The 55,816-nt window shown below is 62.8% G+C and carries 58 protein-coding genes, 1 tRNA gene and 1 riboswitch (1 of these 60 cut by a window edge); of the genes, 34 read left to right on the top strand and 25 right to left on the bottom strand.

What is annotated here, in order from left to right; genetic code table 11:
* The 4 genes in view from ACIP6G_RS09385 to ACIP6G_RS09370 are tightly spaced (at most 3 nt apart) and all read right to left on the bottom strand, a layout consistent with a single transcriptional unit that may run on beyond the window.
* Positions 1–729, bottom strand: partial view of an FtsW/RodA/SpoVE family cell cycle protein gene (locus tag ACIP6G_RS09385; RefSeq protein WP_400289682.1) — the 5' portion only. 669 nt of this gene lie to the left of the window's left edge; 729 of the gene's 1,398 nt are visible here — the first part of the coding sequence; it begins with the start codon at positions 727–729; its stop codon lies off the left edge, out of view.
* On the bottom strand, positions 726–2,120 hold the full coding sequence (locus tag ACIP6G_RS09380; RefSeq protein ID WP_400289680.1) for a PP2C family protein-serine/threonine phosphatase: 1,395 nt from the start codon (positions 2,118–2,120) through the stop codon (positions 726–728). The genes ACIP6G_RS09385 and ACIP6G_RS09380 overlap by 4 nt, the downstream gene beginning before the upstream one ends.
* 3 nt (positions 2,121–2,123) lie before the next feature.
* On the bottom strand, positions 2,124–2,603 hold the full coding sequence (locus ACIP6G_RS09375; protein WP_105658670.1) for an FHA domain-containing protein: 480 nt from the start codon (positions 2,601–2,603) through the stop codon (positions 2,124–2,126).
* On the bottom strand, positions 2,600–3,415 hold the full coding sequence (locus ACIP6G_RS09370; RefSeq protein ID WP_181148929.1) for a DUF3662 and FHA domain-containing protein: 816 nt from the start codon (positions 3,413–3,415) through the stop codon (positions 2,600–2,602). The genes ACIP6G_RS09375 and ACIP6G_RS09370 overlap by 4 nt, the downstream gene beginning before the upstream one ends.
* A 283-nt stretch (positions 3,416–3,698) precedes the next feature.
* On the opposite strand from ACIP6G_RS09370, the gene ACIP6G_RS09365 reads away from it, so the two are divergent.
* Positions 3,699–3,782 (top strand) — tRNA-Leu (locus ACIP6G_RS09365).
* Between the two features lie 85 nt (positions 3,783–3,867).
* On the opposite strand, the gene ACIP6G_RS09360 is transcribed toward ACIP6G_RS09365, so the two are convergent.
* Positions 3,868–4,323: a DUF523 domain-containing protein gene (locus ACIP6G_RS09360; protein WP_400289677.1), complete on the bottom strand. Its 456-nt coding sequence runs from the start codon at positions 4,321–4,323 to the stop codon at positions 3,868–3,870.
* 78 nt (positions 4,324–4,401) lie between these two features.
* Between ACIP6G_RS09360 and ACIP6G_RS09355 the strand changes: the two genes are divergently transcribed.
* Positions 4,402–4,938: a YdeI/OmpD-associated family protein gene (locus tag ACIP6G_RS09355; protein ID WP_105658667.1), complete on the top strand. Its 537-nt coding sequence runs from the start codon at positions 4,402–4,404 to the stop codon at positions 4,936–4,938.
* On the opposite strand, the gene ACIP6G_RS09350 is transcribed toward ACIP6G_RS09355, so the two are convergent.
* On the bottom strand, positions 4,927–5,094 hold the full coding sequence (locus ACIP6G_RS09350) for a hypothetical protein (protein WP_400289676.1): 168 nt from the start codon (positions 5,092–5,094) through the stop codon (positions 4,927–4,929). The genes ACIP6G_RS09355 and ACIP6G_RS09350 overlap by 12 nt on opposite strands.
* A gap of 3 nt (positions 5,095–5,097) precedes the next feature.
* Positions 5,098–6,147, bottom strand: coding sequence for a LacI family DNA-binding transcriptional regulator (locus tag ACIP6G_RS09345; protein ID WP_400289674.1), 1,050 nt, complete (start codon positions 6,145–6,147; stop codon positions 5,098–5,100).
* 150 nt (positions 6,148–6,297) lie between these two features.
* Here ACIP6G_RS09345 and ACIP6G_RS09340 point away from each other — a divergent pair, with 150 nt between their 5' ends.
* From ACIP6G_RS09340 to ACIP6G_RS09300, 9 genes are all read left to right on the top strand, one after another.
* Positions 6,298–7,269 carry a nucleoside hydrolase gene (locus ACIP6G_RS09340; RefSeq protein WP_332498245.1) on the top strand — a complete coding sequence of 324 codons (972 nt, stop codon included), beginning with the start codon at positions 6,298–6,300 and terminating at the stop codon, positions 7,267–7,269.
* Positions 7,270–7,356: 87 nt separating this feature from the next.
* Complete coding sequence (locus ACIP6G_RS09335) at positions 7,357–8,055, top strand: dienelactone hydrolase family protein (RefSeq protein WP_105658664.1); 699 nt, start codon at positions 7,357–7,359, stop codon at positions 8,053–8,055.
* 54 nt (positions 8,056–8,109) lie between these two features.
* Positions 8,110–8,541: a universal stress protein gene (locus tag ACIP6G_RS09330; RefSeq protein ID WP_038992696.1), complete on the top strand. Its 432-nt coding sequence runs from the start codon at positions 8,110–8,112 to the stop codon at positions 8,539–8,541.
* Positions 8,542–8,629: 88 nt separating this feature from the next.
* Positions 8,630–9,328 carry a LysR family transcriptional regulator substrate-binding protein gene (locus ACIP6G_RS09325; protein ID WP_400289672.1) on the top strand — a complete coding sequence of 233 codons (699 nt, stop codon included), beginning with the start codon at positions 8,630–8,632 and terminating at the stop codon, positions 9,326–9,328.
* A gap of 42 nt (positions 9,329–9,370) precedes the next feature.
* Entirely contained in the window at positions 9,371–10,159 is a 789-nt protein-coding gene (locus ACIP6G_RS09320) for an enoyl-CoA hydratase/isomerase family protein (RefSeq protein ID WP_400289669.1), read from the top strand.
* A 14-nt stretch (positions 10,160–10,173) separates the two neighbouring features.
* The gene (locus ACIP6G_RS09315) at positions 10,174–10,839 is read left to right on the top strand and encodes an alpha/beta hydrolase (RefSeq protein WP_332594766.1); all 666 of its coding nucleotides are present in this window, start codon (positions 10,174–10,176) and stop codon (positions 10,837–10,839) included.
* A gap of 9 nt (positions 10,840–10,848) precedes the next feature.
* Positions 10,849–11,748, top strand: coding sequence for a PfkB family carbohydrate kinase (locus ACIP6G_RS09310; RefSeq protein ID WP_400289668.1), 900 nt, complete (start codon positions 10,849–10,851; stop codon positions 11,746–11,748).
* Positions 11,749–12,543: an HAD family hydrolase gene (locus tag ACIP6G_RS09305; protein ID WP_105658659.1), complete on the top strand. Its 795-nt coding sequence runs from the start codon at positions 11,749–11,751 to the stop codon at positions 12,541–12,543. It abuts the gene before it with no gap.
* Positions 12,540–13,259, top strand: coding sequence for a glycerophosphodiester phosphodiesterase family protein (locus ACIP6G_RS09300; protein ID WP_332594765.1), 720 nt, complete (start codon positions 12,540–12,542; stop codon positions 13,257–13,259). Before ACIP6G_RS09305 ends, ACIP6G_RS09300 begins: the two co-directional genes overlap by 4 nt.
* Before the next feature lie 9 nt (positions 13,260–13,268).
* Here the strand turns inward: ACIP6G_RS09300 and ACIP6G_RS09295 are convergent, their stop codons facing one another.
* Positions 13,269–14,246, bottom strand: a complete 978-nt coding sequence (locus ACIP6G_RS09295) for a hypothetical protein (RefSeq protein ID WP_400289665.1) — start codon at positions 14,244–14,246, stop codon at positions 13,269–13,271.
* 92 nt (positions 14,247–14,338) lie between these two features.
* On the opposite strand from ACIP6G_RS09295, the gene ACIP6G_RS09290 reads away from it, so the two are divergent.
* The gene (locus ACIP6G_RS09290) at positions 14,339–17,521 is read left to right on the top strand and encodes an HAD-IA family hydrolase (protein WP_400289662.1); all 3,183 of its coding nucleotides are present in this window, start codon (positions 14,339–14,341) and stop codon (positions 17,519–17,521) included.
* A gap of 82 nt (positions 17,522–17,603) precedes the next feature.
* Here the strand turns inward: ACIP6G_RS09290 and ACIP6G_RS09285 are convergent, their stop codons facing one another.
* From ACIP6G_RS09285 to ACIP6G_RS09255, 7 genes are all read right to left on the bottom strand, one after another.
* The gene (locus ACIP6G_RS09285) at positions 17,604–19,010 is read right to left on the bottom strand and encodes a sugar porter family MFS transporter (RefSeq protein WP_105662185.1); all 1,407 of its coding nucleotides are present in this window, start codon (positions 19,008–19,010) and stop codon (positions 17,604–17,606) included.
* A 215-nt stretch (positions 19,011–19,225) separates the two neighbouring features.
* Positions 19,226–20,509, bottom strand: a complete 1,284-nt coding sequence (locus ACIP6G_RS09280) for a uracil-xanthine permease family protein (RefSeq protein ID WP_105658654.1) — start codon at positions 20,507–20,509, stop codon at positions 19,226–19,228.
* A gap of 27 nt (positions 20,510–20,536) precedes the next feature.
* Complete coding sequence (gene thiD / locus ACIP6G_RS09275) at positions 20,537–21,961, bottom strand: bifunctional hydroxymethylpyrimidine kinase/phosphomethylpyrimidine kinase (RefSeq protein WP_400289658.1); 1,425 nt, start codon at positions 21,959–21,961, stop codon at positions 20,537–20,539.
* On the bottom strand, positions 21,958–22,599 hold the full coding sequence (gene thiE / locus ACIP6G_RS09270; RefSeq protein WP_105658652.1) for a thiamine phosphate synthase: 642 nt from the start codon (positions 22,597–22,599) through the stop codon (positions 21,958–21,960). Before thiE ends, thiD begins: the two co-directional genes overlap by 4 nt.
* Positions 22,592–23,386 carry a hydroxyethylthiazole kinase gene (thiM, locus tag ACIP6G_RS09265; protein WP_332730924.1) on the bottom strand — a complete coding sequence of 265 codons (795 nt, stop codon included), beginning with the start codon at positions 23,384–23,386 and terminating at the stop codon, positions 22,592–22,594. Before thiM ends, thiE begins: the two co-directional genes overlap by 8 nt.
* A riboswitch (TPP riboswitch) is annotated at positions 23,376–23,470 on the bottom strand. Its footprint overlaps the gene before it by 11 nt.
* 34 nt (positions 23,471–23,504) lie before the next feature.
* Positions 23,505–23,873 carry a GntR family transcriptional regulator gene (locus tag ACIP6G_RS09260; protein ID WP_400289657.1) on the bottom strand — a complete coding sequence of 123 codons (369 nt, stop codon included), beginning with the start codon at positions 23,871–23,873 and terminating at the stop codon, positions 23,505–23,507.
* Positions 23,870–25,207: a hypothetical protein gene (locus tag ACIP6G_RS09255; RefSeq protein ID WP_400289655.1), complete on the bottom strand. Its 1,338-nt coding sequence runs from the start codon at positions 25,205–25,207 to the stop codon at positions 23,870–23,872. Before ACIP6G_RS09255 ends, ACIP6G_RS09260 begins: the two co-directional genes overlap by 4 nt.
* Here ACIP6G_RS09255 and ACIP6G_RS09250 point away from each other — a divergent pair.
* From ACIP6G_RS09250 to ACIP6G_RS09240, 3 genes are all read left to right on the top strand, one after another.
* A complete protein-coding gene (locus ACIP6G_RS09250; protein WP_041648259.1) occupies positions 25,194–25,424 on the top strand; it encodes a hypothetical protein in 231 nt (76 codons plus the stop codon). The two genes, ACIP6G_RS09255 and ACIP6G_RS09250, sit on opposite strands and share 14 nt — an antisense overlap.
* Before the next feature lie 64 nt (positions 25,425–25,488).
* A complete protein-coding gene (locus tag ACIP6G_RS09245; protein ID WP_105658648.1) occupies positions 25,489–26,922 on the top strand; it encodes an aldehyde dehydrogenase family protein in 1,434 nt (477 codons plus the stop codon).
* Positions 26,923–27,001: 79 nt separating this feature from the next.
* Positions 27,002–28,450 carry an amino acid permease gene (locus ACIP6G_RS09240; protein WP_105658647.1) on the top strand — a complete coding sequence of 483 codons (1,449 nt, stop codon included), beginning with the start codon at positions 27,002–27,004 and terminating at the stop codon, positions 28,448–28,450.
* Here ACIP6G_RS09240 and pgm read toward each other — a convergent pair.
* The gene (gene pgm, locus ACIP6G_RS09235; RefSeq protein ID WP_400289653.1) at positions 28,447–30,045 is read right to left on the bottom strand and encodes a phosphoglucomutase (alpha-D-glucose-1,6-bisphosphate-dependent); all 1,599 of its coding nucleotides are present in this window, start codon (positions 30,043–30,045) and stop codon (positions 28,447–28,449) included. The genes ACIP6G_RS09240 and pgm overlap by 4 nt on opposite strands.
* Before the next feature lie 56 nt (positions 30,046–30,101).
* Between pgm and ACIP6G_RS09230 the strand changes: the two genes are divergently transcribed.
* Complete coding sequence (locus ACIP6G_RS09230; RefSeq protein ID WP_105658645.1) at positions 30,102–30,440, top strand: DUF4190 domain-containing protein; 339 nt, start codon at positions 30,102–30,104, stop codon at positions 30,438–30,440.
* A 63-nt stretch (positions 30,441–30,503) separates the two neighbouring features.
* On the opposite strand, the gene ACIP6G_RS09225 is transcribed toward ACIP6G_RS09230, so the two are convergent.
* Positions 30,504–31,961 (bottom strand): peptide MFS transporter, encoded by a 1,458-nt coding sequence (locus ACIP6G_RS09225; protein ID WP_105658644.1) that lies wholly within the window; start codon positions 31,959–31,961, stop codon positions 30,504–30,506.
* Positions 31,962–32,013: 52 nt separating this feature from the next.
* A complete protein-coding gene (locus ACIP6G_RS09220; protein WP_400289651.1) occupies positions 32,014–33,360 on the bottom strand; it encodes an amidase in 1,347 nt (448 codons plus the stop codon).
* Positions 33,361–33,427: 67 nt separating this feature from the next.
* Here ACIP6G_RS09220 and ACIP6G_RS09215 point away from each other — a divergent pair, with 67 nt between their 5' ends.
* Both ACIP6G_RS09215 and pheA read left to right on the top strand, forming a co-directional pair.
* Positions 33,428–33,754 carry a rhodanese-like domain-containing protein gene (locus tag ACIP6G_RS09215; protein WP_105658642.1) on the top strand — a complete coding sequence of 109 codons (327 nt, stop codon included), beginning with the start codon at positions 33,428–33,430 and terminating at the stop codon, positions 33,752–33,754.
* On the top strand, positions 33,751–34,674 hold the full coding sequence (gene pheA / locus ACIP6G_RS09210) for a prephenate dehydratase (RefSeq protein WP_105658641.1): 924 nt from the start codon (positions 33,751–33,753) through the stop codon (positions 34,672–34,674). The genes ACIP6G_RS09215 and pheA overlap by 4 nt, the downstream gene beginning before the upstream one ends.
* 65 nt (positions 34,675–34,739) lie before the next feature.
* On the opposite strand, the gene ACIP6G_RS09205 is transcribed toward pheA, so the two are convergent.
* The gene (locus ACIP6G_RS09205) at positions 34,740–35,786 is read right to left on the bottom strand and encodes a diacylglycerol kinase family protein (RefSeq protein ID WP_105658640.1); all 1,047 of its coding nucleotides are present in this window, start codon (positions 35,784–35,786) and stop codon (positions 34,740–34,742) included.
* Between the two features lie 38 nt (positions 35,787–35,824).
* Here ACIP6G_RS09205 and serS point away from each other — a divergent pair, with 38 nt between their 5' ends.
* Positions 35,825–37,102: a serine--tRNA ligase gene (gene serS, locus ACIP6G_RS09200; RefSeq protein WP_105658639.1), complete on the top strand. Its 1,278-nt coding sequence runs from the start codon at positions 35,825–35,827 to the stop codon at positions 37,100–37,102.
* 124 nt (positions 37,103–37,226) lie between these two features.
* A complete protein-coding gene (locus tag ACIP6G_RS09195; RefSeq protein ID WP_400289648.1) occupies positions 37,227–38,057 on the top strand; it encodes an HAD family hydrolase in 831 nt (276 codons plus the stop codon).
* Positions 38,058–38,066: 9 nt separating this feature from the next.
* Here the strand turns inward: ACIP6G_RS09195 and ACIP6G_RS09190 are convergent, their stop codons facing one another.
* The 4 genes from ACIP6G_RS09190 to ACIP6G_RS09175 all read right to left on the bottom strand — a co-directional run bounded on the left by ACIP6G_RS09190 (position 38,067) and on the right by ACIP6G_RS09175 (position 40,475).
* Positions 38,067–38,669, bottom strand: a complete 603-nt coding sequence (locus ACIP6G_RS09190; protein ID WP_105658637.1) for a hypothetical protein — start codon at positions 38,667–38,669, stop codon at positions 38,067–38,069.
* A gap of 112 nt (positions 38,670–38,781) precedes the next feature.
* Positions 38,782–39,441, bottom strand: a complete 660-nt coding sequence (locus tag ACIP6G_RS09185) for a YitT family protein (RefSeq protein WP_400289646.1) — start codon at positions 39,439–39,441, stop codon at positions 38,782–38,784.
* Between the two features lie 179 nt (positions 39,442–39,620).
* On the bottom strand, positions 39,621–39,842 hold the full coding sequence (locus tag ACIP6G_RS09180) for a hypothetical protein (protein ID WP_133833724.1): 222 nt from the start codon (positions 39,840–39,842) through the stop codon (positions 39,621–39,623).
* Between the two features lie 9 nt (positions 39,843–39,851).
* The gene (locus ACIP6G_RS09175) at positions 39,852–40,475 is read right to left on the bottom strand and encodes a pyroglutamyl-peptidase I (RefSeq protein ID WP_400289644.1); all 624 of its coding nucleotides are present in this window, start codon (positions 40,473–40,475) and stop codon (positions 39,852–39,854) included.
* Between the two features lie 83 nt (positions 40,476–40,558).
* Between ACIP6G_RS09175 and ACIP6G_RS09170 the strand changes: the two genes are divergently transcribed.
* The gene (locus tag ACIP6G_RS09170; RefSeq protein ID WP_400289642.1) at positions 40,559–41,767 is read left to right on the top strand and encodes a DNA recombination protein RmuC; all 1,209 of its coding nucleotides are present in this window, start codon (positions 40,559–40,561) and stop codon (positions 41,765–41,767) included.
* A 101-nt stretch (positions 41,768–41,868) separates the two neighbouring features.
* On the opposite strand, the gene ACIP6G_RS09165 is transcribed toward ACIP6G_RS09170, so the two are convergent.
* Positions 41,869–42,348: an inorganic diphosphatase gene (locus ACIP6G_RS09165; RefSeq protein WP_105658632.1), complete on the bottom strand. Its 480-nt coding sequence runs from the start codon at positions 42,346–42,348 to the stop codon at positions 41,869–41,871.
* 96 nt (positions 42,349–42,444) lie between these two features.
* On the opposite strand from ACIP6G_RS09165, the gene dacB reads away from it, so the two are divergent.
* From dacB to panC, 13 genes are all read left to right on the top strand, one after another.
* On the top strand, positions 42,445–43,809 hold the full coding sequence (gene dacB / locus ACIP6G_RS09160; RefSeq protein ID WP_332487022.1) for a D-alanyl-D-alanine carboxypeptidase/D-alanyl-D-alanine-endopeptidase: 1,365 nt from the start codon (positions 42,445–42,447) through the stop codon (positions 43,807–43,809).
* 18 nt (positions 43,810–43,827) lie between these two features.
* Complete coding sequence (locus ACIP6G_RS09155) at positions 43,828–44,754, top strand: zinc-dependent metalloprotease (protein WP_105662169.1); 927 nt, start codon at positions 43,828–43,830, stop codon at positions 44,752–44,754.
* Positions 44,751–45,677, top strand: a complete 927-nt coding sequence (tilS, locus tag ACIP6G_RS09150) for a tRNA lysidine(34) synthetase TilS (protein WP_286134349.1) — start codon at positions 44,751–44,753, stop codon at positions 45,675–45,677. Before ACIP6G_RS09155 ends, tilS begins: the two co-directional genes overlap by 4 nt.
* Positions 45,678–45,741: 64 nt before the next feature.
* Entirely contained in the window at positions 45,742–46,293 is a 552-nt protein-coding gene (hpt, locus tag ACIP6G_RS09145) for a hypoxanthine phosphoribosyltransferase (protein ID WP_105658629.1), read from the top strand.
* 107 nt (positions 46,294–46,400) lie between these two features.
* Entirely contained in the window at positions 46,401–48,326 is a 1,926-nt protein-coding gene (gene ftsH / locus ACIP6G_RS09140; RefSeq protein WP_400289639.1) for an ATP-dependent zinc metalloprotease FtsH, read from the top strand.
* A 9-nt stretch (positions 48,327–48,335) separates the two neighbouring features.
* Entirely contained in the window at positions 48,336–48,914 is a 579-nt protein-coding gene (gene folE / locus ACIP6G_RS09135) for a GTP cyclohydrolase I FolE (protein ID WP_286134348.1), read from the top strand.
* An 8-nt stretch (positions 48,915–48,922) separates the two neighbouring features.
* A complete protein-coding gene (folP, locus tag ACIP6G_RS09130; protein ID WP_105658627.1) occupies positions 48,923–49,825 on the top strand; it encodes a dihydropteroate synthase in 903 nt (300 codons plus the stop codon).
* Positions 49,812–50,654: a 2-amino-4-hydroxy-6-hydroxymethyldihydropteridine diphosphokinase gene (gene folK, locus ACIP6G_RS09125; RefSeq protein WP_166650737.1), complete on the top strand. Its 843-nt coding sequence runs from the start codon at positions 49,812–49,814 to the stop codon at positions 50,652–50,654. Before folP ends, folK begins: the two co-directional genes overlap by 14 nt.
* Entirely contained in the window at positions 50,642–51,103 is a 462-nt protein-coding gene (locus ACIP6G_RS09120) for a DUF3180 domain-containing protein (protein ID WP_105658625.1), read from the top strand. The genes folK and ACIP6G_RS09120 overlap by 13 nt, the downstream gene beginning before the upstream one ends.
* Positions 51,072–51,569, top strand: a complete 498-nt coding sequence (locus ACIP6G_RS09115) for a PH domain-containing protein (protein ID WP_388024664.1) — start codon at positions 51,072–51,074, stop codon at positions 51,567–51,569. The genes ACIP6G_RS09120 and ACIP6G_RS09115 overlap by 32 nt, the downstream gene beginning before the upstream one ends.
* Positions 51,566–52,963: a PH domain-containing protein gene (locus ACIP6G_RS09110; RefSeq protein WP_400289636.1), complete on the top strand. Its 1,398-nt coding sequence runs from the start codon at positions 51,566–51,568 to the stop codon at positions 52,961–52,963. Before ACIP6G_RS09115 ends, ACIP6G_RS09110 begins: the two co-directional genes overlap by 4 nt.
* A 2-nt stretch (positions 52,964–52,965) precedes the next feature.
* Positions 52,966–53,832, top strand: a complete 867-nt coding sequence (locus ACIP6G_RS09105) for a DUF2520 domain-containing protein (RefSeq protein WP_332595340.1) — start codon at positions 52,966–52,968, stop codon at positions 53,830–53,832.
* A gap of 4 nt (positions 53,833–53,836) precedes the next feature.
* The gene (gene panC, locus ACIP6G_RS09100) at positions 53,837–54,703 is read left to right on the top strand and encodes a pantoate--beta-alanine ligase (RefSeq protein ID WP_400289634.1); all 867 of its coding nucleotides are present in this window, start codon (positions 53,837–53,839) and stop codon (positions 54,701–54,703) included.
* Here the strand turns inward: panC and ACIP6G_RS09095 are convergent.
* Positions 54,700–55,653 carry an NAD(P)H-dependent flavin oxidoreductase gene (locus ACIP6G_RS09095; RefSeq protein WP_400289632.1) on the bottom strand — a complete coding sequence of 318 codons (954 nt, stop codon included), beginning with the start codon at positions 55,651–55,653 and terminating at the stop codon, positions 54,700–54,702. The genes panC and ACIP6G_RS09095 overlap by 4 nt on opposite strands.
* Positions 55,654–55,816: the final 163 nt, after the last annotated feature.

Below are 55,816 nucleotides of genomic sequence, written 5' to 3'. Positions count from 1 at the left end.
GATGAACAGGCCGAAGAAGAGGATCGCGGAACCGAGATCGCGCTGCACCACGAGCACGCCGATGGAAAGCAGCCAAGCGATAACCATCGGAGCCATATCCCGCAGGCGGGGCAGCTGCAGCGGTCCGAACTTGCGGCCAGCCATCAGGATCAAGTCGCGGTTCGACGAGAGATAGCCAGCGAAGAAGATCGACAAGGTGATCTTCGCGAGTTCGCCTGGCTGCAGCGAGAACATGCCCATGCGGATCCAAATGCGGGCACCGTTGATCGTGACACCCAGTCCGGGAACCAGCGGAAGCAAGAGCAATACGACCGATAGCAGCAGTGCGATATAGGTAAACCGACGCAGCAGGCGGTGGTCCTTGATAGCCCAGAGAACGACCGAAGCAATGACGATGGCAATGGCGGTCCAGAGCAGCTGGCGCGCCGACTGGGACGTTCCCTTAGCCAGGTCAATGCGGTGAATCATAGCTAGGCCGAGGGAGTTCAACGCGATCGTAATCGGAAGTATTACCGGATCGGCATATTTGGCGAAGATGCGCAGCAGCACATGAACCGTCAGGGATAGTGCCGCCAGGATGCCCATCTGCACGTAGAAGTCGGTGTTGTCGACATCCTCGGTGGAGCTGCCCACCAGATAGAACGCGGCACCGCCCACGCAGAGGGCCAGCAGCACCAGCAGCAGCTCGAGATTGCGCCGAGGCACCGGTGCGGTTTGCACTTCGGTCATTGCATTATCTCCTGGCAGTAGGCGGGCAGTTCGAGCTGGTTGGCGGAATCCGAGGATCCGGGAACGGTGACCGGGCAGTTCTGCTTCGCGGTAACCAGGAGTTCCTGGATGATCATCTGGGCATGCTGCTGGTTCTCTGCCGAGATGGTCGATTCAACGCGGTGGCGTGAATACTCCGGCAGGGCTTCGAGCGGCACCTTGCTGACTGTATCGACCTCGGAGAGCGAAATCGGTCCAAGCTCCTGGGGAACGCCCTTGTAGATTGCGACCTTTCCATCGACAGTGCCCACGAAGTACTGGGTCTGGGTCCACATGTATCCCCAGACGCCCAGGGCAATGACGAAGAAGGCCGTCAAGGTCAGCAGGATCGGCATCATCCAACGGCGCTGCTGCACCGGCGCGTCCAGTGGATCCAGCACCTCGCCGGCCGCCGGGGAACGGTGGGTCAGCAAGGCAGCTGCACGGCGTTCGCCGGTGTGCTGGGTCACCACCGGGATCTGGCCGGTTTGCGTCGCAAGCTGGGCGGCGCCCACCAGCAGGTGGGGACGCTGGGAAATCTCATGGCGGAGCAACGAAGCGCTGGCTTCGACATCGCCTTCGGCGGCAATGGTGAGCTGGCCGGTATCCGGTGCGGGTTCTGGTTCGGCAGGCGCTTCGCCCTCGACGACAGCGTTTTCGACAACCTCGAACATCACCACGGTGACGTTATCCGGCGCACCATTCTTCAAGGTGATGGCAACCAGGTCATTGACCGCTTCATCCATGTCGGCGGTAGTGCGGATGATCTGCTCGATTACCGGAACCGGCACCGCGTCGGTGAGTCCGTCAGAGCACAGCATCCAGCGTTCGCCGGGTTCTGCCTCGAACTGGTCGACATCGAGTTCCGGGGAGGCATCCGAGTCGCCCAGCACGCGCAAGAGCACGTTCTTATGCGGGTGGACCTCGGCCTCGGCCGGCTTGATGCGGCCTTCGTCGACCAGCCGCTGCACGAATGTGTGGTCCTTGCTGATCTGCTCGAAGACCCCGTGCTTCAAGCGGTAGGCGCGGGAGTCGCCGATGTGTGCCATGTGCAGGTTACTTCCCGACAGCAGCAGGGAAGTGACGGTGGTGCCCATCCCCGAAAGCTTCGGGTTGGCGCCGACGAGTTCATTCAGCACCAAATTGGCGGCCTGGATCTCATCCGGCAGGGCATTTTGCGGATCTGCGGTGCCATCGTGGTCCAGATGCACCAAATCAAGCACGGTGGAGGCTGACGCCACGTCACCGCCGACGTGTCCGCCCATGCCATCGGCAAGCACCGCGAGGTACGCACCGGCGTAGGCGGAGTCGTCATTCTTCTTGCGAACCCGCCCCACGTCGGATTTCGCAGCAAATTTTAGTTTGAGGGCCATAGGCTAGGGCTTCAATTCCAGGACAGTCTTTCCGATGCGGATTCGCTGGCCGGGCTCCACTGCCTGGGCGCGTGAGAGCTGGTTGTCACCCACGAAGGTGCCGTTGGTTGAGCCGAGATCTTCAATGAACCAGCGCGATCCCTGCGGGAACAGGCGGGCATGGCGTCCTGAAGCGTAGTCATCATCGAGAACGACGGTGGCATCCTGAGCTCGCCCGAACATGATCGGTTGGCCGCGGAGGGGAATGCTGCTGCCGGCCAGTGGGCCCTCAACAACTTCCAATGACGTGGCGGCCTTGCGCGCAGGCACTTCTGGTTCCGCCAGCTCAGGATTCTTCTTCAGTTCCCGAGCGCTGGGCTTGCCGGTGCGGGCCCGCGATCCGATGGCCAAGTCGCGGCGCATCGATCCGACAACGCTTAATACGAGCAGCCAGATGAGGACCAAAAAGCCCAATCGGAACAAGCTTAGAACCAGGTCGTTCACGCGCGGCCTCCGTTGTTCGAGGTAATCAGCCGAAAGACGATTTTTGTCTGTCCGATAGTAATGATCGAACCGTCAAATATACGGGTTTCTTCCGAAATCTTCTTGCCGTCCACGTAGGTTCCATTGGTTGAACCCAGATCGGTGACGACGAAACTGGTTTTGCCACGCGTTTCGACGCGCACATGCTGGCGGGAAACGCCGGAATCATCCACGGGAATATCGGTGCTGGCCGAACGGCCCAGCACGATGGAGTGGTGATGCAGGGCGTAGCGCTGTCCAGCGACCTCAAGAATTGCCTGCTTCTGCATGGGTTTCTTGGGGATCTCTGCAATCGGACGGACCGATGGACGTGGCTGTGCGGTTGTCGGCGGGGTGGCGGATGGTGCTGCGGGCGCTGCTGCTCGCTCTTTTACCGGAGCCGAGGCTGCTGGGCGCGAGCTGGACTCCTTGACCGAGCTGGCAATCTCCATTTCTCCGGGCTTGAAATCGTCCTTGGAAACAAAATGGATCGTGATATCGCCGTGGACCGAGTAGTCCTGGGCTGCCGCATGCTCGGCGGTGACCTTTGCCATTTCGTTGACGACGCCCCGCCCCCAACCCTGCGCGGTGTTGTAGTCCTTGGTGCTCAGCGAGACAACGAAGTCATTGGCTGCAAGGCTGCGGCCCTCGCTGATTGGCATGATTCCGCGGTCCATGTCATTGCGTAGCGCGGTAGTCAGTTCGACTGGCTTGAGATCTGCGGTGCTGGTGCCACGAAAGAAGCTAGTGACGACCTTCTCTAAGCCGCGTTCGACATTGTCGAGAAAGCCCATTATTCGTGCTCCTTCCTTAGGGTCCATGGCTGGTTATTGCGAGCCTGCATTCACGCCGTCCAAGCTGTGAACACAGAACTTCATATTCGATCTTACTGTTTTCAGCTGTGCAAATGCCGAAAAATCCTTGAGCGGCTCAAGTGCGTCAATATCAACGATAAATGCCCCAAAAAGGTTTCCCATGTGTCCCTAACCACAAATGAGGGTTTCGATTAGGTGAACGGAAAATGAGTGTGTAAGCTATTTCTTGTTGCAAAGAACGATGGCAACGAAAACAGAATATGCGCGAGTGGCGGAATTGGTAGACGCGCTGGCTTCAGGTGCCAGTGATCGCAAGGTCGTGGGGGTTCAAGTCCCCCCTCGCGCACAAATGGAAAATAACCCTTGATCTTCGGATCGAGGGTTATTTTTTTGTTTAAAAGAGCAACTGAATCGTTATCTTGCAGGGTGTGTCAGTTTGCCGGTGGCGCGCTGACGTTGACGCCCCGGCGCTTGAGCAGGGCGGCCAGTACGCCATCGCCGGCAACGAGTTTTCCGGTGTGCGAGCCATCGTAGATGGTGCCGCAGCCGCACGAGGGGCTGCGATCCTGCAGGATCGCCTCGGTGATTCTCTGGTGCTGGACTAGATCCAAAACCTTCTGGGCACCAGCTATGAACTGCCCGCTGATGTCCTCGCCGTTGATGTCGATCACGCAGGCCCGGCCTTCCAGCACATCGTGGCCATCGCCACCGACAATCTCCGCTGGCGGACGCGGAGTAGGGAGCTCACCCAATTCCTCAGCGCAGGCCGCAACGGCTTCTCCTCGTGCCACGGCCTCGACGATGGCAGGGTTTGCCTTCGCCTTGCCGTTGTAGCGGCAAGGGATGCCGGCCAGGCAGGAACTAACGAGCAGCGGAGGTTGGGTCATAACAGCAGTCTAGCCACGTGGAAGCGCAATGCCGCCGTGCCATAGACTGCCCTTGGACAACGGAGAAGGGGAATTCCCATGGCGGTATCCAATGAGATATTCGAACTGAATGGAACTGCAGATCTGGTCAACGATCGGAAGATAATCAGGCTCGACCAGGAATCCAGCGACAAGTTGCCAAGCCGCGGACAGGTTGCGGTGGAACTTCTCCAGGCGCATGAAGGCCACGTGGTCGTAATAGATCCCGACGGGCGCCGAGGCCACTGGTTGGCCCTCGATGGACAGGGCGCGCCCCAGCTGTTGGCCGAGGCGGGGGATCAAGTGGAATTGACCGCCCGGGTCGCTAGAACCTGGCCGGAAACAGGGATTCCGCAAGACCTGGCCAGTGCCCTGGGCGAGGCTGGGGATCTGGATGAGATGTGGGCAGGGCTCACTGCCATGGCCCGCTGGGAATGGGTACGCTGGATCGGTGCGACCAAGAACCCTTCCACGCGCGAACGCCGAGTGGAGGCCAGTATTTCCAAGCTGCGTGATGGCAAGCGCCGGCCGTGCTGCTTTGATTTGTCCTCATGCACCGATCCCGAAGTTTCGAAGAGCGGAAAGCTAATCCAGTAGCACCCAGCTGCGCGCGGCGGATTCGATGCCGGTGCCCGGTGGGGTTGCCGGGCTGGTAATGAGGCCCAGCACTCCGCTGGACATGACGATCAGCCCCAAGGCAATCAGCAGGGCGATGGCGGCAGTGACCTTGGCAGGCCATTTATGCATGTTCACCGGTTAGTCTCCTTTGTTGCCCAGCGTCGATCCGCGGACAATCAACGAACTGGGCAGCATTGTCTGCAGTGGGTCAGGGGTCTTTCCATCGAGCAGCGCGCGCAGCTTCAATGCGGCCTGGCGTCCGCCTTCCTGGGCGTTGAGCTGCACGGAAGTGATGGAAGGGCTGGACGTTGCCGAGTAGGGAAGGTCGTCGAATCCGGCCACCGCAAGCTGCTGCGGAATGCGGATACCAAGCAGGCGCGAAGCATGCAGCACGCCGAAAGCGTGGTTATCGGTTGCGCAGCCCAGTGCGGTCACGCCCGATTCATGCCACTTGGGCCAATGCTGGCCAAAGGCTGCTGAAGCCTCAGTGACGTCGATCATCGAGCTGGCAACAGAAGATGGCAGCACTTCGATGCCGTACTCCCTTGCCGCCGCCAGGAAGGCCTCGCGGCGCACTGCCAGGGTCTCGGTGCCGGTGCTGGCATCCAGGTAGGCGGCCTTGGCGTGTCCCTGTGCAGCGAAATGGGCTACGACTTCCCGCGCTCCCTGGGCGACGTCCATATTCACGGCAGGAATCGATGGATCGATGCCCGGGGCATCCAGGGCCACCAGCGGGAGGTTGCTCGAAATTTCCTCGAGGAAATCCTGGCTTGGGGCATGGACCAGCAGCCCGGCCGGACGGAGGCCCATGATCTTCCTCGTTTCGCTGGCGCTGGGGGAGACGCCGGCATCCGTGACCGAGAGCAGGAGCTGGTAGTCGCTAGCCAATACCGAGCGCACGCCAGCGATCACCTTGGCAAAGAAGGGGTTGGAGATATCCGGGGCCACCAGGACCACCAGCGAACTGACGCCCTTGGCCAGCGAGCTGCCGATGCTGTCGACGAAGTAGCCCAGTTCGCGAATTGATTCACGCACGCGCTGCTCATTCGCGGTCGAGACCCGGCCCGCCGACTTCCCGTTGGCAACAAGAGAGACCGTTGCGGTGGAAACGCCGGCGTGTTCGGCTACCATCGCTGCGGTCACGCGGCGTGGAGCGCGCGAGTTGCCGGACTTCTCACCATTCTTCATGGCTCCATCGTAGTCGGAGTTGTGACACGCGACAGCTTTGCGTTAAGCGCTTGACGATAGCATGGGGACGCGAAAGAATTATCAAAGGATGCCTATCCGCCCCCACGACTTAGCTACCGGCCACCAGCTGGCAGAGCGAAGGAAGAAGCCATGACCCAGGACAGCAATGCCCCGCGCAAGATCATTTTGGACTGCGACCCGGGTCATGATGACGCCGTGGCAATGATTCTTGCCCATGGCAATCCCAAGATCGACCTGCTAGCCGTGACCACCGTGGCCGGCAACCAGACCCTGGATAAGGTCACTGCCAACGCGCTGGCCGTGGGTACCATCGCCGGCATTACCGGCATTCCCTTCGCGGCCGGCTGCGCCCGTCCGCTGGTGCGCGAAGTGGAAACCGCGGGAGACGTCCACGGGGTTTCCGGGATGGACGGGCCGGCCCAGCCGGAGCCGGGCATCGAACTCGATGGGCGCCACGCCGTGGACGTCATCATCGACCTGGTGATGAGCCATGAACCCGGTGAAATCACCTTGGTGCCCACCGGCGCATTGACCAATATCGCCTTGGCGGCCCGGAAGGAACCGCGCATCGTTGAACGCGTGCGCGAAGTGGTGCTGATGGGCGGCGGCTACCACACCGGCAACTGGTCGGCGGTGGCAGAATTCAATATCAAGATCGATCCTGAAGCTGCGCACATCGTCTTCAACGAGGCCTGGCCGGTGGTGATGGTCGGATTGGACCTGACCCACCAGGCGTTGGCCACCTCCGAGGTGGTTGAACGCATAGAGAAGATCGGCACCGGCCCATCGACCTTCGTGCGCGAGCTGATGGACTTCTTCGCCCGGGCCTATCGAGACCACCAGGGCTTCGATGCACCGCCAGTGCATGACCCATGCGCCGTGGCCTACGTGATCGACCCGGATATCGTGCGCACTGTCAAGGCCCCGGTCAGCGTTGAGCTGCGTGGCGAGCTGACCTTGGGAATGACCGTCACGGACTTCCGCGCGCCGGCTTCCGCCGACTGCAATACTTCCGTGGCGGTGGACCTGGACCACGAAGGCTTCTGGAATCTGGTGGTCGATGCGCTGGAACGTATCGGCGAGGCCACGCTCGGAAAATAGAACAACTTTGGCGCAATGTGGGGCAGGTCAATGCCAATGGCGTCCAGACCTGCATAAACTGGAGTCACACGCAGAGCAGGAGGCACCATGGCGGACAAAACCCCGCACCAGAACGTGACTTTCCCTTCTTCAGGCGCGCAAGCGCATGGCTATCTCGCCTTGCCGGAGTCCGGCAAGGGCCCTGGGGTCATCGTGATCCAGGAATGGTGGGGTCTGACCGACCATATCCGCGACGTCGCCGACCGGCTGGCCGCGCAGGGCTTCGTGGCTCTGGCTCCTGACCTCTATGGCGGTTGGATCACCCACGACGGTGAAGAAGCCGGGCAGATGATGTCCCAGCTCCCGGAAGCCGCCGGGGCCCAGCTATTGAGCGGTGCCGTGGACTACCTGCTGGCCAATGAGCACGTCACCAGCGAGAAGCTGGGCGTCATCGGCTTCTGCATGGGTGGCGGTTTCGTGCTGCAGATGGCTGCCCAGCAAGGCGGGAAAATTGCCGCGGCCGTGCCTTTCTATGGCGTCGGCCAGGGTGTGCCCAACGATTTTTCCGGAGTCCGCGCGGCCATCCAGGGCCACTACGCGAACCTGGACCAGATGTACTCGCCGGCTCAGGCGAAGGCTCAGGAAGAGCAGATTCGCCAGGAATCAGGCGCGGAAGTCCAGTACTTCTACTACGACGCCGATCACGCATTCCACAACGACGAGAACCCTGCCGGCAACTACGATCCCGAACAGGCTGCCATCGCATGGCAGCGCGCCGTGGACTTTTTGCAGGCTAAAGTGGCCTGAAGGCCATAAAGTGTTACCCATCACTTAATGCATCACTCATATAAGGAGAACAATATGTCTGAAACCATCATCGTAGGCGTAGACGGTTCCGAAACCGCACAGCGCGCAGCCCGCCGCGCTGCAGAACTCGCCGTCAAGCTCGACGCTGACTTGGTGGTCATCACCGCTCACGCTTCGGATAACACCGAGGTCGTTTCCATCGGTTCCGATACCTGGATCCTGGATGACGCAGAGCAGGCCCGCAAGCTCGCCCAGCGCGTAGCCAACGACGTGAAGAACGCTGTGCCAGGCGTCAAGATCACCGCTGCTGCCGGCCACGGCAAGCCAGGTGACGTGCTGATCTCCGACGCCGAGGACCGCAAGGCTTCGATGATCGTTGTCGGCAACGTGGGCATGAAGGGCCTGGGCCGCGTGCTCGGTTCGGTAGCTTCCTCGGTGGCCCACTCGGCACCATGCGACGTTCTGGTCGTCAAGACCGACAAGTAGGCCTCCCAGGCTTGCGCGGATGCAGGCGGGCACCGGTTCACCGGTGCCCGCCTGCGCCATTTAACCCGGCAGAGCGTAGGCTTAACCCGTGCAGAAACTTCGAATCGCCTACGCAACCGGCGTCACCCCCGGCAAATGGATGGACCGCTTCCAGGAACGCTATCCTGCCATCGAGCTGAAAGCCTGGCGTCTGGATGAGGGGGAAATCCTGGATCTGCTGGCCCATGGCGAGGCTGACGCGGTATTCGTGCGCTATCGCGGGGACTCGCCCAAGGACGCAACGCGCCACGTCATCCCGCTTTACGAGGAACTCGAAGTGGTCTGCGCGGGCAAAGACCACGACGTGGAGTACTTCGAAGAATCCGTTCCGCTGGAAACCGTAGAGTCCTTCCCGCAACTCGACTTGACCGACTACCCGGAATCCGTGGGCGGCATTCCGGTAGCGATGGAAGTTGTCGCTTCCGGAGCCCAGGTGCTGCGCACCACGCAGTCCATTGCCCGGCTCTTCGCCCGCAAGGACGTGGTGGTCCGCTTCATTGACGACGGTTCGCCAACCCAGGTGGGCATCGCCTGGCCTACCGCCACCGAAGACACCGCCTTGCTCGAAGAATTCATCGGCATTGTGCGCGGACGTACCGCCAGCTCCTCGCGCCAGACTTCGGTGCGCAACCAGGAGCAGAAGGCCAAGCGCGTCAATGAGCAGAAGAAGGCCAAGGCAAAACAGCAGGCCAAGAGCTCATCCAAGAAGCCGCAGGGTGCCAAGGCAAAGCCACGCAAGCACCGCTGACAATCCAATACGTGACGCGCGTTACGTGAGAGAGTTAGGGGTATGAAGCAATTCGATACCCTCAGCCTGAGCACCCAGGGCTCGGCCCTCATCCTGACCGTCAACCAGCCGAAGTCGCTGAACGCGCTGGCAAAAGAGGTCGTCAACGACCTTGAAGCCTTCCTGGACTGGTTCGAGGCCACCGGCTATGAATACCGCGGCGTGATCCTCACCGGTGCCGGCGAGAAGTCCTTTGTCGCCGGCGCCAATATCGTCCAGCTGCGCGAAATGGACCCGGCGGCGGCGCTGGCCTACGGGCGCCAGATGCACACGGTCACCGAACGCCTGGAGAAGCTGCAGGTTCCAGTGATCGCCGCAGTCAACGGCTTCGCCCTGGGCGGCGGCTGCGAACTCGCCCTGGCTTGCGATTTCATCTACGCTTCCGAGACGGCCAGCTTTGGGCAGCCGGAGGTCAACCTCGGGCTGGTGCCCGGCTTTGGCGGCATGGTGCGCCTGCCGCGACGTGTCGGCAACGCGATGGCCCGTGAATTGGTTTTCACCGGCCGCCGCATCAAGTCCGAGGAAGCATTGCGCATTGGCCTGGCCAACCGCGTTGTCCCGGCCGGGGAACTGATTGACCAGGCCGTGGCCACCATCGAGGAGATCGCGAAGGTGGCACCGACGGCCGTTGGCAATGCCAAGGCCGCGATGGTGGACATGGACGCGCTGAACACCCATGACGCCCTGCTGGTTGAAGCGCAGTCCTTCCAGCAGGCCTTCGGAACCGCCGACTCGGTGGAAGGCCGTGCCGCCTTCGTCGAAAAGCGCGCCGCGGTTTTCCCGGGCAACTAGCCGGGGCGCCGACCATGCACTACGGGGCGCACCCGGACCAGCAGGTCCAGTTCTACGAGCCGGAACGCACCACCGCTCGCGGAGCGGTGATGATCATCCACGGCGGATACTGGCGTGAAAAGTACACCGCTAGCCTTGGCGTGCCCCTGGCAGAGGATCTCGCCGCCCGCGGGATCCCTGCCTACAACCTCGAATACCGGCGTGGGCCGGGCAGCGCGGCGAAAATGCTGGCCGATGCCCGGCTCGCGCTGGGCCTGGTCAAGGAAGAAGGGCCGATCACGCTGATCGGCCATTCAGCCGGAGCGCAATTGGCCTGCGTGCTGGCCGCCCATGATGCACGGGTCTCCCAGGTGATCAGCCAGGCCGGGGTCCTGGACCTTGAAACGGCGCAGCGCCTGAAGCTCAGCGGCAGCGCAGTGGACGAGATGCTCTCAGGCGCGTCATTGGGCGCCTGCAATCCGGTGGAATTATGGCCAATGCATGCCCGTGTCGTAATCTTTCATGGACGGGACGATGGCGATGTTCCGGTAAGAATTGCCCGTATCGCAGCCCAGAAAGCGGCTGCGCTCGGACAGGAGCACAGCTTCTCGCTGTTCGCGGGAGACCACTACACCTGGATCGATCCGCACAGCAGCCAATGGGCTGCCTGCGTGCGTGCCCTGTCCCCACTGCATTACTGAAGGAGCAGCATGAACCCGACCGTGATCGGCGAGGCCCTCGTTGACGTCCTGGCCTCCGGCATTGCCCCAGCCCAGGAGTTCGTTGGCGGCAGCCCGTTGAACGTCGCGGTTGCGCTTTCCCGCCTGGGGTACCCGGGAACCTTGATTTCCCGCTGGGGCGCCGATGACAAGGGCCGCAAGATCGAGGATTACCTCAAGGACAACAACGTGGCATACCTGGGCGGAGCCGATGACCAGGCCACCGTCATTGCCCATGGCATCCTCGACCCGGCCGGCGGCGCGGCCTTCGCGTTCAACGCCTACTGGCAGATGCCGACCATCGGGCCGGAGCTGGCCCAGGATGCCGAGCTGGTGCACACCGGCTCCATCGCCACCTTGTTCAGCCCCGGAGAACTGCTGCCGCTGCTTTCGGCCGCGCGCACCCATGCCACCATCAGCTACGACCCGAACCTGCGCCCGTCGCTGGTCACCAACCATTCGCAGACCGTGGCCGAAGTCGAGCGATTCGTCGGCCAGGCCGACGTGGTGCGGGTCTCCGGCATCGACCTGAAGTGGCTGTACCCGATGCGCTCGGTCCAGGACTCGGCCCGTGCCTGGCTGGACATGGGGCCGGCGATCGTGGTGTCCACCGCAGGCTCGCGCGGGTCCTGGGGCGTCGTTCGCGCCGGCGACGCCGAATTCACTGCGCCGTCGGTGGAAGTCACCGATACCGTGGGTGCCGGCGATACCTTCACCGCCGCGCTGCTGTGCTGGCTGGCCGAACATGGCCTGATTGGCGCGGCCAACCGCGAAAAGCTGAACCAGCTGCAGATTGCGGAGCTTTCGCGAGCCCTGGAATTCGCGGCCATGGCCGCCGCGGTGACCGTGCAGCGTGCCGGGGCGAACCCGCCACGCCGCCAGGAGCTGTAGATGATCAAGCTGATCGCCTCGGACCTCGACGGCACCATTGTCGCCAAGGACGGCACCATCTCCGAACGCACCCAACGTGCCTTCATCCAAGCCCGCGACGCTGGCATCCAGATCGTCTTTGTCACCGGACGCCCCTTCCGCTGGCTGAGCCCGATCATTGAAGCCTTCGGCGGGATGGGCACGGTCATCTGCTCCAATGGCGCGGTGCTCTACGACCTGGAACAAGACGAAGTGATCTGGTCGCGCACGCTCAGCGCGGCTACCGCGCGGCGGGCGAGCGAAATCATCCTGGAGCTGGAACCGCGCGCGTCCTTCGCTGCCGAGACCACCAAGGGGCTGCACCTGGGTGAAGGCTTTGCCGACCGCCACCACAACTTCGGGGTGCAGGCAGTCCTGGATCTGGCTAGCGAGTCAATTGATTCCGAAGGCATCGTGAAATTCCTTGCCCGCTCCCAGCACCTGCCGATAGACAAGTTCTATTCCTCGGTTGAGCCGCAGCTGGCAGAACTGGTATCGGTGACCCACTCCGCCTTCGACGTTTCCCTATTGGAAATGGCGCATGTGGATATCCACAAGGCCACCACGCTGCATGAATACTGCCAGCGCCTAGGAATTGCCGCAGCTGAAGTGATGGCCTTCGGCGACATGCCCAACGACATCGAGATGCTCGAATACGCCGGCCACGGCTACGCCATGTCCTCCGGACACCCCATGGCGCTGGCCTCCGCCCGCTTCCGGGCACCCTCGCTGGCCGATGACGGGGTAGCCCAGGTCATTGAAGGCCTGCTGAAATGACCTACGCTTTTTCGCACCGCGGCGTACGCACGGGCAACGAGGAAAACACGCTGGCAGCCTTCCAGCGCGCCGCAGACCTGGGCATCACCCATCTGGAATCGGATGTGCACGCCTCAGCCGACGGCACGGTCTACTTGTTCCATGACCAGAGCCTGGACCGGGTGACCGACGCGAGCGGGAATTTCAACGACTTCACCGACGAGCAGCTGGCAATGGTGCGGGCCGGAGGGGAACCGCTGTGCACGCTTGATGCACTGCTCGATGCGTTCCCGCACGCCACACTGAACCTGGACGTCAAGGACGAGCACGTGATCGGCCCGCTGGCCGAGCTCATCGAGCGCAGGAAAGCCCATCGGCAAATTGCCCTAGCGTCCTTCTCCACGGCACGCAGCGCCGCGGTCGGCCACCTGCTTTCCGCTCCGATACGGCGCTCGCCGGGTCAACGGGAAATTGTCGCCATCTGGCTGTGCGCCCACCTGCTGGGCTGGGTTCCCAAGCGGCTGCTGGCAGGCTTCTGGGCGGTCCAGGTGCCGCTGAACCAGGGCATGCTGCCGGTAGCGACCCGTCGATTCATCAAGGCGGTCCACCGAGCCGGCGCCCAGGTGCATGTCTGGGTCATCAACGACGAGCCGACCATGCGGCTGCTGATGGAGCGCAAGGCCGACGCCATCATGAGCGATGACGCGGCCTTGCTGGCCAGGGTTCTGGGCTCTTGAACTGCGGCCCTAGGAGATATCCAGGGTTCCCAAAACGGTCTCGGCGTGCTCCTGCAGTTGCTCGTCGCTGGCATCCAGGAGCAGGCGCAACCAGGTCTCGTGCTGCGACAGCGGCGCAACCAGGCAGGCTGGATTAATCAGGTCGTACAGCTCATCTGCTGAGCCGTAGGCAGAGAACTGGTCCAGGTACGCGAAAAGCACCTTCATCACGCGCTCATCACCGGTATCGCAATCCCACGCTTCGCACATGGCGGCCAGCGGCGTGTTCAGGGATGAGAAGGGGTGAGCCCAGTGCGCGGAGGACAGATTCAGGATGCGGCCGTGGTCTCCGGCTTCGGCAGGAACCACCACCTGCGACAGATCGAAGTTGCCGTGCTCGATGCTCAACGGCACCGCACCGGCATGAAGGGCAGCGGTGGCCTTCCTCAACTCATCGAGATGAGAAACCATCTTGTCCGCCATGGATCCCTCCAGGTACAGCGGGTGTGCCGGGTCCAGGGACACATGCATCATCAGCGCCTGCTCGTACTGCTCGGGCAGGAACTGCGGGTCCACTACGGTGACCCCGGAATCAAAGAATTCTTCCTCGTGGCCCATCAGCGCGACCTGGAAGGAACCGAGCGAGGCCATGGCCAGCTCCCAGTTCTCCACCGAATCGCCCAGATCCGCCAGGGTGTGCCCGAAATCCGGGCTGAGCATGTAGCCGGCGATCCGGTCGATAGCCAGTGGCATCACCACGCGATCGGGCAGCAGCTGGCCGGCAGCGACCGTGGTCGCTGGTTCCGAAGCCAGCCCCGGAGCGTTGGCGCTGAAGATCAGATCTGCGGCACCGGTCTGAACCGCCGCCTGGATCTGGTGCAAATCTGCGGGCCAAAAATCCGGTCCTGCGGTGCGCTGAATGCCATATGCCTCGCACGCAGCATCGATCCACTCGGCGGTTGCCTCACGCCAGTCTTCGCTATTCCATACATCTATCCACTGAGCCACATTCTTATCGTAGTATGTCGAAGCAAGCGCGTTCAGTTGCTACGGTAAGGACTACGGCCAGTAATTCGCTCCTCTTTCGAAGGATTTCGATTGTGAACGCTTTTCGTCCTGAGTACCGACATCGTGATTACAAGGCCGTCCTCTTTGATCTGGATGGCGTGATCACTCCTACCGCGTTGCTGCATCGCAAGGCGTGGGAAGAACTTTTCACCACCTTTTTCGACAAGCACCCGGGCGTGGCCCCATACACTTCCGAGGACTATTTCAACCTGCTTGACGGCCGTCCGCGTTATGACGCGGTGGCGGCTACCCTCGAATCCCGCGGCATCAGCTTGCCCCGCGGGGCTGAAAGCGATCTGCCGGGGGAAGGCAGCATCTGCGCGCTGGGCAATATGAAGAACGAAAAGTTCACCCAAGTGCTGCAGCGCGACGGGATCGACCCCTATGCCGGCTCCGTGGCCTACCTGCAACAGGTGCTGGATGCCGGGCTGGACGTCGCGGTGGTGTCCTCCTCGCGCAATGCCCGCGTGGTATTGGCTGCCGCAGGACTGACCGAGCATTTCCCATTGGTGATGGGCGGCCAGGAAGCTGCCGCGCGCCGGCTGGCGGGCAAACCGGCCCCGGACACGTTCCTGGCTGCCGCCGCCGATCTGGGTTGGCGTCCGGAAGAATGCGCCGTCATCGAGGATGCCACCAGCGGGGTGAGGGCAGCGCGTGCCGGAGGCTTCGGAGTCATCGGCGTGGCCCGCGAAGGCAATGAGGCCGCCTTGCTGGATGCAGGGGCCCATTTTGTGGTTCATGACCTTTCCGAACTGGTCTCCGAGCAAGCAGCCAAGACCTGGGAAGAGGACTCCTGGTCGCTGTGGCGCGGGAACCAGCGTGACAGCGATGGCGCCGAAGACACCGTTTTCTCCTTGGGCAACGGTTTTCTGGGCGCACGGGCTGCGCAACTGGGTCTGGGGGACCAAGGAGGCGGCACATTCATCAACGGGCTGCATGAGACCTGGGAAATCCGCCATGCCGAGAGCGCCTTCGGGCTGGCCGAAACCGGGCAGACCATGATCAGCGCCCCGGATTTCCGGACCATGCGCGTGTTCATCAATGACGAAGCCCTGGAAGTCGGCCGCACGGAGATGCTGCGTGATGAGCTGCGCCTGGATTTCCTTGACGGGACGCTGACCGCGCACACCCTGTGGCGAACTGCAGAGGGGCACCGGGTAGCCGTCACTGCCCGCTCGATGATTTCTTTTACGGATCGCCACCTGGCGCTGCAGGACGTGCATGTGCGCCTGCTCGATGCACCGGCGCAGGTGCTGATCCAGTCTTCGGTCATCGGGTACCGTTCCAGCCGGAAGGTGGCTTCCCCGGAGGAAACCGATGCCGGGGTTCCTGCCGATCCGCGCAAGAGCGAGGAAGCCAGGGCCAACCCGCTGCATCCGGCGGGCACCCACCGCGATGGCGCGCGGCTGGGCATCTCGTACCAGGTCTTCGGATCCGGGATGTCGGTAGCAGTAATGGTGGAGCACGAGGTGGCCACGACTGGCGGAGCGCAGGCGGAGCTGTCCGTGGTCCGCAAGGTGGACGATGACCGCGCGGATGAAGTGATCAGCACCAGGCTGGAAGCCGGGCAAGGCGTGCGCGTCTCCAAGTACGCGGTCTACCACTCCTCGCGGCGCCATCCTGCCCAGGAGATGCTCTTGCGTTCTGAGCGGGCCTTGGAGCACCTGGTGCCGTTGGGGATTGACGAGCACTTCCGCACCCAGCGCCGTTTCATGGCCGACTACTGGGACCGCAGCGATGTGGTGGTGGAGAGCGATGAGCCCGAGCTGCAGCGCAAGATCCGCTGGAACCTGTTCCAGCTCGCCCAAGCTGCCGGACGTGCCGACGGCCTGGGCATCAGCGCCAAGGGCGTGAGCGGCAACGGCTATTCCGGGCACTATTTCTGGGATACCGAAATCTATGTGATGCCGTTCTTGACCTATACGAACCAGCAGTGGGCGCGCAACACGCTGCGCGCCCGGGTCTCGATGATTCCTGCAGCGACCCGGCGGGCGCTGATCATGAACGAGGAAGGCCTGCTCTTCCCATGGCGCACGATTAACGGCGAGGAAGCCAGCGCCTATTATCCGGCTGGCACTGCGCAGTACCATATCAATGCCGACGTGGTGTATTCGCTCAACCGGTACCTCGGGGTCATGGAGGATGACGAGTTCCTGCTGGCCGGCGGCGCCGAAATCCTCGTGGGAACTGCGCGCATGTGGGCCTCGCTGGGGTTCTGGCGTGGCGAGCAGGGCAATGAGCGCTTCCATATCCATGGGGTCACCGGGCCCGATGAGTACACCGCGGTAGTCAACGACAACCTCTACACCAATGTCATGGCGCGCTTCAATTTGCGCCGCAGCGCCCAGCTGCTGGCCGAAATGGCCCAAGAGCATCCGCGCGAGTTCGCGCAACTGGCCAGCAGGCACTCATTGGAAAACGAGGAGATCGCCCTGTGGCTCAAGGCCGCTGATTGCATGCACATCCCGTATTCCGAAACGGTCGGAATCCACCCCCAGGACGAGCATTTCTTGAACCGCGAAGTCTGGGACCTGGCCAATACCGGTGCGGATAAGCGGCCGTTGCTGCTGCACTACCATCCGCTGGTGATCTACCGCTTCCAGGTCATCAAGCAAGCCGACGCGGTGCTGGCTTTGTGGCTGCGTTCCAGCGATTTCACCGCCGAGCAGAAACTTGCGGATTTCAACTACTATGACCCGCTGACTACGGGCGACTCGACACTGTCGGCGACAGTGCAGTCGATTCTCGCCGCCGAGGTAGGCTACCGCGATCTTGCCTGGGAGTATTTCGAGCACGCGCTGAACGTGGATCTGGAAAACCTGCATGGCAATACCGCTGACGGCGTGCATGTGGCATCGACCGGTGGCGTCTGGTCGGCGCTGATCTACGGCTTCGCGGGGCTGCGCGACGATGACGACCAGCTGCGCTTTGATCCGCGGCTCCCGGAGAAATGGCGGGCCCTGCGCTTCAACCTCGGGTGGCGGGGCATGAGGATTTCCGTGGGCTTGCGGGCTGAAGCCATTGATTTCACCCTGCACGGAGCCTTCTCCCGTCCGATCTGGGTGCGCGGCCAGCAGGTCGATCTGCAGCCGGGGCAGACAGTCAGCGTGGCGCTCGCCGGCCAGGGCCCGACGCTGGAAGGGCGGCCAAGCTTGGGGCATGTGCTCTCGCTGCAAAGCGACGTCGGCGTGGATGTGCCCAACAAGGCCTGGTAAGCATCCGGGCACGCAAAAGGAGGCAGGAACCATCTTGGTTCCTGCCTCCTTTGCGCAATCCGCAATGCCCTGCGGGTGGTGCCTAGAGGGTCATCTCCTCGAGTTGGCGCCCCTTGGTTTCCTTGACCAGGAAGATCACGAAGATCAGGGAAAGCAGCGCGAAGAATGCGTAGATGCCGTAGGCCAATGCCAAGCCTGCCTCGGCGAGGGCCGGGAAGGTGGTGGAAACGGCGAAGTTGGCGATCCACTGCGCCGAGGCTGCCACTCCGAGTGCCATGGCGCGGATCGAGTTCGGGAAGATCTCGCCGAGCAATACCCATACGGCCGGACCCCAGGTGGCGCCGAAGCCGACCACGAACAGGTTGGCCGAGACCAGGGCGACGATGCCCCAGCTGCCCGGCAGCGACACGGCGCCGTCGATGGTGACCGACTGCGCGAACGCTACCGCCATCATGCCCAGCGACACGGTCATGATGGCCGAGCCGATGGTGAGCAGCAGCTTGCGTCCCAGCACGTCGATCAGCAGCACCGCCACGATCGTTGCCAGCACGTTGGTCGCCGAGGTGATCAGCGAAATCGTGAAGGAATCCGATTCGGCAAAGCCGACGGACTTCCACAGCGTCGTGGAGTAGTAGAAGATCACGTTGATGCCGACGAACTGCTGGAAGACCGAGAGCAGGATGCCGACCCACACCAGCGGGTGGAAGCCGAAGCGGCCCAGCAGGTCCTTGAAGACCTGGCGACGCTCGATGTGCACGGTGGAGCGGATCTCTTCGATCTTCTTTTCGGTATCCGTGCCGGCGTTCATGCCCATATCGCGGGTCAGCACGGTAGCTGCTTCAACGAAGCGGCCGCGCTCGACCAGGTAGCGGGGAGATTCGGGCAGGCGCAGCGAGAGCAGGCCGTAGAGCACTGCTGGAACCAGCAGCGACAGGTACATCCAGCGCCAGGCCGTCAGGCCGAACAAGCCGACGGCATCCGCCGAGCCCATGACGAAGACCAGCAGCGCGCTGACCAGGAAGGCCACGAAGATGCCCAGCACGATGGCCATCTGCTGCATGGTGCCCAGGCGTCCGCGATGCGCGGCCGGGGAGACCTCGGCAATGTAGGCAGGGGCGATCACCGAGGCGAAGCCCACGCCGATGCCGCCGACAATGCGCCAGATGATCAGGTCGGTTACGCCGAAGCACAGGCCGCAGCCGATGGCTGATGCTGCCAGGAGGATGGAGGCGAAGAGCATGGTGCGCACGCGTCCCACGCGTTCGGAGACCACACCCGCTATCCAGGCTCCCAGTGCTGCGCCGAGCAGGGCGCAGGAAACGGTGAATCCGATGGTTACCGCGTTGAGCCCGAATTCGTGCTCGACAGCGTCCACGGTGCCGTTAACGATTGATGAGTCATATCCGAAAACGAACCCACCCAATGCCGCCCCGAGGGCGATGAAGATGAGTCGCGCGGACAGTTTTCCGTCTGATGTAGTCGCAGTCACAATGAGCCATGCTATCGGATTCGAGAGCCGCGGAATCCCGATTTCCCGATTTTTTATGGGAGATCGATCACAAATTGGAAGGAGTCCTTACTTCAAGACCGGGGGAGGCCCAGTGCGTGTCGCCGCTTCATGACTGGCCAGCTCCCGAATTCTTGGCAAAAAAGCAGGCCGGCATTGCGAGTTCTCGCGATGCCGGCCTGCGGGGAATTTATTTGCTAGCTATCCGCAGGCTTCTGCGAGTCCGCCAAATCGTTGCCGCGCATCTTGGCGACGATACTCATCAGGTGGAAGACCACCAAGGTGGCGATCGAGCCCAGGGCGATGCCGCCCAGTTGGAGCTGGCCGAAGGCGATTTCCTTGGTCACTGCAATGGCGATGATCAGGCCGGTGCCGGCGGTCATCAAGTTGATCGGGTTGCCGAAATCGACCTTCGCCTCGATCCACAGGCGCGCGCCGACGATGCCGATCATGCCGTATAGCACGATGCCCAAGCCGCCGATCACGCCTTCTGGAATGGTGCCGATCAATGCGCCGAACTTCGGCAGGAAGGCCAGGGCCACGGCCACAATCGCAGCGATCCAGTAGGCCGCGGTCGAGTACACGCGCGAAGCGGCCATCACGCCGATGTTCTCGGCATAGGTGGTCGTGGCCGAACCGCCGCCGAAACCGGCGAGCACGCTGGCAGCGCCATCGGCCATCAGCGCACGGCCGTTGAACTTCGACAGGTCGCGATTGGTCATCACGCCCACGGTGCGCACATGGCCGATGTTCTCGGCGATCAGCACGAACACCGCAGGCAGGAACATCAGCGCAGTGTCGAAGTGGAAGGTCGGGGTGTGGAATTCTGGCAGTCCGATCCACTCCGCGGCAGCAACCGCCTTGAAGCTCACCTGCCCCTGGGCCAGTGCAACAAGGTAGCCGCAAAGAAGTCCCATGAGGATCGACAGCCGGCCCAGCAGGCCCTTGAACGCAACGGTCGCGACCACGGTAAAGATCACCGTGAGGAAAGTGGTCAGCGGGAACTCGGTCATGGGAACCAGCGTTGCGCTGGCCAAATTCAGGCCGATGAGCGCCACGATGGTGCCCATGACCACCGGCGGCATCAGGGCGTGGATCCAGCCGGTGCCGGTCTTCTGCACGATCAGCCCGACAACGAACAGCAAGGCCCCGGTCATCACGATGCCGCCCAGCGCGCCGGACATGCTGTGCGACTGGGTGGTCGAGAGCACCGGAGCAATCATCGCAAAGGACGAGCCGAGGTAGCTGGGCACCTTGTTCCTGGTCATCAGCAAGAAGATGACGGTGGCCAGGCCGGTGAACAGCAAGGTCGTGGTGACCGGGAAGCCGGTGATGGTTGGCACCAGGATGCTGGCGCCGAACATCGCCAGGATGTGCTGGGCTCCGATGGAAACGGTCTGCGGCCAATGCAGCCGCTCATCCGGGGCAACTACCTCACCTGGGGTGATGGTCCTGCCGTTGCCGTGAATGCTCCAACTCATGATTCCTCTTCCCGGGCCCTGCGGGTTTTAGGCCGTAGAGAAGTCTACTCGGTTCTCGTGCGCCTGCGCGAAGAAAGAGCGCTCATGTTCCGCCGAGCGGATGAAAGCGGCCTCCATGCTGGCCCGCAGCTGCGGATCTGCCTGCTCGAACGCCTGGCGGACCATTTCGATGGCCTGCTCGGTGGCGGAATCGAATTCCTCGGATGCATAGGTTTCCAGCCATTGCCGATAAGGATGCTCGGCATGGTTGGCTGCCGACAACCGCTTGCCGATGTCCTGGTACAGCCAGTAGCAAGGCAGGATCGCGGCAATCAGCTCCCCGTAGCTCTCCTGGCTGGCGGCCAGGTGGTTGGTGTAGTTCAGCGTGGTGGCGCTGGGCGTATCAGCGAACTCGTCCAGGTAGCTGCCGTGCAGCTGCAGCTCGCCATCGAGGATGCCGTTGGCGCCACGCGACCAGAAACGCTGGGCACCGAGATCCGGCGCCATCGAGCTGGCCAGCGAAAGCACCTTGGCATAGCGCAGCAGATACAGCGCATCCTGGGCGATGTAGTAGTGGAAGTCATCCCGGTCCAAGGTGCCCTCGGATAGCCGGGTGATGAAATCCAGCTGGTCGATTTCCTCGCGGATCGGCTGGATCTTCTGCCACCAGTCGCCCATGGGATCTGCCGTGCCGAAGAAGTCGATGAAGTGGTTGACCGGGCCGTGGCCGCTGCCCACCTGCAATTGGTCGGACGCTGCGATGGCCTTGGAGAGGTAGGACTTGGACTGCTCCAACGCGGCGATCCAATCTCCAGTGGCAGCGAAGCGGGTAGCCAGAGTGCTGGAAAGGGTGCAGCCGGTGCCGTGGGTGTTCCTGGTGGCATGGCGCGGTCCGTGCAGCTCCAGCTGCACCCCGCCCGCCGACACCAGGGCATCGGGGCAATCCGCCCCGGCCAGGTGCCCGCCCTTGGCCAGCACCAGCGTGTCGTGCTTGGCAGCCAGCCGCTGGGCCTGGCGCAGGGCTTCGTCCCAGGAAGGGGCCACAGGCTCGCGCAGCAAGCTGGCCAGCTCCAGCAGGTTCGGGGTAATCACCGTGGCGCGATCCAGCAGCGAATCAAGGGCCGATTCGTCGTCGAGCAGGCGATCCCCGCTGGTCGCCACCATGACCGGGTCCAGCACGACGGGGGCGTCAACAGTTTCCAGCCAGCTGGTGACTGCGCGGATCACCTCGGCGTTGGCCAGCATCCCGATCTTGATCGCATCGATGCGGATATCTGTACTCACGGCTTCGAGCTGCGCGAGGACGAAATCGCCGCTGATCGCCTGAACTCCGGATACCCCATGGGTGTTTTGCGCAGTCAAAGCGGTGATCACGCACATTCCGTAGCCGCCGTTGGCGGCAATGGCCTTCAGATCCGCTTGGATTCCGGCGCCGCCGGAAGGATCGGAGCCTGCGATGGATAGGATGTTCATTTCGAGGCCTCCCAGGCTGCGACCAGCTGCGCGCTGGCAAGTTGCGGATCTTCGGCGTTGCAGATGGCGCGGACCACGGCCAGGCCTGCGCCGCCGCCGGCGCGGATCGCGGCGGCATCGTCTTGGGTAATTGCGCCGATCGCTACGCAGGGCAGCTTGGCCAAGGCAGCGGCTCGCGCAAAGCCGTCCAGCCCCAGGGGAACAGGATGGTCTTTTTTCGTCGGAGTGGCGCGGATGGCTCCTACACCGAGGTAGTCGATCACCGAGGCGTCCTTGTTCGCCTGGGCCAATTGCTCATCGCTGGAAGCACTCAAGCCGATGATGCCCTCGCCAATGATCTGGCGAGCCAGCTGTACCGGCACATCTTTTTGCCCGATATGGATGCCGTTCACTGCTGCGCCAGCAGCCCGTGCCGCGAGGTAGACGTCAATGCGGTCATTGATCAGCAACTGGGCTTTGCCCTCGGTGAGCTTGGCAGCCGCGCAGGCCAGCTCGAAGAATTCCCGGGCGCTTTCATCCTTGGCGCGCAGCTGGATCCACCCGATCCCTCCGGCGACGGCGCCCTCGATAACTTCCAGGGTGCTGCGTGGGGTGCAGCTGGCAGTGTTGGCTACTAGATAAGCGCCGTAATTATGCATGGTTCAATTCCTCGTACTTCAAAGTTTTCAGTTCCCCGGGATCGGCAGCCGACAGCGCATCAAGGAAGGCAACTGCGAAGCTGCCCGGACCGGAGCTGCCAGCCAGGGCCTTTTCCGCGGCCAGGCCATAGAAACCGTGGGCTGCGATGGTGGCCTCGAACGGGTCATCGTGGACCGCAACCATTCCGGCGCAGACCGCGCCCAAGGCGCAGCCGCCACCTGTCATCCGGGTCAAGCCAATTCCGTTGGTATGCACCAAGACGGTACGCGTGGCGTCGATGATGGCGTCAGCCTGGCCGGAAATGGCCACTACGCAGTCGTTTTCCGTGGCCAGTTCGCGTCCCGCCGCCAAGGCGGCAGAAACCTCATCCAAGGCATCGACACCGCGCGAAGCAGATTGCCGGCCGGCCAGGGCCAGGATTTCCGAGGCGTTGCCGCGAATCAGGGTCGGGCGTTGCCGGACAATGCGCCGGGCAAACTCCGTGCGCACCGGAAGCGCTCCCACTGCCACTGGATCCAGGACCCAGGGGGTGCCTGCAGCGCTCGCCGACTGCACAGCTTCTTCCATGGCGGTCAGCTGTTCAGTGCTTGGAGTTCCCAAATTCACCAATACGGCTGAAGCTGCCTGCGCGAATGGGCCGGCCTCTCCGGGCAGATCCGTCATGGCCGGGGAAGCCCCGGATGCCAGCAAGACATTGGCGGTGAAATTGGATACGACGGTATTGGTCAGGCAAAAAACCAAAGGTGATTGTTGCCGGTATTTTTGGGCAACTGCATGCAAAGCCATGCGACATCCCTCCGCTAGCGTGAACTAGATCAGGTTCTACGGGTCTTATCTCAGTCGGTTGATCCGACACCCCGTGTCACTGCCATAGAGCGTACGCACAACCGGTTCCGAGGACAAGTTACTTACGCTCGCGCCGCGCCACCAAGGCCGTGAGCGTGGCCGCATCCACCTTCTGCGCGGCCGCCAACGCCCAGAGGTGATCCACGGCGGCCAGGAGATCTTCACTGGTATCCACCGGCTGCGGCCGCTCGTTGACCACTGTGCCGGCACGGCGTCGGGAGGTGATCAGCTCTTCGGCTTCCAGCTCCTTGTAGGCGCGCGCCACTGTACCGACAGCGACGCCGAGGTCCGTGGCCAGCGCACGCACAGTAGGCAGCTTGCTCCCCGAGGGCAGATCTCCCAAGGAGATCAGTGAAGCAATCTGCGAGCGGATCTGCTCATAGGGCGGGGTAGCTGCTTGGAGGTCAACACTGATCTGCGTGCTCATGAAGTAGCTGCCGGCTGATGTTCCCGCACGAAGGCGCTACCGGGGCGCTCTAGGAAAATGACTGCTGGGACAACGAAGATGAGCAATGCAAAGAGTCCCAGCCCGGCCGGGAATCCGTAGCCAATGAGCAGCATGGCTACCACTGCACTGGTGTTAACACGCATTGAACGCAGTTCCAGGACCTTGCGGTACCAGATTTCTTCAGCCGACGAGACAGCCCAGGGAATAATTGCCCGGCGGGAGAACCAGACGAATCCAAGATGGGTTGCCAGCAACAGCAGGATCAAGCCTGCAACCATTGTCTTGCCTGGAGGCACGAAGCCCCACAAATAGTCCAGCGGCGGATCGAGCAGAAAATAGGTGCTGGTGGCAAACAGCAAGCCAGCGGCGATGTAGGACCACAAGGGCAGGGGCGCGTGGTACTTGGGTGCTGTAGACGCCTGCCGGGCCACCGTGCTGACGTAGCTGAGATAAAGCGCATTGAGAACGGCATAGCTCAAAGCCGCACCGGCAAAGATCATTAAGATCCACGTAGTTCGCTCATTGGTAGGCATCTGGAGCTCGTCATCCAGTGGCAAGAATGACCAGCCGATTGCAACGCTGAGCAAGGTGAGTGCTGCAGTTACGTATTGCAAGGTGAATAGTTGATCACGCAAACGCGAGAAGGCGGTCCGTTCCCTGGTGGTGGATTGAGCTGAGAATGTAGAGCGCGGTCCCCAGAAGAGCAACGTGAGGGCTACCGCAAGGGCGCCATAGCTAACGAACTCGTACTGTCCATCCGGCGAATTAGCCTGCGAGTAATTGACCACCGACACGGTGAAGGCCAGCAAGACGATGCCGATATTGCGCATCAAGCGGTTGAGCCAGACCGTGCGCAACGCTTGGTTGTCTTCGACCGAGATGCCGGCCAAGGCAGGTTTTTTCAGGATAACTACGGTAATCACAGCCGCGGCCACGATGATCCCTGCCAGGGCCACGATGAATACCGGGAGCATCTGTGTGCCCGGCAACCGCCCATCATACGGACCCTCCGACGTGTATGAATAGATGCCGTCAAAATCAAAGGTCGTGAATTCCGAGGCCGGAACGCCAACGAGCCCTTCGACTTTGGACGCCGGCCACAGGGAGCCGACCGCGATCAGCAGCAAAAGCCCAACGAAAGCCCCTAGGGCCTTGGGAAACGGAGTTGTCAGGCTGCGGGCCTCTAATGAAGCGGTGCGCACTGGCTGGAGTTCCTTGGGCCAAGTGAACAAGCCGATGAGGTAAACCAGAAGAACCCAGATCCCCGGAGTGAGTGCTTCAGCGAGAGCCGAACCTGAATTGGGCTCGGTCATTGAAACGCGCCAGGTCTCAGACAAATCCCATGAGGTTGAAGCAAAGAATGCGATCAATGCGCACCAGAACGAGTGGGATCGGGCCCGGTCGATAGCTGGTGTTCCACGCCTGTGCGCCACCGAACGCAACCAAACGCAGATGATTGCGGCAACGAAAGCGATGGATATGGCGCTCGCCGAGAACTGGTTCATGGAAATCAATGTATCAACTATTTGATACATATTGAATCCTCTGGCGAATTAAACGATGAAAAATAGTCCCAGTGACGTACGCTCAAATCATGGGTCTGTTTACTTCCACTCCGTTGCCCGAACCGGTCGGTGATTCCGCACCTCCGGTGGACGAGCATCCATCGCGCATAGCAACAGTTCTGAGTCATTTGCGGCGTTCTGCGGACACGCGGATCACGCATCCGCGACGCTTCCGCCTGCAGCAGCTCAAGGCACTGGAGAAGATGCTGGAAGAGCATCTGGAAGACTTCGTCCAGGCCTTGGCCGAGGACTTGGGCAAGAGTGCCACCGAAGCCAAATTCTCCGAAATCGACGTGGTGCGCGCGGAAATAGATTTCGCCCAGCGCCACCTCGTTGAGTGGATGGATTCCACCAGTGTCAAGGTTCCGCTGGCCTTGCAGCCAGCCATGGCCAAGGTCGAGCCGCGCCCGCTGGGGGTCGTGCTGATTATCGGAGCCTGGAACTATCCGGTTCAGCTGGTGCTCGCACCGCTGGTCGCGGCCATTGCTGCCGGCAACGCTGCGGTCATCAAGCCATCCGAGCTGGCTCCTGCGACCTCAGGCGCCTTGGCCAAGTTCCTCCCGGTCTACCTCGACGAACGGGTTTACGCGGTAGTTGAAGGCGGCGTGGATACCTCCACCGAGTTGCTTGCCGCCCGCTGGGACCACATTTTCTACACCGGCGGCGAACGCGTGGCCAAGATCGTGGCTGCCGCGGCCGCGAAGCATCTGACGCCTACCACCTTGGAATTGGGCGGAAAATCGCCGGCCGTGGTGGAGAACGATTCGTTGGCTTCCGCGAAGCGCTTGGCTTACGCCAAGTTCATGAATGCCGGCCAGACCTGCGTGGCGCCGGATTACGTATTGAGCGTGGGCGACTCGTCTGAGCTCATCAGGCGCCTGGGCCAGGCCATCACCAGCTTCTACGGCAAGGAACCGCTGACCCATCCGGACTTTGGCCGCATCGTCAGCCGCAAGCACTTTGAGCGGCTGCTGTCGATGTTCGAGCAAGGCGAGGTGGTTTTCGGCGGCGAGTACGACGAGGATACCCTGCGCATCGCGCCGAGCATCATGCGCAATGTGGACCTCGAGGGAAGTTTGATGACCGAAGAGATTTTCGGTCCGATCCTGCCGGTGATCGAAGTGGAAACCTTCGAGGAAGCCCTCGAATTCATTGCCCGGCGGCCGTCGCCGCTGGCCGCTTACCTGATGAGCGAAAGCCCGCGCCTGCAGTCGATTTTCTCTGATCGGGTGCGAGCCGGCTCCATTGTGCATAATGCTCCGTTGGCCCAGATGATCGTTCCAACCCTGCCTTTCGGCGGTGTGGGACCGAGCGGAATGGGGGCCTACCACGGCAAGCACGGGTTCGAACGGCTTTCGCAGATGCGCTCGGAATTCAACAAAACAACCGTCGTTGATACCCTGAGCGCAATATATCCTCCATATTCATGGGCCAAGCGAAAGATTATTGATCGCTTACTGTAGCGCGGTTCATAGCTTTATGGCTTGTCAGGGTGCTTGGATTGATAGGTTGGAAATTTTCAAGCATCAGGAGATGTAACGCATGACTGAGCCCGCACCGTCTCAGGACGGTCTGAAGCGTGGCCTCAAAGCTCGCCATATGCAGATGATTGCCATTGGCGGCTCGATTGGTACCGGACTATTCGTCGCGTCCGGCGGCACCATTGCCCAAGCTGGCCCCGGTGGCTCGCTGGTGGCCTACGCGCTGATCGGCATGATGGTGCTGCTCTTGATGCAGTCGTTGGGAGAAATGAGCGCCCGGCTTCCGGTCGCCGGCTCCTTCCAGACTTACGCAACGGTCTTCGTGAACCGCCACTTCGGCTTCGCGATCGGCTGGAACTACTGGTTCAACTGGGCCATTACCGTGGCTGCCGAACTGGTGGCAGCTGGCATCATCATGTCCTACTGGTTCCCTGATGCCCCGGGATGGATCTGGGCGGCCATCTTCCTGGTGCTGCTCACCGGATTGAATGCGCTGTCCGCCAAGGCCTTTGGCGAGGGCGAATACTGGTTGGCCGCGATCAAGGTCATCACCGTGGTGGTCTTCTTGATCTGCGGTGTCGCGATGATCTTCGGCATCCTGGGCGACTCCACCCCTGGCTTCAGCAATTGGACCGATGGCGAAGCGCCATTTGTTGGCGGCTGGCTGTCCATCGTCTCGGTCTTCATGATCGCCGGTTTCTCCTTTCAGGGAACCGAACTGATCGGCGTGGCCGCCGGTGAAGCCGAGAACCCCCAGCGCGACATCCCACGCGCCATCAAGGCGATCTTCTGGCGCATCATGCTCTTCTACATCGGCGCGATCTTCGTCATTGGCATGCTGATCCCGTATATGGATCCATCCCTGCTCTCTTCCGAGGCATCGGATATCACCACCTCGCCATTCACCCTGGTCTTCGAACGTGCGGGCGTAGCCTTCGCCGCGGCACTGATGAATGCGGTGATCCTGTCGGCTATCCTCTCCGCAGGCAACTCCGGCCTATATGCCTCTGCGCGCATGCTTTATTCGATGGCGTTGGACGGCAAGGCTCCAAAGATCTTCGCCCGCTTGAATAAGCGCGGCGTTCCCATGCCGGCAATGCTGCTAACCGCCTCGGTAGGCCTTTTCGGCTTCCTGACCGCGATTGTCGGCCAGGGTTCGGCATATACCTGGTTGCTGAACGTTTCGGGTCTCTCCGGCTTCATTGCCTGGGTGGGTATCGCAGTGTGCCACTACAAATTCCGCAAGGCATATATTGCCAGCGGGCAGGATCTCGCGAACCTGCCGTACAAGGCGCCACTGTTCCCGTTGGGACCGATCCTGGCTTTCGTGATCCTGATCGTGGTGATCGTCGGCCAGAACTACCAGGCGATCGTGGATGGAAACTTGCTGCAGATGGCTTCGAGCTACATTGGCCTGCCGATCTTCCTGCTGCTCTGGCTGGGCCACTGGCTGGCTACCCGCAAGCAGCCAGCCGTGGCCATCGATCCATGGACCGCAAAGCTGCACTAGCCAGCTAGCGCAGCATCAACAATCACCCGAGCTTCAGCCAGCACCTGCTGCAGATGCTCGGGTGATTTTGTTGATTCTGCATAGATCTTGTAGATGTCTTCCGTGCCCGATGGGCGCGCGGCAAACCATGCGTGCTCGCTGGAAACCTTCAAGCCGCCAATGGGGAAGCCGGCCGCTTGCGTGGCCTTGGCGGTAATCGGATCCGATGCCAGTTCGGTAGCGGTGACCATCGATGGGTCCAGCTTGCCCAGTACGGCCTTCTGCTCGCGGTTTGCGGGCGCGTCAAAGCGGTCGTAGAAGCTGGGGCCGTGGCGCTCTACCAGTTCGGCATGCAGCTGGCTGGGGCTCTTGCCGGTTACTGCGCGGATCTCGCTGGCCAGCAGGGCCAGCATCAGGCCGTCCTTGTCGGTGCTGAACGCCTTGCCGGAGAAGTCCAAGAAGCTCGCCCCGGCCGATTCCTCGCCGCAAAAAGCGACCCTGCCGGAAGCCAGCGGTTCAACGAAGTACTTGAAGCCCACCGGTACCTCGCGCAGGGTCCGGCTGTGGGAAGCCACCACCTTGTCGATGAGCATCGAGGAGACCAGGGTCTTGCCGATCTGGGCATCACCTGGCCACTGCGGACGGTGGGTGAGCAGGTAGTCGATGGCCACGGCCAGGAAGTGGTTCGGATTCATCAGGCCGGCATCCGGGGTGACAATGCCGTGGCGGTCAGCATCGGCATCGTTGCCGGTCGCGATGTCGTACTTCTCGCGATTGGCCACGAGGGAGGCCATTGCATGGGCGGAGGAGCAATCCATGCGGATCTTCCCGTCCTTGTCCAAGGTCATGAAGCCGAAGCGCGGATCCACGGACTCGTTGACCACTTCGAGGTTCAGGCCGTATCGGCGGCCAATTTCGCCCCAGTAGTGCACCGAAGCCCCGCCCAGCGGATCTGCGCCAATGGAAATGCCGGACTCGGCGATGGCCTTGAAGTCGATGACTTCAGCCAAATTGGCGATGTACAGTTCGCGGAAGTCGAAGGGCCGGGCATTCGGCTCGCCGCGCTTGACCGCTCCGCTGGCCAGCAATTCGTTGGCCCGTGCAGCGATGGGTCCGGTGATTCCGGATTCTGCCGGTCCGCCATGCGGCGGGTTGTACTTGATGCCGCCGTCGGTTGGCGGGTTGTGCGATGGGGTGATGATCAGGCCATCGGCCTGTTCGCCGCCGCTAGCGTTATGTACCAGGATTGCGTGGCTGACCGCTGGAGTGGGAGTCAGTCCGTCATCGGCGAGCACGGTGACGCCGTTGCCTGCCAAGACTTCAAGGGCGGTGCGGTATGCGGGCGCGGAGAGTGCGTGGCTGTCCTTGCCCACGTACATCGGGCCGGTGATCCCCGCACCGTTGCGGTAGTCGACCACGGCCTGGGTGATCGCAGCGATATGCATTTCATTGAAGGTGGTGTTCAGGGAGCTTCCGCGATGTCCCGAGGTGCCGAAAATGACGGCCTGGTCGGGGTTGCCGCTGGAAGGAACCAGGGTGCTGTAGGCATCGAGTACCTCCTGCAAATTGATCAGGTCTGATTCTTGGGCTGGCTGGCCAGCTCGGAGGTGTGCCACAGATTGCCTTTCAGATTGATGCGCTTATCGCAGTTTCGTAGAAGAATGGTAGGCAAATGAGCTACTACCAGTATCCGCAGAACCCCTACCAACGACCGCCTGAATCCGCCGGCCTCTCGGTGGCTTCCCTGGTGCTTGGCATCTTGTCGTTGCTAGGCTTCACTGTCATTATCCTTGTTCCGCTGGCCGGAGTCATTACCGGGCACCTGGCCTACCGGCGTGAACCCAGCTCCCGGGGCTTGAGCCTGGCCGGGCTAATTACCTCATGGATTGGATTGGCACTAGCCATAGTCATTTACGCGGTAGCCATCTGGTTCTTCTGGGCATTGTCAACCGGGTTCGGCTACGACTCGTATTACGACAACGTGACCTTCTCACAAGGGCTTCTTCGATAATCCCCGGGCATGAAAAAAGCGGTTGGTTCAAATGAACCAACCGCTTTTCGCATGCTCGAACGCTTAGAGGATCGGGCCCATCAGCTTCTTCAAGGCCGGGGTAGCTGCCATCATGGCAATACCCAGGACAACAGCGGTGCCGCCCATGGCGATGAAGTACGGGATCTCGTTGCCCTCGGTGTAGTAGCCGGCCAGCACACCCGACAGGGTGGTGCCCAGCGAAACCGACAGGAAGAACAAGGCGATCATCTGGGTGCCGAAGGCGGCCGGAGCCAGCTTGGTGGCAATTGCCTGGCCCACTGGCGAGAGCAGCAGCTCGGCAAAGGTGCACAGCAGCAGGATGCCGACCAGCGCCAGCAGCGGGGTCTTCACGAAGGATTCCAGCGGGATGAACAGCAAGAAGGCCGCACCCACAACCACCAGTGCCAGGCCGAACTTCATTGAAGTGCGTGGCTGGCGCTTGCCCAGTTTGGTCCACAATGCGGCGAAGATACCGGCGAAGATGATGATGAAGACCGGGTTGATCGAGGTAACCCAGCTCGGTGGCATTTCCCAGCTGCCCAGGTGGCGGTCCAGGCGCTGATCCGAGTAAGCGGCAATGAAGGTGAACTGCTGCTGGAACAGGGCCCAGAAGGCAGCCGAACCGATGTAGAACGGAATGAATGCCCAGACTTGCTTGCGCTCGGTGGCGTCAACCTTCTTGCTGCGCAGGATCAACGCGAAGTAGATGATCGAAGCGGCGATCACCACGTAGGCGATGGTGCTTGCCAAATTCTCCGGAGTCACGATCTTGGATGCGAAAGCGGCAATGATCAAAACGATCACGGCAGCGAAGATGACCACATAGCGGTTGCGCTCAGAGGCAGGCAGCGGGTTGCTTGGGATGCGGCCGGAGTCCGGCAGCTTCTTGCGTCCAAGGGCATAGATCCCCAGGCCGATAGCCATGCCGACCGCGGCAGCGGCGAAGCCGATGTGGAAGCCGTACTGGACCTGCAGCCAACCGGTGAGCAGTGGGCCAAGCAGCCCGCCGATGTTCACGCCCATGTAGAACAGGGAGAAGCCGGCATCGATGCGCGGATCTTCCTTGGAGTACAGGGAGCCCACCAGGGCTACAGCGTTGGCCTTCAGGCCGCCGGAACCGACGGCAACGAAGATCAGGCCGATAACCAGTCCGGCATAGCCGGGCAGGAGCGCCAGGCCAATATGGCCGATCATGATCGCGATAGCCGAGAAGAACAGGACGCGTTCCGAGCCGAACAGGCGGTCGGAGAGCCACGCGCCCAGGATGGTGGACAGGTAGACAGCGCCGCCGTAGGCGCCGACCAGCGACAGAGCCAGACCCTGGTCCATGCCCAGGCCGCCGTCGGTGACCGAGTAGTACATGTAGTAAGCCAGCAAGCCCTGCATGCCGTAGAAGGAGAATCGTTCCCACATTTCCACGCTGAAGAGGCTTGCGAGCGCACCGGGGTGACCGAAGAAGGTCTTTCCGGAAGCTTTGGTGCTCGTTGTTGCAGTAGACATACGTAATATTTTTCGCCCTTGCCCACCCGAGTACCTACTTATATGGGAAAGGTCACACCTGCATCTGGGCTGCCAGCGCGAGCAGCAGTCCTTCGTCCGAGCGCGGGGAAATCAGCTGAATACTCATTGGTAACCCCTCGTTGGAGTAGCCTACCGGAACGGTGATGGCCGCTACTGAGGCGACGTTCACCATGGAAGTGTAGGGGGTGTACCGGCACTGCAACATATAATCCACATCGGCTGTGGATTGTGTATAGTGCCCGATCATCGGCGGGATCGAGGCCATGGCAGGGGTGGCCACGACATCGTAGGCGGACCATTGGCGCACGAAGTCGGCCGCAATCTGCTTCAACCTCGAACCTGCCTGCAGGCTCTGTTCCAGCGAGCGGTCGGCGGCGCGTCGGCGGAAATCCCTTGCTAAATCGCCGAGCAGCGAATCATCCGCGACCGGAACGTCCTTCAGCCCATTGGTCCACACCGCCGCGAAGGTTTCCGGATAGTCCGTGGCGTAGTGCAGGTTGGCCGGCTGGACGCGATGCCGTTCTCCAAGGCGTTCAAGGCCCTGGGCAAATGAAGCCCGGGCTTCTTGCGCCAGGGTAATTTCATAGACCGGTTCAAACGGGGAATGGATGCTGTACCCAATCTTCAGCCCGTCCAGGCGCTGGGGGTAGCTTCCCTGCAGCAACGGCAGATAGTGGTCCTTGCCGCGCATGGCGTCAAGCAGCAAAGCCGCATCCAAGGCATCATGGGCCAACGGTCCGCTAACCGCTAGCTTCGGTGCGCCCATGGGATCGGTGTAGCCATCAAGGATGTCGCTGGGAACGCGGCCCAAAGAAGGCTTCAGGCCTACCAGCCCGCAGGCGGCCGCGGGGATGCGAACCGAACCGCCGCCATCAGAGCCCGGACCCAGCGGAATCATGCCGGCGGCAATCGCCGCGGCCTGCCCGCCAGAGGAACCGCCCGACGAGCGCGTGGGATCAAAGGGATTGCGTGATGGGGGCGCCACGAGGTTCTCTGAATAGCTGCTCAGCCCGAATTCCGGAACCTGCGTCTTGCCCAGGACCACCACGCCCTCGGCGCGCAGCCTGGCCACCAAGGAGTGATCACGTTCAGCGACCATCGCAGGCATCGCCGCAGTGCCATAGGTGGTAGGCATCCCGGCCACGTCATTGAGGTCCTTGAACGCGGTGGGGAGCCCATGCAAGCGGCCAATGTCGCCACGGGCATGCGCCTGGTCCGCCGCTGCCGCGGCCTCCATCGCATTTTCTGCCACGTGGACGAAAGCACCTAGGTCCGCCTGCTCTTCGATGCGCTTGAGGTAGTGCTCGGTGACCTCGCGGCTTGAACGCTCGCCGCGGGCCAGCTCGTCTCGCAATTTCAGGGCGCTTGAGGGAAACATGTCGGCTTTCGACGCAGGAAATGACTAGTCTTATAAGCAAACACCCTATGTGAGAGGAATGCTAGCCGTGAGCGATTTTGAGACTGTTTCGGTCAATGATGTCCCGAAGGATGCCTTCATCCTTGACGTGCGCGAAGACTTCGAATGGGAAGCCGGCCGTGCTGCCGGAGCAACCCATATTCCCCTTGGCTCCTTGCCAGAGAAGATTTCCGAGCTTGACCCGGATGTAGACACCTACGTCATCTGCCGTACCGGTGGCCGTTCGGCCCAGGCCGCATCGTGGCTCACCGTGATGGGCTACACCGCCTTCAACGTCGCCGGCGGTTCCGATGCGTGGATCGAAGCGGGCTTGCCAATGGAAGCGGATAACGGCCAGGAGCCAACCGTACGATGAACTATGCCTATCTGGGACCTGCTGGCACTTTCACCGAGTCGGCCCTGCTGCAGGTTCCCGGGGCTGCCGAGGCGCAGCGGATCGCGGCCTCCAACGTCAACGTGGCGCTGACCATGGTGCGCGAGGGGACCGCGGACGCGGCGATGGTCCCGATCGAGAACTCGGTAGAAGGCGGCGTTTCGGCCACCTTGGACGCCATTGCGCAGGGCGAAGCCCTGCAGATTGTTTCCGAAATCCTGGTTCCGATCACTTTCGTGCTGGCGGTACGCCCCGGCATCGACTCGCTGGAGCAGATCAGGCAGATCTCCACCCACGGGCATGCCTGGGCGCAGTGCCGCTTATGGGCCGAAGCGAATATTCCCGGGGCCGCATTCACCCCGGCTTCTTCCACGGCAGCCGGCGCCCTGGCTCTCGAAGAGGACGAACCGCCGCATGATGCGGCGATCTGCTCTCCGCTGGTAGCCCAGGAGCGCGGCCTGAAGGTGCTGGCCAGCGGGGTCGAGGACAATATCGGCGCGGTGACCCGCTTCATCCTCGTGACTCGTCCGGGAAGGATTCCGCAGCCTACCGGCGTGGACAAGTCAACGCTGATCCTGCCGCTGCCCGAGGACCGTCCCGGTGCGCTGATGGAAATTCTCGAGCAATTCACCGCCCGCGGCGTGAACCTCTCGCGCATCGAATCGCGTCCTACAGGCAAGAGCCTGGGCGAGTACTTCTTCTCCGTCGATATCGAAGGCCACGTGGCCGAGGAACGCGTTGCCGCCGCCTTGTCGGGGCTGCACCGGCTGTCCCCGCACCTGCGCTTCCTCGGTTCCTACCCAGCCGCCCAAGGTCTGGAGCCGGCCGTGGATACCCATAATTCAGATGCGGCATTCAGTGAAGCCCGTGCCTGGGTGCAGTCGCTGCGCGACCGGCTTTAAGCAGGCAGCGCGAAGGCCCGGCCTAGCTCCCCGCAAGGGGAAATCGGCCGGGCCTTCGGCATGCGCTACGGGGTGCGCAGGCGCAGGGCGCTCGGGTTCACGGACACCTGCAGTTCGTTGACCTGGCCGGTGGGGTCCCCGTCGATCTGGGTATTCATCGGCTCATCGCAACGCAGCGACACGCCAGAGGTCTGGTAGAAGCTCATCACCGGAATCTTGTTCTTGGCGCGGAATGCGGTCTTGAGCAGGATCCAGGTCCAGCCGGCGGCCGAGCGGGGAGAAAGGATCACTGCGTCGAGCACGCCGTCGTCGATCTTGGCGTCGGGCACGAAATCCAGGCCCTGCAGCTTTCCGCAGTTGGCGAAGAGCACCGAACGGACCTTGCGGGTCTGCCAGCTCTCGTCGCCCGAGAGCTTGAAGCTGACCTTCTTGCGCTGGCCCGGCAACTGGCGCAGGCCGGCTTCCGAGTAGGCCAGCCAGCCGACCTTGGATTTCAGCTCTTCGTTGGTGTCGTCAAACAGGTCGGCGTCGGTGCCCACGCCGGCGATGACCAGGAAAGCATGATCCGCCTCCTTGCCGTCCAGCAGCTGCAGCTTCATGTGCCCGACGTCGATCCGGCGAACCATCCCGCGCACTGCCACCAGCGCCGCGGTGTGCAGGTCATCGAGCGGAATATCTACGTTGCGGGCCAGCAGGTTGCCAGTGCCCAGCGGCAGGATTCCCAGGGATGCGCCGGTGCCTTCGAGCACTTCCGCGACGGCGCGGATGGTTCCGTCGCCACCTGCGGCAATAATTGTGTCGCATTGCGCATCGAGTGCTTCACGGGCTGCATCCTGGCCGGCGTTGTCCTTGGTCGTTTCAAGGACCAGCGGTGCTTCCAGCCCCGCTTCAGCGCAGACGCGGACCACGGCTTCCCTTGCTTCGTCAGCACCTGACTTGGAAGGATTGATGACCAGGGCCACCTTGGTAGCCGCTGCCTGTTCAGCCGCTTCGGGCTGCTTGATCAGCGGTTTGCTGTAGTTCGAAAGCTTGCGCACCGAATACCAACTGGTCGCCGCGGCGGCAGCTGCAGCAGCCACGGCAGAGAAAACGATCACACGATTTGTCTGCATAATGCTCTCATCGTACTCATGATTGCTACCCTTAACATGTGATCGACCTGAAAATGCTCACCGAAAATCCGGATTTGTACCGTGCCTCGCAACGCGCGCGCGGTGCCGACGAGTCGTTAATTGACCAGCTGCTGGCAGCTGACACGGCACGTCGTGAAACCATCGCCACCTACGAGCGCCTGCGTGCCGAGCAGAATGCGTTCTCCAAGAAGGTCGGCAAGGCCAAGGGCGACGAGCGCGCCGCCCTGCTTGCCGAGGTCAAGGAGCTCGCTGCCGCGGTGAAGTCCGCCCAGGCCGAGTCCGACGCGGCCTCCGCCAAGTGCACCGCACTGCAGCGTTCCATCCCCAACCTGATCATCGACGGCATCCCGGCCGGCGGCGAGGATGACTTCACCGTCGTCAAGCACGTGGGCACCGCCCGCGACTTCAAGGCCGAGGGCTTCGAGCCGCTGGACCACCTGCAGATCGCCGAGAAGCTGGACGCCATCGACATGGAACGCGGCGCCAAGGTTTCCGGCTCGCGCTTCTACTTCCTCAAGGGCATCGGCGCCCGGCTGGAAATCGCGATGATGAATATGGCCCTGGATGTGGCCATGGCGCACGACTTCATCCCGATGATCACCCCTACCCTGGTCCGCCCCGAAACCATGCAGGGCACCGGCTTCGATGTCGAGCACGACGACGAGATCTACAAGCTCGAGCGCGACAACATGTACCTGGTCGGCACCTCGGAGGTGGCCCTGGCCGGCTACCACGCGGACGAGATCATGGATCTGGCCGACGGCCCGATCCGCTACGCCGGCTGGTCCTCCTGCTACCGCCGCGAGGCTGGTTCGGCCGGCAAGGACACCCGCGGCATCATCCGCGTGCACCAGTTCAACAAGCTGGAGATGTTCGTCTACGCCAGCGTCGAGGACGCCGAAGCAGAGCACCAGAAGCTGCTTGCCATGGAAGAGGACATGCTCGGGCGCATGGAACTTCCCTACCGCGTGATCGACACCGCCGCCGGGGATTTGGGCATGAGCGCCGCGCGCAAGTTCGACTGCGAAGCCTGGGTTCCTACCCAGGGCACCTTCCGCGAACTGACCTCGACCTCGAACTGCACCACCTTCCAGGCCCGCCGCCTGAATATCCGCGAACGCGAGATCATCGACGGCAAGGCCGGCAAGACCCGTTCGGTGGCGACGCTGAACGGCACCCTGGCGACCACCCGCTGGCTCGTGGCGATTCTGGAAAACCACCAGAACCCCGACGGTTCGGTCAACGTGCCCAAGGCGCTGCAGCCTTACCTTGGCGGACTCGAAGTACTCAAGTAGCCAATGACCGGCCATTTGCCGGCTGCCCCTCGCGGGCAGCCGGCAAATGCTTTTAACCGGTTGTTCACTTGGCGCTGTGCCTTGGGTCATCGCCAAAAACCCGCGGTGGTGGTTAACTTGAGCCATGACTGTTATGACTAAGCTCGGCAACGATGACCGGCTGACCAAGCAAAAATTGATGATTTGCCTTGACGTGGATGGCACCATCGTCAACCACCAGGGGGAAATGAGCCAGCGCGTGCGCGATGCCGCGCGGGCTGTAGTGGCCCAGGGCCATGAGGTAATCATCTCCACCGGCCGCTCCTTGGGTGCGGCCCTGCCCATCATGGCGGAACTGGGCATCGACCATGGCTATGTCGTGGTCAGCAACGGCGGCGTGCTCGCAAAGGTGTGCCAGGATGAAGTCGAGATCCTGCACCGCGAGATCTTCGATCCGTCGACAGCGCTCAAGGCGCTGCGCGACCAGCTTCCCAAAGCCAAGTACGCCTTGGAGAACGAGCGCGGCGAATTCCTTTCCAGCGAAACCTTCGGCGACATGAGCTTTGGCGCCGAGAGCAAGGTCGTTGATTTCGGCGAGCTGGTTAACAGCAAGGCCGTGCGCGTGGTGGTTTTCTCCACCGACAACACCGCCGAGGAATTCGGGCATGCCGTGCAGAGCCTGGGGCTCTCCGGGGTGACCTACTCGGTGGGCTGGACCGCTTGGCTGGATATTGCCGCCGAGGGTACCACCAAGGCCAGCGGCCTGGAGCGGCTGCGGGCGATCCTGAAGTTCGATTCAAAGGACTCGCTGGCAGTAGGCGATGGCCGGAATGACGTCGAAATGCTGCAGTGGGCCGGACATGGCGTGGCCATGGGCCAAGCGCCGGATGAGGTCAAGGCAGTGGCCGACGCCGTGACTGAAGGCGTTGACCAGGATGGCCTGGCCATCGTCCTGGAAGGACTGCTGGGCAGCTAGCACCAGGTTCTAGAGCTGGTCGGTGTATTCCAGCAGCCGGGCGATCGCTGCCCGCGCGCCCAGCTCGTCGTTGTAGCCCGAACGCACGATCGCCGCAGATACTGCCTGGGGAGTGATTCCCAGGATCCCGGCGACCGCTTTTTGCTGCCCGCGCACACCGGGAGTCAACAGGTCAACGACGGACCATTCGGCCTCGGTGCGGGTGCGGATCCACTGTCCGAGCATGCGCAGCAGGCCCTCGAGCTCGCCGTCCATCTCGTCATTGCCCGAGGAAACGCAGATCGGGACCCTTTCGCCGCGGTGGCTGGCCGCCTCCAGCGCGCCGAGCGCGCGCCGCGCCGCCCTGCCCTCGACCAGGTCGGCCTCTGCGGGCACCGGCTCGTACAGGCTGCCGATACCCAGCCCGATATTGCAGAAGTTCAGCCGTGCCACGCGCAGCAGCGCGTCGACGGCGGCATCGGGGTCACTGGGCACTCCGAGCAGCAGCTGCCCGCTGAGCGCGGTGAACGGCGCGTGGGTGTCGACTTGTTCCAGCTGGTGCCAGAGCTGCTCGCTGGCGGCGGCAACATCGGTGACCGAGCGGGGCCGGGGGCTGAGCGCAACGACAAACATGATTCAAGTATTGCGTGTGCAACCGGGTTTGTCGCGCACTGTGCGGCACTTGGCGGCTAACGGTGCTGCTCCAGCCTGATGCTGGTCCGCCGGCTGGCGGGATCAGGAGGAACTAGGACAGGGTGCTGCTGGGCGCGCCCTGCTGGGCGGGCAGCGCAACGGTCGTGTACTTGAAGAAGAACTGCGTAGCGGGGCCAATCAGCAGTGCATAAGCCACCGTGCCCACGCCCACCGGACCGCCGAGCAACCAGCCGATCCCCAGCACGCACACCTCGATAATGGTGCGCAGCAGGCGGATCGATTTGCCGGTGCGCAAATGCAGCCCGGTCATCAGGCCGTCGCGCGGGCCGGGGCCGAAATGGCAGCCGATGTACAGGGCGCCGCCAAGGCCATTGACGGCGATGGCGCCAACCATGGTCAGGATCTGCCAGCCCAACCCGTGGACATCAGGGATGAGCCAGAGAAAGAAGTCCAGGCCAAGCCCGATGAGCAGCACATTGGCGACGGTGCCCAATCCTGGCCACTGCTTGAGCGGAATCCAGGCCAGCAGCACCACGACGCCGACGATGATCACTATCGTTCCCAGCGACAGCGGAATGTAGTTGGCCAGGCCCAGGTGAAGCACATCCCACGGATCCACGCCGAGCTGGGCGCGGATCAGCAGTGCCATGGCCAGCGCAAAAAGCATGAGGCCGATGAAGAGATTTGCAAGACGCAGGGGGAGCTTTCCGGCACGCAGCTGATCGAGCGGAGTGAGATTATGCAGGGTCATGATGCTTCAAGGCTAGCCCTGCGCTGAACCCCGGCAGTAATCCCGCAAGTATCAGATGGTCACATTCCTAGTCCCAGTCCAGCCATGGTGCGGCGAGCCCCGAGACAACCAGGGCGAAAGCTCCGATGAAAAGAAAGCCGATGGCAAGCGAAAAAAGAACCATCCAGCGGGTGGGACTGCTATTCATTATCGGATCCAGGCTTTCGTTTCATCATGATCCCGGTCAAGCGGGCCACCGAGTAGACGGCGCCAAACAGGGGAATAGGCATGGCTAGGGCCAGCGGTATGGCGGTGCGCACACAGCGTTCGCGGAGGAACTGCACCAGCACAAAGAGCGTGCCCAGCGCCCACAGCACCAGAATGCCAACTTCCAGGCCGTCCAGTGCCATTACCGCTTCCATGAAAGCAGTCTATCCACCGGGGGCGAGGCTTCCCAGTATCGCAATGCCCAGGGCCGACGATAGCTGGCTCAGGTCCCCGGGCCGAGGTTGGCTGGCCGATGCGTCGGTTTCAGCACCAACCGTGGCTTGAACCCCTGGCGGGCGCAGTGCGGGAACATGGATGAACAATGCCGGGACCGGTTGGGAATACGCCAAATACGCAATGTGGTTGCACACGAAACGCCCGGCATCCTCGGAGACCCTTGCCTCATAGCCTGCGGCGAGCAGGGCGCGGACGGCCGCTGCTGGATCAAGTGTGGCATCCAAGCGTCCCGGCGCATTCGCCTTGATGGCGGCTGACCGTGGCTGGGCGCCATCATTGTCGGGGATGCGGGCATCATCTTCGTTAAAAGCCCATCGCTCCGGCGTGATTGCATTCCGGCCGCCGGCTTCGCCGACGCAAATCAGCGCATCGGGCTGGTGCTTCGCCAAGAGCGATTCGAGTGCTTTGCCGGAGGCCGCGAAGGACACCGGAAGCATGGCGGTGAGGACCTGATGCTCACCCAGCTGCCTGGGAAGGCTGGAAACGACTTCCTGGCTGGCATTGAATTCGTCGTTGCCGAACGGCTCGAAACCGGTGACCAAAATATGCATGGGCCCATTATGGACCCAAACTGTCGGTGTCCGCTGATAGGACTGAGGCAATGGTCCGCTCGACAGTTCTTGGTTAGGTGCTCATGGTAATCGCGGTTTTTGTACTCGTCATCGTGAATATTCTGGCAACGGCATGTATTGCCTTGCTGCTGGTGCGCAGGACATCCGGCTCTGATGGCACCCAGATCCAGGACTCGGTGCGTGCTGCTAATGCGGAGCTCCGGCAGGAACTGGGGACCCAGCGCACCGAACTGCGCCAGGGGATGGGCGAAGTGCGTACCGAGATCGACGCCAAGCTGACCGCGATGGCAGAAGCCAATGCGAACCGCCATCTGCAGGTCCAGGGGCTGCTCCAGCAAGAAATGGAGAAACTGCGCTCGGGCAATGAAGCCAAACTCGAGAAGATGCGCGAGACGGTGGACGAGAAGCTCCAGGGGACCTTGGAGAAGCGGCTGGGCGAATCCTTTGAACTGGTCAGCAAGCGGCTGGAAATGGTGCAGAAGGGGCTGGGGGAAATGCAGAGCCTGGCCCAGGATGTAGGCGGGCTGAAACGCGTGCTCACCAACGTGAAGAGCCGTGGTTCATGGGGCGAAGTGCAGCTTTCGCGCCAGCTGGAAGACATCCTCACCGCAGAGCAGTACGAGCAGAACGTGGCGGTCGTGCCCGGCAGCCGCGAGGTCGTGGAGTTCGCGGTGATCCTGCCCGGGCGGGATGCCGGAACGATCTATCTGCCAATCGACTCCAAGCTGCCGCAAGAGGACTACGAGCGCCTGCTCGATGCCCAGGAGCACGGCGACAAGGCCGTCATCGCCGCTGCGGGCAAGGCGCTGGACCGGGCGATCCTTGAGCAGGCCAAGCTGATCTCCAGCAAGTACATCGCCCCGCCGTACAGCACCGACTTCGCCATCATGTACTTGCCCACCGAGGGGCTGTTCGCCGAGGTTGTGCGCAGCCCGGGGCTGGCCAGCAAGCTGCAGGCCGAGCACCGGGTGCTGGTCACGGGGCCGACCACCCTGATGAGCCTGCTGAACTCCTTGCAAATGGGTTTCCGGACACTGGCCATTGAGAAGCGCAGCAGTGAGGTGTGGCAGGTGCTCTCGGCGGCCAAGGAAGAGTTCCGCAAGTACGGAGATGTCTGGGACAAGCTGGGCAAGCAGCTGGCCACGGCGCAGAACACGGTGCGCGATGCCGGTACCCGGACCCGTGCGGTGGAGCGGAAACTCAAGGACGTGCAGACCCTGGAAGTTTCCGCGCAGGAAGATGTGCTCAGCGGAATGCTGCCTGAAGCCTAGCGCCGGGCAGGTCCGGGTCTCCGTCAGTGAACCGGCAGCAAAAGCAATGGCGGCGACCCCCGATTCGGGGGTCGCCGCCATGTTCGGCTTGAGCCTAGTGGCTAGGCCTTGAAACGCTCGATGGAGCGAGCCAGCTCGGCTTCGGCAGCCTCGCGGCCTTCCCAACCCTCGGCCTTGACCCACTTGCCTGGTTCCAGGTCCTTGTAGCGGGTGAAGAAGTGCTCGATCTCCTTGATCAGCCATTCGTCGATGTCTTCAAGTTCCTTGATGTGGTCAAAGCGCTTGTCGGCAGGAACGCACAGCAGCTTGGCATCGCCACCGCCATCGTCGGTCATGTTGAATACGCCAATTGGGCGTGCTTCGACAACAACACCTGGGATCAGGTCAACACCCGGGATGAAGACCATGGCGTCCAATGGATCGCCATCTTCGCCCAGAGTATCGTCGAAGTAGCCGTAGTGGGTTGGGTACTGCATCGAGGTGAACAGCACGCGATCCAGGCGCAGGCGGTGGGTCTCGTGGTCGATCTCGTACTTGACGCGCGATCCGGTGGGGATCTCGATGGTCACGTCGTGGCTCATGAAAAGCACACTCCTAAACTAGTCTTAGGGATATCCGCTATAAGGGTATCGCCCCATTGCGCCTGATGGATAAAACTGCGAGAGGAATGTAACCATATGAACACTGCCGCCCGACGCGCTATTACGCTGGGGGTGGCGATTGTTGCCATGGTTGCAGTGATTGCCGCGATGCTGCTGGCCCCGCGATTCTTCACCGGAGAGCCCGAGGCTTTCTATACCCCGGCCAGCGCGCAGCTGGCCGATAAATCCCCAGTCGCCGTGCGGGACCTGGACCCCAACGCCGCGCAACCGGACCCCGGGATCCTCGCCGCGAAGCTGGATGGCATCCTGGCGGACAAGCCCGACCGGACGTCCTTCAACGCCCAGGTGGTCGACGTGGCCACGGGCACAGTCCTGTATGACAGGAACTCCGAAATAAATGGCACCCCGGCCTCCAGCCTGAAGGTAGTCACCGCCATCGCGGCCCTCGATGCCCTCGGCGGCGACACCCAGCTGTCCACCAGCGTGCTGCTCGATGGCGGCACATTGATCCTGCGCGGCGGGGGAGATGTGCTGCTGGGCGACGGGGAATCGGACCCGGCGCACCCCAAGGGCTATGCAGGACTGGCAACCCTGGCCAAGCAGACCGCCGAAGAACTTGAAAAGCGCGGCATCAGCGAGGTCAAGCTGTGGCTGGACGACTCGCTGTTCGGCGATGCGCACAGCAACCCCGCCTGGGACAAGTCGCTGTTCACCTCCAATAACATTGGCCAGGTCTACCCGATTGCGCACTACGCCGGGCGTGCCGGGGAAAGCACCAGCACCGCCTACCAGTCCGACCCGGCCGCGCAGGTCCGCAAGGTCTTCGCCCAAGCCCTGGGCGAGCGGGTCAAGGTGGATGAGGGTGGCCGCGGCCCCTATGCGGGGGGCGAGCAGATCACCGAGGTGAAGTCGGCACCGCTGCGCGATGTCATCAAGCACATGCTGCTGGTTTCGGATAACTACATTGCCGAATCCATGGGCCGCCTGGTGGCGCTGGACCGCCAGATGCCCGGGGAGCAGGCAGGGGCCGCCGTCGCTGCTGTGGCCCAGGCCCATGGGGCTGCTGGCCACACGCTCGTGGACACCAGCGGCCTGGCTGCCAGGAACCGTATTTCGCCCGCGGCGCTGACCGCGGTACTGCGCTCGGCCGCCACCAGCAAGAAGCCGGAATTGCGCGAGGTCGTCTACTCGCTGCCGGTCGCCGGCTACAACGGCACCTTGATGAACCGCCTGGGCGGTGCCGGAACACTTGGCCTGGTCCGCGCCAAGACCGGCTCGCTCACCGGCGTGGCCACGCTGACCGGCATGGCCATGACCGAAGACGGGCGCCTGCTCGCCTTCTCGATCTATGCCGATCAGCCCAACGGAACACTCGCACCCCACAAGCCAACCATTGACTCTGCTGTCACCGCCATCCGTGGCTGTGGCTGCCGGAGCTGAACGCCGCAGGAGGAGCAAATGAACCAGTTCGTCGATTGGAAGCTGGCGGCCAAGGCCGCGAAAACCCTGATGCCCGCCGGGCCGGGGATCCAGGCCCAGGATGCCGCGCGGATCATCGAGGAACTGCGCATCGCCGCCGGCGAAGGCCTGGTGGAGGCCGAGAAGGTTTCCAAGCTGGCTGCTTCCGCGCCCTCGCAGACCCTGGTGGTGGACCGGTCCGGCTGGGCCAAGGCCGTCAGCCAGAATTTCGCGGCCCTGCTCCCGGCAGCGCGCCAGGACGTCCCCGGGGTGGTCCCCTTGATTGCCGGCGCAGAACTTGGCGCGGTGCTCTCGGTGCTGGGCACCCGGGTGCTGGGCCAGTTCGACCCGTTCGTCGGCCCGCGCCTGCTGCTCAACGCCCCGACCATCACCCAGATCCGCGGCGAGCTGAATGTGAACGCCCGCGACTTCTACCTGTGGATCGCCACCCACGAGCAGACCCACCGCCTGCAATTCGAGCACGCTGCCTGGATTCCCGGGGTCATGAAGCAGACCCTGGCCGAGGCTTTCGAGCCGCTGGCCGGCACCACCCACTCCATGGGCGAACTGGGTGAACGCCTGAAGTCCATGAAGTCCGAGGTCAGCGAACTGACCAGCATCATGTCGGTGCTCGAAGGCCACGCCATGGTCGTGATGAACGATGTCACCTCGATCCGCAGCATCAAGACCATCCGCCGCCGCTTCGAAGCCCGTGGCGAGAACCGTTCGGCCCTGGCGATCCTGCTGGGCAAGCTGCTGGGATTGGATGCCAAGGCGCTGCAGTACAAACGCGGGGCAAAATTCGTGCGGCATATCGTCGACGCGATCGGCTACGAGGGCTTCAACGAAATCTTCACCGCCCGCGAGATGTTCCCGAGCGCCGGGGAACTCGATGACCCGGAACGCTGGCTGGCCCGCACCCGATGAGCCGCGCCCTTCACCTTGCCCGCGCCGCCATCAGTGCCAGCAGCGCGCCCGGGCTGAACCTGATCGGGGTTTCCGGCGGTGCCGACTCGCTAGCCCTGGCCATTGCCGCGGCGACGCTGCCCGCTTCCTTCGGCGCCGTGGTTATCGATCACGGCCTGCAGCCCGGCAGCGCCCAGGCGGCCGAACGAGCCGCCGGGCAATGCCGCGAGCTGGGATTGGACCCGGTGGCGGTGCTCCAGGTCGAGACCTCGGATGACGAGGCTTCGGCCCGCACGGCCAGGTACCAGGCCTTTGAAGCAGCCCTGCAGCAGTTCAACGCGCAGGCATTGATGCTCGCCCACACCCGCGACGACCAGGCCGAGCAGGTGCTGCTGGGGCTGCTGCGCGGATCGGGAACCCGCTCGCTGGCCGGCATCCCTGCCCGGCGCGGAGCCTACCGGCGCCCCCTGCTGGAACTGTCCCGGGCGCAAACCGAGGAAATCTGCCGGCAGGCGGGGCTTGGCTACTGGGAAGATCCGAGCAACGCGGACACCGGGTACAAGCGCAACCTCATCCGCCATAGGATCCTGCCCTTCTTGCGCGAGGAACTTGGCGAGCATGTTCCCGAAGCACTGGCGCGCACCGCCAGCCTGGCCGCCGCCGACGCCCAAGCCCTCGACGAATGGGCCCAAGCGGCCAAGGACGAGCACGGGTTGGCGATCCCGGACCTGGCCAAGCTGCCGGTGGCCATCAGCTCGCGAGTATTACGCCTGGCCGCCATGGAAGCCGGGGCCAGGAATGTGGGCCATGAGCGAACGGCGGCGCTGTGCGCGCTGGCCGGGCTCGGCGTCCCCAAGTCCAAATCAGCTGGTCCTGTGCAGCTGGATGGCAGGATCAGCGCCTTCCGGCGGCAATCGGTGATCGTTTTCACCACAACCGGCTAAACAACCTTCCGCTAAATGTGGCACTCTAGGTAAGTACCACACCTCTAGAATCAGGAGAATTCTCGTGGATTCCAATGCAGTCAAAGCCGATCTTGCGCACGTTCTGTACACCAAGGAAGAAATCCAGGCCCGCGTGGAAGAACTTGCCGCGCAGATCGACAAGGATTACGAAGGCCGCGACATCCTCGTGGTAGGTGTGCTCAAGGGCGCCGTGATGATCATGGCTGACCTGGTTCGCGCACTGAACTCCCACCTGACCATGGACTGGATGGCAGTGTCCTCCTACGGTTCGGGTACCCAGTCCTCCGGTGTGGTGCGCATCCTCAAGGACCTGGATTCCGACCTCATGGGCAAGCACGTGCTGATCGTCGAGGACATCATCGATTCCGGCCTGACCTTGTCCTGGCTGAAGTCCAACCTGGAATCCCGCGGCCCGGCCTCGGTGGAAATCTGCACCCTGCTGCGCAAGCCGGAAGCAGCCAAGGTGGAAATCGACGTCAAGTACGTCGGCATGGACATCCCGAACGAATTCGTGGTGGGCTACGGCCTGGACTTCGCGGAAAAGTACCGCAACCTTGATTGCGTGGGCACCTTGGCCCCGCATATTTACCAGTAGGGAACTTTTCTCGCCAATGGGGCGTTGAGAAATATCGAAGGTGGCGTGACCCGGACGCCAGAGCAGTGCGTGAGGGGGATGCGCCAGGCGCGGGGCCTGTCGGATCAATGAAAAAGAAGAAGCTTTTTAACAGCTGGATCATTTGGGTCCTGGTCGGCGTAGTCGCCGTGGTGTTGTTCCTGCCGATGGTCTTCGGCAATAACTCGGCCAAGGTGGACACTTCCGTAGGCCTGCACCAGCTCACCAGCGGCAATGTCACCGAAGCGAAGATGTTCGACGGCGACCAGCGCGTGGATCTGAAGCTGCGCGACTCGCTGAAGGTCGATGGCGTGGACAAGGGCACCTCGGTGAGCTTCTACTACTCCACCGCCCGTGCCGAACTGGTGGTCGATGAGATCAACAAGGCCAACCTGGGCAAGTTCACCGACCAGCCGGTGGAAAGCAACTGGCTGCTGTCGATGCTCGGGATCATCATCCCGTTCCTGCTGATCGCCGGCATCTTCTGGTTCATCCTCGCCCGCTCCCAAGGCGGCGGCTCCAAGGTCATGCAGTTCGGCAAGTCCAAGGCGAAGCTGATCACCAAGGACATGCCGCAGGTAACCTTCAAGGATGTCGCCGGCGCCGACGAGGCCGTGGAGGAACTCCACGAAATCAAGGAATTCCTTCAGGAACCAGCCAAATTCCAGGCCCTGGGCGCGAAGATCCCCAAGGGCGTGCTGCTCTACGGCCCTCCGGGCACCGGCAAGACCCTGCTGGCCAAGGCCGTAGCCGGCGAGGCGGCGGTACCGTTCTACTCGATCTCCGGTTCGGACTTCGTGGAGATGTTCGTCGGCGTGGGCGCCTCGCGCGTTCGCGACTTGTTCGAGCAGGCAAAGACCAACTCCCCGGCGATCATCTTCGTTGACGAAATCGACGCCGTCGGCCGCCATCGCGGCGCCGGCATCGGCGGCGGCAACGATGAGCGCGAGCAGACCCTGAACCAGCTGCTGGTGGAGATGGACGGCTTCGACGCCACCACCAACGTCATCCTGATTGCCGCGACCAACCGCCCCGACGTGCTGGACCCGGCGCTGCTGCGCCCGGGCCGCTTCGACCGCCAGATCCCGGTGGAGGCACCGGATCTGAAGGGCCGCGAGCAGATCCTGGCCGTGCACGTGAAGGGCAAGCCGATGGATGCCACCGTGGACCTGAACGCCGTCGCGAAGAAGACCCCGGGCTACACCGGTGCCGACTTGGCCAACGTGCTCAACGAGGCCGCGCTGCTCACCGCCCGCTCCAACGCTAACCTGATCGACGACCGCGCCCTGGACGAGGCCATCGACCGCGTCATGGCCGGCCCGCAGAAGCGCACCCGCCTGATGGACGAGCACGAGCGCAAGGTCACCGCCTACCACGAGGGCGGCCACGCGCTGGTGGCAGCGGCCATGAACCAGACCGCACCGGTCACCAAGATCACCATCCTGCCGCGCGGCCGCGCGCTGGGCTACACCATGGTGGTTCCCGAATCCGACAAGTACTCGGTCACCCGCAACGAGCTGCTGGACCAGATGGCCTACGCCATGGGCGGGCGCGTCGCCGAGGAGATCGTCTTCCACGATCCGTCCACCGGCGCCAGCAACGACATCGAGAAGGCCACCGCCACCGCGCGCAAGATGGTCACCGAATACGGCATGAGCGAGAAGGTGGGCGCAGTGCGCCTGGCCGGCTCGGCTGCCGAGCAGGGCATGGGCACCGCCTCCCGCGACTTCTCCGACGAAATGGCCCACCTGGTGGACCAGGAAGTGCGCGAGCTGATCGAGCAGGCGCACAACGACGCCTACCAGGCGCTGATGGCCAACCGCCATGTGCTCGACCGCCTGGCCCTGGCGCTGCTGGAGCGCGAGACGCTGAACCAGAAGGAGATCGCCGAGATCTTCTCCGACCTGGTAAAGCGCGACAAGCGCGAAGTCTGGCTGAGCAACGAGGCCCGTCCGGTGCACCAAGAGGGCCCGATATTAAGCCCCAAGGAGCGCGCAGCTTCCTCGACCGACTAGGATCGAAGCGTGAGTGAACTACAAGAGATTGATCAGCCGCGGATCGCGGCAGCCGTGCGCGAGATCCTGGAAGCCATTGGCGAGGATCCCGACCGCGACGGCCTGGTAGACACCCCGAAGCGGGTGGCCAAGGCCTATGCGGAGTTCTTCGCCGGCTTGCACCAGAAAGCGGCAGACCACTTGTCCACCACCTTCGACATCGAGCACGATGAGATGGTGCTGGTCAAGGACATCCCGTTCTACTCGACCTGCGAGCACCACCTGGTGCCCTTCTACGGTTCGGCGCATATCGGCTACATCCCGGGCAAGGGCGGCAAGGTCACCGGCCTGTCCAAGCTGGCCCGGCTGGTCGAGGTGTACGCCCGCCGCCCGCAGGTCCAGGAGCGCCTGACCACCCAGATCGTCGATGCCCTCGTGGAGCACCTGAACCCCTCCGGTGCGATCGTCGTCGTTGAATGCGAGCACATGTGCATGTCCATGCGCGGGGTGCAAAAGCCCGGCGCGAAGACCGTGACCAGTGCGGTGCGCGGGCAGCTGCGGGAAACCGCCACCCGTGCCGAAGCCATGAGCCTGATCCTCGGAAAGTAGGAACCCCCATGTCGCTTGGAGCGATCCCGGGCACCGGCCCGAACACCAGCCCATTGCCGGTGATCCGCAAGTCCAGCAAGAAGACCATGGCCGACCTGCCAACCGGCCGCACCCTGGTCATGGGCATCCTGAACGTCACCGAGGACTCCTTCTCGGATGGCGGGAAGTACCTGTCCGCCGATGCCGCGATCGACCAGGGCCTGAAGCTGCTGTACTCGGGTGCCGACATCATCGACGTGGGCGGCGAATCCACCCGCCCGGGCGCCACGAACGTGGATCCTGCCCTGGAGCGCGAGCGCATCATCCCGGTCATCGAAGCCCTGGTGAAGGCCGGCGCGGTGATCTCCGTGGACACCATGCATGTCTCCACCGCCCGCGCGGCCATCGCCGCCGGCGCGCACCTCATCAACGACGTTTCCGGCCTGACCTATGAGCCGGGCATGCCGGAGCTGATCGCGGAAACCGGCGTCCCCTACGTATTGATGCACCGCCGCGGCACCGCGCAGGACATGGTCTCCGAGGCCAACTACCAGGACGTGGTCACCGAGGTCATCGGCGAATTGCGCATGCTGCGCGATGAATTCGTCGCCAAGGGCGTGGCCCCGGAGCAGATCATCATCGATCCGGGACTGGGCTTCGCCAAGGATGCGCAGCACAATTGGGCGCTGCTGGCCAACGTCCCTGCCATCGAGGAGCTGGGCCACCGGGTGCTGATCGGCACCAGCCGCAAGCGCTTCCTGGGCGAACTGCTGGCCGAGGGTTCCAAGAGCCGCGCGCCGATGGAACGCGATTCCGCGACCGCAGCGACCACCGTGCTGGGCGCCCGCGACAAGGTCTGGGCAGTGCGCGTGCACGATGTCACCGGCAACCGCGACGCCATTGAAGTCGTGCAGGCCTATGGATCGCATTAGCATCTACGGAATTTCGGCCACCGGCTACCATGGCGTTTTCGACCATGAGAAGCGCGACGGCCAGGAATTCATCATTGACGTGGTGCTGCACGTGGATATCTCACGTGCGGCAGCCAGCGACAATGTTCTTGACACGGTGCACTACGGCGAAGTCAGCGAGCTGGTAGTCCAGCAGATCCAGGCCGGCCCGTGGGACCTGATCGAGAAGCTGGGCAGCGAAATCGCCGAGGCGATCCTCGCCGCCTACCCGGGCGTGTTCACCATCGACGTGGTGGTGCACAAGCCGCAGGCTCCAATCCCGGTACCGTTCACCGATGTCACCATCTCGCTGACGCGGCACCAGAAGCAGCACACCGCGATCATCGCGTTGGGCGCCAACCTGGGTGATCCGCAGGCTACCCTGGCCGCCGCGGTGCAGGACCTCGGCGCAGAAGTCGAGCTGCTCAAGGTTTCCCCGCTGGCCATCACCAAGCCGGTAGGCGGTCCGCCGGAACAGCCCGATTACACCAACCAGGTCGTCCAGGTGCGTACCCGGCTGGCCCCGCATGAGCTGCTGGATCTGTGCCAGTGGATAGAAGCCAAGCACCACCGCACCCGCGAGGTGCGCTGGGAAGCGCGCACCCTGGATCTGGACCTGATCGCCTACGACCAGCTGAACCTGGATGATGAGCGGCTGACCCTGCCTCATCCGCGCGCCGCGATCCGCGGCTTCGTGCTGGCCCCGTGGAGCTGGATGGATCCGGACGCGGTGCTGAACGGGCAACTGGTTTCCCGTTTGGCCGCCGAAGCTGCCGATACGAAGGACATCATACGGCTATGGCCAAGCTGAAGCTGCGCTGGCTGCTCTGGTGCGCCGGGCTCGGGGCCGTGGCCGGCTGGATCGCGTTGCGCCTGCTCACCGCGGCAGGCAGGTACGCGCCGGTGCTGGACTACTCCGCCCTGTACTCGCTGGGCGCAGTCTGCGCGGTGATCCTGTTCCTGGGGATCCGCGTGAAGCGCTCCACCTTGGGCAAATCGGACTTCGAGCCGATCGCCGCAGCTCGTACCCTGGTTCTGGCCCAGGCCTCGGCGTATGCTGGTGCGGTGATTGCCGGTTGGCATGTTCCGGCCATCATCACCCTCTGGGCGGCCACTGGGATCACCCCCACCCTGACCCGCGGCCTAGTGCTGACTGGTGCTGGTGTCCTCATGGTGATTATTGGGTATATTGTTCAGCAACTGTGCAAACTACCTCCAGAGGATACCGATGGCAACAGCGACTCCGTGGTCACCGAATAACTTCACCCCAGCCCACCGGGACTACGCCAAGGTCAAGTTCACCACTTGGGTGATCACCTGGGGCCTGTTCCTGCTGGCGGCCCTGGTCCCTGCCGTGCTGGCAGTCACCGGCGTCGGCGTCCCGCTGTGGCTGGTGATTTCCCCGGTCCTGCTGGTGCTGGCTATCGCGTTGCCGGCATTGCGCATCATCCGCCGCCAGGTCGCCGCACTGGGCTATCTCGAACGCGAAGAAGACTTCATCGTCCGCTCCGGGGTGATGTGGCGCAAGCAGGTGGTCATTCCCTACGGCCGCATGCAATACGTCGAGGTCAACAGCGGGCCGTTGGAGCGCCGCTATGGGCTATGCCAGCTAACGCTGAACACCGCCGGCAGCGCTGCCACCGCGCACGTCTACGGGTTGCCCGAGGGCGAAGGGCAGGCCCTGCGCGAACGGCTTGTGGCCGCCGGCGAAGAGAAAATGCTATGAGCCAGGCCGAAGAACTGGCCACCGGAGACAGTGCCGAGCCATGGCAGCGGGTGCATCCAGCCAGCCCGTTCGTCCACGGCTGGCTGGCCATCATCGGCCTGGGCTACATCTACTGGCAGAACACCGACGACCTGTCCTGGGCGGAGCGCTTCTCCGGCACCAGGCTGATGTGGACCGTCGCGGGCGCCGGCATCGCACTGGCCGTGGTGCTCATCTTCTACTTCCTTTCCTGGTACTTCACCCGCTACAAGCTCACCAGCACCCACGTGTACGTGAATTCCGGGATGCTATTCCGCAGCCAGAAGCAGGCGCGCATCGACAAGGTGCAAGGCATAGACATTGCCCAGCCACTGGTAGCCCGGCTGCTGGGTCTCGCCGAACTGCGCTTTGACGTGGCCGATTCCTCCGAGTCGGTGCTGCGCCTTTCCTTCCTGCGCAAGGCCGATGCCCACGCGCTGCGCGTGGTCATCCTGGAGCGGGCCCGCGGCGAAGAACCTGCCGCTGCCCAAGAAAGCGGCTCCCACGACGCGGCGGATTGCGCGGCAGCCCAGCCGCAGGCCGCCGCGGACGCATTGCCGCTGATGGCCAACGTGCCCATTGGGCGCCTGATTGGCTCCATGTTCCTGCAATTGCCGGTGATGTTCGGGGTGCTCGCATGTCTGGCGATGCTGGTGCTTTGGCTTGCCGGGGTCGACGGAATCATCGCGGCCCTGGTCCCCGCGGCCTTGGCCTTCGGCAGCTTCTACTACAAGCAGCTGAACCAGGGCTGGAACTTCACCGCCAGCGCCTCGGACACCGGCATGCGCATCAGCTACGGACTGGCTGACACCCGCCAGCACTCCATTCCTGCCGGCCGCGTCCAGGCCATTTCGGTGACGGCACCCTTCTTCTGGCGGATGCTGGGCTGGTACAAGGTGGAAGTCAACGTGCTGGGCACCAAGAGCGATGACGCGGATAACCTGCAGGTGCTCCCGGTGGGCGACTTCGAGTCGGTCGCCCGAATCATGGGGATCCTGCTGCCGGATCTTGGCGTCGCCAACCAGCGCGAGGTGCTGGCCACCGCGGTGAGCACCGGATGCGAACACGGTTTCACCGGCTCCCCGGAACGCGCCAAGCCGCTATCGCCCGGGGCATGGAAGCACCAGGCGTTCCTGGCCACCGGCACCACGGTGATTTCCCGGTATGGCTGGCTGGCCCGGCAGGCCAGCTTCGTGCCGCATAACCGGGTGCAGGGCATGAGCTGGGGCCAGGGGCCGTGGGAGCAAGGACGTAAACTGGCCGGTGTCCGCTTGCACTGTGCCGGCGGAAACATCATCGGATACCTGCATCAGATTGATGCGGACACCGCAGCAGAATTTATTCGGGCGCAAACCCGGCGCCTGGTTGAAAGGTAGAAGTGGACGCACCACGCTTGGGAATCGGCATCATCTCCGCCGGCAAGGTAGGCACCGTGCTTGGTGCGGCGCTGGCAGCCAGCGGACACCGGATCACCGGAATCCACGCCGTCTCGGAGGATTCGCGCGATCGCGCCGACGCCTTGCTGCCCGGCGTGGAACTGCTGGACCCAGCAGAAATCCTGCGCCGCAGCGAACTGGTGCTCTTTGCGGTACCCGACGACGTGCTCGGCGAACTGGTGTCCGGACTGGCAGCGGGCGGCCATATCGCCGCCGGGCAGTTGATCGCGCACACCGCCGGGCGGTACGGCACCTCGATCCTGCAACCGGCCTTGGATGCTGGCGCCTTTGGACTGGCAATCCACCCGGCCATGACCTTCACCGGCATGAGCATGGACCTCCAGCGCCTGACCGACTGCGTCTTCGCGGTCACCGCGGACGAGGCCATCCTCCCGGTAGCCCAGGCGCTGGTGGTGGAAATGCGCGGGGAGCCGGTGGTGATCGCCGAGCAGGATCGTGCCAGCTACCACGCGGCCCTGGCCCATGCGGCAAACCACCTGAACACCATCACGGCGCAATCGGCGGACATCCTGCGCCGGATCGGCGTGGAAGAACCATCCAATACCCTGCGCGCCCTGATGTACGCGAGCCTGGATAATGCCCTGCGTTCCGGCGCGGGCGCACTGACCGGCCCGGTAGCACGAGGCGATAGCGGAACGGTCACCGCGCACCTGCAGGCGCTGGCCGACGCCCCGGCGGAAACCAACAATTCCTATCGGAGCCTCTCGCGCGCTACCGCGCTGCGCGCCGCAGAACGCGGACTGATCTCCCAAGGCACGCTGGAAGAGCTTCTGCGAGTTCTAGAATAGAAGCGTGAAAACCCCGAAGATTGTAAAGACCCGTGCCGAGCTGAAGGCTGCTATTGCCGCAGCTAACCCGGGATCGCTGGGCTTCGTGCCCACTATGGGAGCCCTGCACCGCGGACATGCTTCGCTGTTCAAGGCCGCCCGCGCAGAAAACGAACTGGTAGTCATCTCCGTATTCGTCAATGAGCTGCAGTTCAACGATGCCAGCGACTACGCCAACTATCCGCGCCAGCTCGACGCTGATGTGCAGCTGGCCGCGGCCGCCGGCGTCGATCTTGTCTTTGCCCCGGACGCTTCCGAGATCTACCATGCCGGCCTTCCGCTGGTGAAGTTGAGCTCCGGCGCGCTGGGCGAAATGTATGAAGGCGCCTCGCGTCCAGGCCACTTCGATGGCATGCTGGCCGTAGTCGCCAAGCTGCTGCACTTGACCGACCCGCGTCGGGGCGAATACCGCGCCTACTTCGGCCAGAAGGATGCCCAGCAGCTGATGCTGATCCGCCGCATGGTTGCCGACCTGGACTATCCGGTAGAACTGCGTGCGGTGCCGATCGTGCGCAGCCCGAAAGGCCTGGCGCTTTCCAGCCGCAATGCATTGCTCAGCGAGGAAGAGAAGGAAGCAGCCTTGGTGCTGCACCGTTCGATCCAGCTGGTTGCCGACCGTGCGGCACGCAATGAACCGCTGTACATCGAGGATGCCATCGGCATGTACCAGATGGCCCCGCTGGTGGAGCTGGACTACTTCGCCGTCGTTGACCCGGATACCCTGCAGGAACTGGCATTCAACTGCCAGGACACCCCCTTCACCGGCGAGGGCTTGATCCTTGTCGCGGCGAAGGTGGGCAACGTCCGTCTGATCGACAACCAGCCGATCTAGGCAAAGCGTCGAGCAGCCTGCCCGAGGACCTGGCGGAAGCCGCACAGCTCCTGCATGATTTCGGCGGCGGGCTGCTCGGCGCCAACGAACTGCACTGCCTCACCGGCATAGACCGGGGCTATGTCCGTCAGCGCTTCGGAGCGGGCCTGATCCATCTGCTCGCGCAGCGCATCGTTCGGCTCCCAGCTGGAAAGATCCGCGTGCTTGTCGCTGAACTCATTGCGCAGCGCCCGTCCGCCGAACTCGGGCGCCCATGGCAATTGCTGGGCGAGATCGAAGGCGCGGGTATAGATAGTGTCATCCAGGCCCGCATTGCGTGCTGCGCTCTTCATGTTCCCGTGCCCGTTGGACTCTGCTGCCGAGAGGAAACGGGTCCCGATCCAGGCAGCTTCCGCGCCAGCTGACAGCACCGCGGCGATACCTCGCGCAGTGCCGATGCCTCCGGCCGCCACCACAGGCTTCTGGTGCTGGGCGGTTGCCAGCTGCAGCAGCGGCAGAGTTCCGGCTTCATTGCGGCCATGTCCGCCACCTTCTGCGCCACGGGCAATGATGATGTCGATGTCATCAGCCATCGCGCGTTCCAGATCTGCCGCATTGCCTACTTGCATGGCGGTCAGAACTCCAGCCTCATGGGCTACCGCCGCGGCCCGGGTGACATCGCCGAAGCTCAAGGTCACCAACGAGGGCCCGAACTCCAAGAAGGCCTCTAGCGGGGAGAGATCCGTTTCCAGCGCCCAGGCCATGAAGCCGACGCCCCATGGAGTACTCAGGGATTCAACGAATTGCGTTTGCTGTTCAATCCAGTCAGCTGTGGGAGTTGCAGGCGAACCGATCATCCCTACACCTCCCGCGTGGGAAACAGCTGCAGCCAAGGCGCCGCCAGCCGCGCCAGCCATAGATGCATTGAAGATGGGTTCACGGTATCCAAGGAGTCTTTGCAGGTCGCTCATGAGCCCAGACTAGAACAGCGAAATGAATGTGACCTAGAACGCGGCCCCTCGATTTGTAAGTGCCCAAGAACCTGTGTATAGTTTTTATCTGTTGCCGGAACGGAAACAACACGGAATCTACCGATTGTTTACCCGGCAGCCAATCACTTTTCACTGAAGGTTT

It is taken from the genome of Glutamicibacter sp. NPDC088483, assembly GCF_044753145.1.
Lineage (GTDB): Bacteria > Actinomycetota > Actinomycetes > Actinomycetales > Micrococcaceae > Glutamicibacter.
This window is presented reverse-complemented; position numbering and strand designations above follow the sequence as displayed.

Coding starts and splice junctions, on each gene's coding strand:
- ACIP6G_RS09190 (WP_105658637.1), bottom strand. CDS start 38,669: ATGTTTGTCGTTGCGCTCAGCCCCCGGCCCCGCTCGGTCACCGATGTT.
- ACIP6G_RS09155 (WP_105662169.1), top strand. CDS start 43,828: ATGAACCAGTTCGTCGATTGGAAGCTGGCGGCCAAGGCCGCGAAAACC.
- ACIP6G_RS09345 (WP_400289674.1), bottom strand. CDS start 6,147: ATGAAGAATGGTGAGAAGTCCGGCAACTCGCGCGCTCCACGCCGCGTG.
- thiM (WP_332730924.1), bottom strand. CDS start 23,386: ATGGCTTTGCATGCAGTTGCCCAAAAATACCGGCAACAATCACCTTTG.
- ACIP6G_RS09230 (WP_105658645.1), top strand. CDS start 30,102: ATGAGCTACTACCAGTATCCGCAGAACCCCTACCAACGACCGCCTGAA.
- pheA (WP_105658641.1), top strand. CDS start 33,751: ATGAACTATGCCTATCTGGGACCTGCTGGCACTTTCACCGAGTCGGCC.
- folK (WP_166650737.1), top strand. CDS start 49,812: ATGGATCGCATTAGCATCTACGGAATTTCGGCCACCGGCTACCATGGC.
- ACIP6G_RS09095 (WP_400289632.1), bottom strand. CDS start 55,653: ATGAGCGACCTGCAAAGACTCCTTGGATACCGTGAACCCATCTTCAAT.
- ACIP6G_RS09380 (WP_400289680.1), bottom strand. CDS start 2,120: ATGGCCCTCAAACTAAAATTTGCTGCGAAATCCGACGTGGGGCGGGTT.
- ACIP6G_RS09335 (WP_105658664.1), top strand. CDS start 7,357: ATGGCGGACAAAACCCCGCACCAGAACGTGACTTTCCCTTCTTCAGGC.
- ACIP6G_RS09170 (WP_400289642.1), top strand. CDS start 40,559: ATGGTAATCGCGGTTTTTGTACTCGTCATCGTGAATATTCTGGCAACG.
- ACIP6G_RS09255 (WP_400289655.1), bottom strand. CDS start 25,207: ATGACCGAGCCCAATTCAGGTTCGGCTCTCGCTGAAGCACTCACTCCG.
- ACIP6G_RS09280 (WP_105658654.1), bottom strand. CDS start 20,509: ATGAGTTGGAGCATTCACGGCAACGGCAGGACCATCACCCCAGGTGAG.
- ftsH (WP_400289639.1), top strand. CDS start 46,401: ATGAAAAAGAAGAAGCTTTTTAACAGCTGGATCATTTGGGTCCTGGTC.
- ACIP6G_RS09330 (WP_038992696.1), top strand. CDS start 8,110: ATGTCTGAAACCATCATCGTAGGCGTAGACGGTTCCGAAACCGCACAG.
- ACIP6G_RS09245 (WP_105658648.1), top strand. CDS start 25,489: ATGGGTCTGTTTACTTCCACTCCGTTGCCCGAACCGGTCGGTGATTCC.
- ACIP6G_RS09165 (WP_105658632.1), bottom strand. CDS start 42,348: ATGAGCCACGACGTGACCATCGAGATCCCCACCGGATCGCGCGTCAAG.
- ACIP6G_RS09370 (WP_181148929.1), bottom strand. CDS start 3,415: ATGGGCTTTCTCGACAATGTCGAACGCGGCTTAGAGAAGGTCGTCACT.
- ACIP6G_RS09355 (WP_105658667.1), top strand. CDS start 4,402: ATGGCGGTATCCAATGAGATATTCGAACTGAATGGAACTGCAGATCTG.
- ACIP6G_RS09310 (WP_400289668.1), top strand. CDS start 10,849: ATGAACCCGACCGTGATCGGCGAGGCCCTCGTTGACGTCCTGGCCTCC.
- ACIP6G_RS09185 (WP_400289646.1), bottom strand. CDS start 39,441: ATGACCCTGCATAATCTCACTCCGCTCGATCAGCTGCGTGCCGGAAAG.
- ACIP6G_RS09360 (WP_400289677.1), bottom strand. CDS start 4,323: ATGACCCAACCTCCGCTGCTCGTTAGTTCCTGCCTGGCCGGCATCCCT.
- ACIP6G_RS09320 (WP_400289669.1), top strand. CDS start 9,371: ATGAAGCAATTCGATACCCTCAGCCTGAGCACCCAGGGCTCGGCCCTC.
- ACIP6G_RS09225 (WP_105658644.1), bottom strand. CDS start 31,961: ATGTCTACTGCAACAACGAGCACCAAAGCTTCCGGAAAGACCTTCTTC.
- ACIP6G_RS09115 (WP_388024664.1), top strand. CDS start 51,072: ATGGCAACAGCGACTCCGTGGTCACCGAATAACTTCACCCCAGCCCAC.
- thiD (WP_400289658.1), bottom strand. CDS start 21,961: ATGAACATCCTATCCATCGCAGGCTCCGATCCTTCCGGCGGCGCCGGA.
- ACIP6G_RS09300 (WP_332594765.1), top strand. CDS start 12,540: ATGACCTACGCTTTTTCGCACCGCGGCGTACGCACGGGCAACGAGGAA.
- ACIP6G_RS09205 (WP_105658640.1), bottom strand. CDS start 35,786: ATGCAGACAAATCGTGTGATCGTTTTCTCTGCCGTGGCTGCTGCAGCT.
- ACIP6G_RS09195 (WP_400289648.1), top strand. CDS start 37,227: ATGACTGTTATGACTAAGCTCGGCAACGATGACCGGCTGACCAAGCAA.
- ACIP6G_RS09220 (WP_400289651.1), bottom strand. CDS start 33,360: ATGTTTCCCTCAAGCGCCCTGAAATTGCGAGACGAGCTGGCCCGCGGC.
- ACIP6G_RS09260 (WP_400289657.1), bottom strand. CDS start 23,873: ATGAGCACGCAGATCAGTGTTGACCTCCAAGCAGCTACCCCGCCCTAT.
- dacB (WP_332487022.1), top strand. CDS start 42,445: ATGAACACTGCCGCCCGACGCGCTATTACGCTGGGGGTGGCGATTGTT.
- ACIP6G_RS09340 (WP_332498245.1), top strand. CDS start 6,298: ATGACCCAGGACAGCAATGCCCCGCGCAAGATCATTTTGGACTGCGAC.
- ACIP6G_RS09240 (WP_105658647.1), top strand. CDS start 27,002: ATGACTGAGCCCGCACCGTCTCAGGACGGTCTGAAGCGTGGCCTCAAA.
- thiE (WP_105658652.1), bottom strand. CDS start 22,599: ATGCATAATTACGGCGCTTATCTAGTAGCCAACACTGCCAGCTGCACC.
- ACIP6G_RS09120 (WP_105658625.1), top strand. CDS start 50,642: ATGGCCAAGCTGAAGCTGCGCTGGCTGCTCTGGTGCGCCGGGCTCGGG.
- ACIP6G_RS09110 (WP_400289636.1), top strand. CDS start 51,566: ATGAGCCAGGCCGAAGAACTGGCCACCGGAGACAGTGCCGAGCCATGG.
- tilS (WP_286134349.1), top strand. CDS start 44,751: ATGAGCCGCGCCCTTCACCTTGCCCGCGCCGCCATCAGTGCCAGCAGC.
- ACIP6G_RS09315 (WP_332594766.1), top strand. CDS start 10,174: ATGCACTACGGGGCGCACCCGGACCAGCAGGTCCAGTTCTACGAGCCG.
- ACIP6G_RS09180 (WP_133833724.1), bottom strand. CDS start 39,842: ATGGAAGCGGTAATGGCACTGGACGGCCTGGAAGTTGGCATTCTGGTG.
- folP (WP_105658627.1), top strand. CDS start 48,923: ATGTCGCTTGGAGCGATCCCGGGCACCGGCCCGAACACCAGCCCATTG.
- ACIP6G_RS09305 (WP_105658659.1), top strand. CDS start 11,749: ATGATCAAGCTGATCGCCTCGGACCTCGACGGCACCATTGTCGCCAAG.
- ACIP6G_RS09175 (WP_400289644.1), bottom strand. CDS start 40,475: ATGCATATTTTGGTCACCGGTTTCGAGCCGTTCGGCAACGACGAATTC.